Source organism: Cohnella massiliensis (genome assembly GCF_900169535.1).
In the GTDB taxonomy this organism is placed as follows: Bacteria; Bacillota; Bacilli; order Paenibacillales; family Paenibacillaceae; genus Cohnella; species Cohnella algarum.
The window spans coordinates 57,672-115,342 of record NZ_LT821259.1 but is presented as its reverse complement, the minus strand read 5'-3'; the positions used below and the strand labels follow the sequence as shown (position 1 = coordinate 115,342).

Below are 57,671 nucleotides of genomic sequence, written 5' to 3'. Positions count from 1 at the left end.
CCGTATCGGTGCCCGACCCCATATTACCGGCTGCTGCAATCACAAGGATGCCTGATTCAACCGCATCTTGAATCGCTTCATGCAACATTGCGCTGTATTGGGAAGAAACAAAACTCATATTGATCATGTCAATATCATTTTGTATCGCCCAATCGATACCTTGAATAACCGAACTGGTCTGCCCATCTCCGTTGGCATCCATGACTTTGACAGCATACACTTCGGCTAACGGAGCCATGCCAAGAACACCGATCCCGTTGTCGGAAGCGGCAATCGTACCGGCAATATGCGTTCCATGCCCGTTATCGTCCCAATAACTTCCGGAGGATTCGACGAAAGAAACTCCTCCTGCAATTGCCAGATCCGGATGGTCGGATATCCCCGTATCGAAAACGGCTACTTTAACCGACCCCATACCGGGTTCTTTTTGCGTTTGAACCATGTAAGAACCTGAAGAGTGAATCCCCCATGGAATCGTTTGAGCGCTTTCCTTGACTGATTCGCTTTCTACTTCCGTAAGAGCGCTCTCGGCGATTTCTATTGGCTTATCTTCCTCAATGGAGGCTATCTTAGGATCCAAAAGCAGTTGATTCACTTCGTCCGTATTTAATTCCATGTACAGAGCGTTAAAAGAATCAAAGCTCTTTACGTTATAATAATCAAGCTTGTATCCGATATCCGATTCCAATATATCCCGGCTGTTCTCCGCCACTCCATATAACTGGTCTGAAACCAAAATCCTGCCGGAATTCAAACTAATTTCAGGAGTTGTACTTTTCTGAACATTCCAATCTTTGTATGTATCCAAAACCGTTGATTCGCTGACCCGATATTCGGGATTCAATCGTACCAAAAATCCGCCTCGCGGCTTTTCACTATAAACACTTCTCGTTACGCTCATTGTCGATAAGAGACTATCGATTACGTCCTCGTCTACTTTAGTTCCCGAATATACGGATTCCAGGTTTGATAGAGAACTTCCTCCGCCTGGTTCCCCAAAATTGTTACTTGCCTTAACTGAACTGGTTAAGAATTCAAAATTTCCTGCCAATAAAGATAAAATCAGGAACAAGGATAAGACTTTTTTCAAGCACATTTCCTCCTGTTCGACATAGTATCCCATTACCTCCCAAGGAAATAATAGTAATTTAATATTACTCTGTTACTTTAAAATCAGACAAACTCTAATTTTGTAATATTTTGTCGAATTCATAGTTGCTATGAAAATTTAAACCTTTATACCCGAATTTCTGTGCACATAATAATCACAAATCAGGAGTAAATACCTATCAGATTAAACATTTCAATACCGATTGTCATTCCAAAATTCTAACCCCAAGTGCGGCGGTTTTCCATTCCGTATCCCGTCCGAACCCATCCGCTTCTCATCGGCTATCCCGGCGTCATGCGGCGGGTTGCGAATGGCGGGCTGAGCGGGGCTGGCGGCGCTCGGCGGGCTGAAATGGGTAAATTTTACCCAAATGAGCGGGGCTGGCGGCGCTGGGCGCAAGCCCTGAACCGGGCCGGCATTACCGAGACGCGCGAAGGATCCAAAGGGGGCATTCGCCTGTCCAAAAAGGCCGAAGAAATTACGCTGTTCGACATCTTCCATGCCATCGAACAGGACCGCCCGCTGTTCCGCATGGAAGTGCCGGCGGCGCTCTCCGGCGAGCTGGTCGACCGGATCGCCAGCGCGACGATCCGATCGCTGCGGCAAGCCGAGCAGGCGATGACGATCAGCCTGCGCGGCGAAGGGGACTGACCGTTTGGAACAACGACAAAAAAAGCGATCCCCGCCGTCCGAATGCAAACGGCGGGGATCGCTTTTTCGCATTCCCGATTACGGCCCCTCCCGTGCCGGCAGCCATCTGAAAGTGGCTGCCGAGCGGGCAGGCAGCGTATACGCGAACGACTGCCGCCGCCATACCGCTTCGAAGGTACGCGGCCGGTCGCCGGTATTGACCGCGATCAGGACGATCGTTCCGTCCGGATTCCGGAAGGCGACGTTCTCGATGCCCGCGGAGGCCGGCGAGGAGTCGATCCGTACCGCGCCGCGACCGACAAATTTGCTGACGTGGCCGAGCGCGTAATATTCGACGTTTTTCACGGCTTCCCCGCTTCCGGGGTCGATCGTAACGACGCCTCGGCAATCGGCGCAGCCTCCGTTGGCCGGGCCGCCTTCCGGATCGAGGGCCAAATTCCAGAGCAGAATCGTTTCCGCCCAGTTGCGGGCGGCGCCGATCATCAGCTTCGACATCAGCCAGGCCAGATTGCTTCCGAAATCCTCGCTCCAGCTTCCGCCGCTGCATTCCGTAAAATACACGGATTTGTCGGGAAAAGCATCGTGTACGCCCGTCATCGCATCCGGCTCGCCGCTGTAGCAGTGGTATGCCGTTCCTTCCGTATACCGGTTGGCTTCCCCGTCGCTCAGCACGGTTTTGGCATAGTCCTCTCCGCCGTCCCAGTTGTGGTCGTAAGCGATGATTTTCGTCTCCAGCCCGCTTTTCTCGAATGCCGGTCCCAAAAAATCGCCGATAAATTTCGCCTGTTCTTCGGCCCCCATGCTCATGCTCGGATAGTCGGGCGAAGTAAATTCCGGTTCGTTTTGGACCGTGACCGCGTCAATGGGGATGCCCTCCGCCTCGTACGCTTGAATATAGCGGACGAAATATTCGGCGTAAGCCCGGTAAATCCGGTCGTCGGCAGCATTCAAGTACCAGCCGTTAGGGGTGGCTTCCCCGTGCTTCATCCAGGGCGGAGCGGTCCAGGGAGTGCCGAGAACCTTCACCCGTTCATATTGGCGGACGATTCGCTGCAGCGCGGCGATGACTTCGGCATCCTTGCCGACCGAAAAGCGGGTCAGCCCGAAATCCGTCTCCCCGGGAGGCAGATCGTCGTAGGTGTAGCTGCTCGGATTGCCGTTTTCGTCCACCGAAAAATCGGAAGCGCCGATCGTATGGCGAACGTAATCGAGGCCGATTCCGCCGTCGCCGAAAAGCTCTTCGAGCAGCCGGTCCCGCTGCGGTTCGGACATCTTCGAGTTGATCAAATAGGCGCTCGAACCGGTAAGCGCCGCGCCGAAGCCCCGCATCGTCTGATACTGCCGCCCGGCATTCACCTCGATGACCGCGTCGGCAGCTTTGGCCTTCCCGCTGAACGCCGTTTCCGGTTGCGGACTCAGCAGGCTGCTCCGATCGGCCGTCGTCAGCCACGCTTCCGCGATCAGGACGCCGGCCGGCGAACCGGTGCCGGCGCCGGGAATCGACGCCAAAACGACGAGGGCGGCCAACGCCCCCCATATTCGGCAAAGGATTCGCGTCCCCTCCTCTCCCCCGAAAGACGAGGAAGAAGCCGAAGCTCAAAGCTCCGGCTCCTTCCCCCAAACGGTCGTTATTTCCCCGACGGGCTTCCGACGACGACGGAAGTTTCCAGACGAATGTCGGCCGAAGAGCTGCCGATATAGACGGGAACTTCGCCTTCCAGCATGACCCATCGGTCCGCTTGTTCGTCCCAGTAAGACAGCGCTTTTGGATCGAGCTCGATCTCCACGCGCTGCTGCTTGCCGGGCTGAAGCTCGACCTTGGCCCAACCGGCCAGTTGCTTCGGAGCCGTGGTCACGTCGGTCGGCAACTTGCCGGTGTATACCTGCACCACTTCCGCCCCCGAAACGTCGCCGGTATTGCGCAAATTCAGGGACACCTTGATTTTGCGATTGTCGGCATTGCCGCTTACCGTCGTTTTCGCGTTGCGGTATTCGAAGGTCGTGTAGGAAAGGCCGTGTCCGAAGGCGAACGCCGGCTGCAGTTCGTTCTTCTCGTAGCCGCGGTAGCCGACCATGACGTCCTCGCTGTATTCCGCCACGCCGCCGACGCCCGGGAATTGCGTCTCGGAAGATACCGGCGTGTTGTTCTCGTCCACCGGGAACGTAACCGGCAGCTTGCCGGAAGGGTTGACTTCCCCGAACAAAACGTTGGCGATGGCATTGCCTTGTTCCTGCCCGGCGTACCAGGCTTGCACGATCGCTTTTACATCGTCTTTCCAGCCGTCCATTTCAACCGCTCTGCCGCTCATCGAAACGACGACGGTGTTCGGATTGGCGGCCGCCACCTCGGAGATCAATTGTTCCTGATTGTTGGGCAAATCCAGATCGGAACGATCGATATAACCTTCGCTTTCATAAGTGCGAACGACGACGATCGCGACGTCGGAACGGGCGGCGAGATCGACCGCTTCCTGCATCGTCGGGTCGACTGCATCGGCAGGCGGAACCCAGCCCAGCCGGATCAAGCCGCCGAAATCGGAATCGAGCGTGTTCGGCCAGTCGGTGCGATATTCGATGCGGATATCGTGTTTTTCGCCGGCGACGAGGTTCACCTTCGCTTCGGTCGTTTCGACGGTTTCGCCCTTGTTGTCGATCAGCAGTTCGCCGTCGAAATACAGCTTCCCGGAGCCGAGGCTCGTAATCGACAATGTGTACTCGCCGGTTTCCGGGGCGGCGATGGAGCCCGTCCAACGGGCCGACATCATGCCGTTGAATGGGTCCGGCAATTTCGTCAGCTTCGAGGATTGCCCGTTCAACCCGTCGTAGTTATAGAAACCGAGGTTCATGTTTACCTGGCGTTCGGTGCGGACAAGCGACGGATCGCCTTCCATTCGGTTGTTCGTCCAATATTCCCCGTGCAACCCCGAACCTGCGGCCGCTGCGCCGTTTCCGGAAGCGGCGCTTTCCGGGAAGAGCAGCGAAGAAGGCACGGCCGACGGACCGTTCAGAATATCGCCCGTGGAAATCGGATCGGTTCCCGGGGCATATTCCACTTGCACGCCGCTTCCGGCCTGCTCGCGAATCGCCTCCAGCGGGCTCACGGTGTACGTCGGCTGCACGAGGGAGCTTCCGCCGACCGTGGCGTAGCTGTCCGCATCCGGTCCGATGACGGCGATCGAGTCCAGCTTGTCCTCGTCCAGCGGAAGCGCGTTATCCTCGTTCCGGAGCAGCACCATCGTTTCCTCGGCGATTTCCAGCGCGGCTTGCCCGTGCTCCGCCGCGGGGATTTGCACGTTCACGGCCGGCTTGTCGAACAAGCCCTTATCGAACATCTGCACCAGAATTCTTTTCGCCATGCCGTCGATTGTTTCTTCGCTAACCTGACCGTTTTGAACGGCGGCCAAAAGCTTGTCGCCCCATTGGCCGTAAGGCACGCCCGGCGTTTCGAGGTCAAGTCCGGCGATCGCCGACTCCGCGGTGCTCAGATTGGCGCCGTAGTCGCTCATGATAAAGCCGTCGAAGCCAAGGCGGTCTTTGAGCAGCTCCGTCAGCACCGTCGGGTTTTCGCAGGCGAATACGCCGTTGATTTTGTTGAACGAGCACATGGCGGCGCCGAGGTCCGCTTCTTCCACCGCCGCGGCGAACGGGCGCGTATAGATTTCCATCATCGCGCGCTCGCTCGCCTCGGTATCGACCGTAAAGCGTTCCGTCTCCTGGTTGTTCAGCAAATAATGCTTGGCGGTGGCGATGACGGGATATTTTTGCACCTCGTTCACATAGGCGACTCCGAGCTTGGATTGGAGAAGAGGATCTTCGCCGAGCGACTCGAAATTGCGGGAGCCCCAGGGCAGCCGGGCGATATCGAAGCCCGGGCCGAGAAGCACGTTGTGGGTCGTATTGTACGCTTCGTTGCCGATCAAATCGCCGTAGCGTTTCGCCGTTTCCGTATTCCAGGTCGCGGCCAGCGCGATCGGGGTCGGAAAAGCGGTCGATTTTTTATTCTGAATTTCGGGGTTTGCAATACGAATGCCGGTCGGTCCGTCGGCCATCGTCAGCGCGGGAATTCCCAATCGTTCAATCGGAGCATTGTAAAAACCGTAGTAGTTGTTCAAATTTCCCGTAACGAATTCGACCTTTTCCTCAAGAGTCATCTCCTGAAGCACCAGTTCGGTTCGCTCTTCCGGGGATTTGGATGCGTCCAGCCATGGTTGCGTCTCGGCCGCCGCGGCCGTATGAAGCGGCGATACGACGGCAATGCTCGTAACCACCGCAGCGAGCATCGCTCGAAACGGTTTTAACGATTTTTTCATCACTTGATGTTGTCCTCCCTCAAACGGTGTTGAATGTCATGATGTCGTTTTCCCTTGATCCGACAGCCTCTCCCTTTCCGGCTGTATGTACCGCATTCACCTCCGTTGCGTACTGTCAAATCGGGCCGGCCTGTCGGGGAACCGCGCGGTCGTGACGGAAACCGGATTAACCAAACTAAACAAACGTGAATAATCGGAAAATTAAGCCCGACGTCTCCCGAACGCGTCCCCGTTTAGCGGTTATCGTGCGTTTGCGTTTCCGGCCGGTCCTTTCGGCTCCGACCCGCACAGCTTCAACCCGCAGCCCTTGGCCGCCCAATACAACCGTAAACCAAAATTTTGCGAAATGCACTCCCAAATATTGGGTTGATGAATGGAATGGATGACATGATTTGTAAGTAAGCGTTTCAAGGCAGCGCTTAACATTAAATTTTTTTTACCGCATTCAGGTTGATTATGACCGAACCCTTATAAAATAGTTCAAATTGTGTCCTAAAATATTACAAAATATTAATCTTCGAAAAACAGGGTCTGGACAAGATTCGGGGCATGACCTTCTCCAAGTAAGCTTTTGGCGGCAGGCACCGGGAGCTCGGCCAGGGACAAAAGGAGCCAAACCCCGCCTTACGGCGTCATTGGAAAACAAGACCCCCGAGGATCGCGAATGGCGGAGATTCGGGCAGAATGTCGCGAGAGGCGGTCTCGGCTACCGCCGCATGCATGTGGCGGGGTGAATTGAATCGCCACGACCCAACCGGAGCGGCAGCAGGCGTGCAGAGGCGGTGAGGTGAGTCATGTTTACCCAACTTAGCTCGACTGTCTGCCCTTGGCCGGTTGAATTGAGTCGCCACGACCCAACCGGAGCGGCAGCAGGCGTGCAGAGGCGGTGAGGTGAGTCATGTTTACCCAACTTAGCTCGACTGTCTGCCCTTGGCCGGTTGAATTGAGTCGCCACGACCCAACCGGACCGACAGCGGGCGCGCGGAGGCTATAAAGAAAGCGACCCCCTCGTCCGCCCACGAACGAAAGGAATCGCTTTTTTTACACCCGCTTACAGGCTCATTTCCAAAATCGCCTTCACGTCGTCCTTTTCCAGCTTTTTGAACGAGCCGATCGGACCGAAGAGTACCGCTTCCGCCGCCATCCGGTCCAGCTCCTCGCCGCCGATGCCGAGCTGGCCGAGCGTCGCCGGGGCGCCGATGCGCGTAAAGTACGCGCGGGTCCCCTCGATGCCCGCGAGCGCAATTTCGTCGTCGCTTTTGCCGGCCGGATCGACGTTCCACACGCGAACCGCATATTGAACGAACCGGTCCACCCGCTCCTTGTACACATATTTCATCCAGTTCGGGAAAATGATCGCCAGTCCCGCCCCGTGCGCGATGTCGTAAATCGCGCTCACTTCGTGCTCGATGCCGTGCGTCGCCCAGTCGGTCACGACGCCGAGCGGCAGCGTGCCGTTCAGCGCATATGTACCGCAAAGCATCAGGTTGGCGCGGGCTTCGTAATTCGATCCGTCCGCAAGCGCGATTTCGCCGTTTTCGATCACCGTCTGCAAAATCGATTCCGCAAACCGCTCCTGCAGCGGCGTATCGGTCGTCCGGGAAAAATATTGCTCGAACACGTGCGACATCATATCGACGATGCCGTTCGTCGTCTGGTCTTTCGGAACCGTAAACGTCAGCTCCGGATCCAGGATGGAAAATTTCGGGTAGATGAGCTTGCTCCCCATCCCCCGCTTCTGCTTCAGCTCCCAGTTCGAAATGACGGCGTTGCCGTTCATCTCCGAGCCCGTCGCCGCCAGCGTCAAAATCGTGCCGAGCGGCAGCGCCTCCCGGATGACGGCTTTACGTACGCAAAAATCCCATACGTCTCCCTCGTAAGGAACGCCGGCCGCAATCGCTTTGGAGGCGTCGAGCACGCTGCCGCCCCCGACGGCGAGAATGAAATCGACCCGCTCCCGGCGGCAAATCTCGATGCCTTTGTTGACGGTGGACAATCGCGGGTTCGGTTCGATCCCCGAAAGCTCGAATACCGCCGCCCCGATGCCGTCAAGCTGAGCCTTCACCTCGTCGTACAAGCCGGTCCGTTTGATGCTGCCTCCCCCGTATACAAGCAAAATGCGCTTGCCGTAAGGCTTTACCAGTTCGCCGAGCTGCGCCACCGTCCCTTTGCCGAACACGAGCCGGGTCGGGTTATACAGTTGAAACGAGTTCATACAGCTGGATTCCTCCTTCGGAGTTCGAATGGCCATCCCGTATATTGTACCATGTTTCGTTCCCCGAAGAGGAGGCCGGGCCGGGCGCGGGGCAGCGGCCGAGGCGGAAAACCGACGTTCGGCCGGGCGGGGTTACGCCTTTTTTCTTATCGTATAGACCAAAGCGCCGGCGACCCCGACCATTCCGAGCGCGATCGGCAAATATCGGATGCCGAGCTTGTAACCGAACAGCAAATAACCGGCAATGCCGATCAATTCGGACAGCAGCAAGCCGAACGCGAACCCCCCGGCCAGCGCCAGCGGCACGATCAACCATTTTCTCATGCGGATTTCGCTCCTTTTACGGCTACCGCGACGGACAGCCACGACAAAATCAGGGCGACAACGGGATGCAGCGCCGACACGACCGGGGAAACACTTGTAAAATTCGCGGTAAAGTACATCAGCAAAACGAGACCGAACAGCCCGAACGCTTGCCATAGCAGCCGTCTCGCGAGCCTCCCCGCAAAGCCGAAGCCGAGCATCGCTAGAGGCACGAATTCGATCATATGCACGAAGCTCTCATGCCTTGCCCAATTCAGCGGATCGACGAACGTCGCAAGTCCCGCAAGAAAAACCTGAACGGCAACGCAAACGGCGAAAATCGCCGCGAGTACGGCAAAAACGACGCGCGAAGCTTTGCCTTTCGCCATCGGGCGATCCTCGCCCGCGTTTTTGAGAATGCTCTCCTTTTTTTCCATGTCGCTCCCCATTCCTCTCGATCGGCCGTCTGGCCGGGACGCGCCCGGAAACTGCCAGAATTATTGTTCGATATCGCCAGTCTAACAGCCTCATGTTGCGAACTTGTGAAGGTCGGATGCGATTTCGATGAATGCGGACTCCCGGCGGCGCGGGCAAGGTATAATAGGGGCGAAAGCCCGGAGAATAAAAACCGTTAACGGATAGAACAGGAAGTGAAGCATATGGCGCATACCCTGCTGCTCGTCGACGACGAGGAAAAAGTGCTGGAATTCATGGAGCCGTATTTAAGGGAAGAAGGATTCGAAATCGCCACGGCCGCGAACGGCCGGGAAGCGATTGAAAAAGCGAAGGCCATCAAGCCTTCGATCGTCGTGCTGGATTGGATGCTTCCGGAAATGAGCGGCATCGCCGTTTGCCGGGAGCTGCGGCAGCTGGGGCCGATGGGCGTCATCATGGTCACGGCGCGGGCGGACGAAGCCGATAAAATCGTCGGGCTGGAAGTCGGAGCGGACGATTATATGACGAAGCCGTTTTCGCTGCGCGAGCTCGCGGCGCGCATCCGTTCGGTGCTGCGGCGGATCGAAGGGCAAGCCGGACGGGAGGACATGCTGCGCCGCGGCGAGCTGCTGCTGTCTGAAGCGCAGTGCCGGGTATGGAAGCGAGGGGCGGAAATCCCGCTGACGCCGACCCAGTTCAAGCTTCTGCTTCTTCTGGCGGCCAGGCCGGGCATCGTATACAGCCGTCTGCAGCTGCTGCAGGGAGCGTTTGAGGACGATTATTTGAACGACGAGCGGACCGTGGACGCCCATATCAGCCATCTTCGCAAAAAGCTGGAGGACGACCCTTCGAAGCCGGTCTATATCCAAACCGTTTACGGCTTCGGCTACCGGTTCGGTGACGGTTCATGAGCGTCGGACGCAAGCTGTTTGCCGCCTTGTCTCTGTTCATCGCGGGAATGGGGCTGGTCTTCGCCTTTACGACCCAGCTCGTCGTTCGCGATGCGCTCCGGTTCATGGTCCAAACGGCGAAGCAGGACGAAATCGGGCGGCTGTCCGGACGGCTTTTGGACGAATATCGAAGCCGCAACGGTTCCTGGGCGGGAATCCGAGAGTTCGGCGAATCCGCCTGGCGGGACTCCTCGGACGAAACGGACAGAAGCTTCCTTCTGCAAACGCCGGACGGGGATTCGCTGGTCAAGGCGGGAACGGCATCCGACCGCGCGATCGAGCGCTTCGGCATCCGGACTCCCCTGGAGCACAACGGGCGAACGGTCGCCGTCCTTTACTACTGGGACGAGGAGGCGGACTTTTTGTCCAAGCTGCGGATCGGCATTGTCGACTCGACTCGCGTTTTGCTTTTGTTCGGGGTCGTCCTGTTCGTCGTCGTCTCGATGCTTGTCGCTTTTTGGCTCTCGCGGCGGCTGACGGCCCCGCTCCGGGCGCTCGTGCCCGCCATCGACCGGCTGGGCAAGGGGGAATACGGCGTGCAGGCTCCCGTCCTCGGCAAGGACGAATACGGGAAAGTAGCGAACGCGTTCAACCGGATGTCGGAACGGCTTCGGCAGTCCGACGAGGCTCGCCGACATCTCGTCGCCGACGTGGCCCACGAGCTGCGGACGCCGATTACGATCATCCAGGGAAAGCTCGACCTCCTCCAGCAGCGCGGGCAGTCCGTTCCCCCGGAAGCTCTTCTTCCGGTGCAGGACGATCTTCTCCGGTTGACGAGGCTGGTTTCCGACCTGCACCAGCTTTCGCTTGCCGAAGCCAAAAAGCTTCCCCTGGTCCTGCAGCCGGTCGATATGGCGGAACAGGTCCGCAAAATCATGGAGCGTCTGGCCCCGGAATTCGATGCGAAGCGCCTGACCGGGACGTTGGACAACCGCGCTGCGAGGACGACGCTGAATGCCGACGCGCACCGCATCGCCCAGGTATTGCTCAACTTGCTGACGAACGCCGTACGGTATACGCCCGAAGGGGGAACCATCCGGATCGGCCTGGCGGACGAACCGGGGGGAACCGGCCCGTCCGGCGGCCAGGACGGGGGCGGCGCATTGCGAATCGACGTTACCGATTCGGGAATCGGCATCGCGCCGGAGCATTTGCCTTTTTTGTTCGACCGGTTTTACCGAACGGACGAAGCCCGCGACCGTCACCGAGGCGGCAGCGGCCTTGGCCTGGCCATCGCGAAGCAATTCGTCGAGGCGCACGGCGGAACGATCGCCGTGGCCAGCCGCGAAGGACAGGGCACGACGTTTTCCGTTTTTCTCCCGATTTCCCCTTTTCAACAATCCGATGGATAATATTTTAATTCCTCTGAATATAATGTCCTTGGAAGGTTAAGCCGGAAGGGGGACGGCGACTTGCGCGCGAACGGAATCGGAGCTTCCCTGTGGGCGTTTCTGGCTCGGGTCAAATGGCTTCAGGTCATTTACGTGGCCGGAATCGTCGGCATCGTCGCCTTCAGCGTCTACTCCCTGATTCGCATCGAATCTTCGCCGGGCTCCGCCGCCCGGCCTCCCGGGCCCGCCCCCTCCGCATCCGGCAAAACCGCGGATACGCTGACGACGCTGATCGTGAAGCCGATCGTGGAATCGGAGACGAACCAGGTCATATTCCGGGGCCTTTTTTACATATTCGTATGGCTGCTGCTGTTCCTTGTCGTACCGGTCGCGCTCATGCGGTTGCGAAGATTTCGTTTTTTTCAAGTGGAGTTTGAATTGGAAACGGAAAAGGCGGCGATGCAAAACGCGATTGTCACGTCCTCCAAAGCTTCGCTCATGGCTTATTTGACCGGGAACGACGTATTCGTCAAGACGCTCGCCTGCCTGGACGGCAACTCGATTCGTTTTCAGACCGTGCTCAAGACGCTCCTCGAAGAAATCCAGACGGCCTATCGCGAAACGTTCAACGCCGCCTTCGTCTTCGAAGTGTACGAAAACGACACGCCGGCGAAATACCGGCACCTGGCCCAGGATTCGCTGCTTACGAACAAAGCCGCCTGCTGGAATAAACCGAACAACGACAGCCCCTTCAAATGCAATTTGCTGGTCTACCGTCACGAACTGGACGACGGCGAGTACCTCGTAACGGTGTGGAGCAGTTATTCTACCCAATTTGACTTATTTGACCAGCAAGTTTTGCCGCTGCTGCATAATGTAATTATGAGAAATATCGAAACGATCGAGCTGATGGTCGTGGCCACTTATCCCGTAGATTGACTTTCCTGTTTGAAAATCGGGGAGGAGAATTTACTTTATGGATCGAGGAGTTGAAGGGATGAACGATAAAAAAAATGCTCCCATCAATGCGGCGAACGTCATCAAGCGGGCCGCCGATATGTTGACCAGGCCACGGGAACCTTCCAAGTCGGCCTCGGAAGCGATGAAGAACATCAAGGTTTCCAAGGACGATCCGCTCGTCAAACCGTTCACGAATCCGCGTTGATTCGAACGGGCTGATCTGCATGCCGCCGCGGCGGCTTGTGGGACAGCCTATTTTTTTATGAAAATAATGGAGTACGTTTCGACAAATGATTCTGATTTTCGTTATTTTTCGATATAATATAGTCAGTGGTTACAGAAAGGAGCAATCCGGCTCATGAGGGCGATATTGGTCGATGACGAAAAGCTCGCGCTGCAGCACTTGGAGAATCAACTTCGAAAAATGTCGGGAATCGACATCGTAGGCGTCTATCAGCACTCGGAGGATGTGCCGGGGGCCGTGTCCGAACTGAGTCCCGACGTTGTTTTCCTCGATATCGACATGCCTGTCATGACCGGAATCGAAGTCGCGGAACACATTCTGATGCGGGCTCCCGACACGTTCGTCGTTTTCATTACCGCTTACGACGAATACGCGATCAAGGCTTTCGAGCTCAACGCGGTCGATTATTTGCTGAAGCCTCTCGACTACACGCGGCTTCAAACGACGATCGAAAGACTCAAGCATCGGCTTGCGCACAAGCCGGCAGCGAAACAATCGGCCCCGGAACCGATGCTTCGCTGCTTCAAAACGCTCCAATACGGCGGCTTGGAGCCTGTCGTCCTTCCTTGGCGCACGGCCAAGGCGCAGCAATTGTTCGCTTATCTCGTCCATCATCGGGGCCAGCAGGTTCGCAAAGATACGCTGATCGAGCTGCTGTGGCCCGAAGTCGACCTGAAGAAAAGCCTCACCCAAATGTACACCTCGATGTATCAGCTGCGGCAGGCTCTGCAGGCCGTTCAGCTCCCGGCGAAGGTTCACAGCCTGGATAAAGGCTACCAGCTCGATTTGCAAGGGGTGCGCATCGACGTCGACGAATGGGAACGCAAGCTGTCGGAGCTTGCGCCGCCGGACGAGCATAACCTGGCGGAGCACAAGCAGCTGCTCGAAATCTACCGCGGGGACTATTTCGAGGATTACGATTACATATGGGCGGAAAACGAAAGAGAGCGCCTGCGGACGCTTTGGTACGAGCACGCGCTGAGCGTGGCGGACTGCCTCGACAGAATCGGCCGCTATGCGGAAGCGTTGTCTCTTTATCATAAAATTCGCGACCAGTTCCCTTATTCCGAAGAAATTTACTTGGCCTTGATGAAGCTTCATCACGCCCACGGCAACCTCACCGCCGTTCAAAAACAATACCACGAGCTTTGCGAGGTGTTGACGGAAGAATTCGGAGCCGCGCCTTCCCCGGAAATCCGGGAGTGGTATAACGAGCATATGGACCCGGTCTCCTCGTAGCGGGCGCTTCGGCCCGGCGCGCGGACGGGAGCGGTCTTTTCGCCCTCGAGAGCGGGGCGTTTCGGTCGCGGCGCGCGGACGGGAGGATTCTACTCGCCCCGGAGGCGGGGCGCTTCGGTCGCGGCACGCGGACGGGAGCGGTCTTTTCGCCCTCGAGGGCGGGGCGTTTCGGTCGCGGCGCGCGGACGGGAGCGGTCTTTTCGCCCTCGAGAGCGGGGCGTTTCGGTCGCGGCGCGCGGACGGGAGCGGTCTTTTCGCCCTCGAGAGCGGGGCGTTTAAGTCGCGGCGCGCGGACGGGAGCGGTCTTTTCGCCCTCGAGGGCGGGGCGCTTCGGTCGCGGCGCGCGGACGGGAGCGGTCTTTTCGCCCTCGAGGGCGGGGCGCTTCGGTCGCGGCGCGCGGACGGGAGCGGTCTTTTCGCCCTCGAGGGCTGGCCGTGCCCGCATGGACGCCGTCCCCTCCTCCGTTTCGCCGTCGCTCCCCCTCATGGCTGCCGGTTTAACTCCGCATAAAAACGCTCGGTCGGCTTGCCGCGCATCAGGCCGCTGTTGCCCGGTCGCCGACTTGGTCGCTACTTTTCCCCGGCTTCGGACATTCGAATAGCGCCGGGCTCCGATAGCTGAAGCAGTTCCGGCAATTCGTCCCAGGAGACGATGCGCGGAAGCCGAAGCTGCCGATTGTAGGAGTTGTCTTTGACATAGACGTTCAAAGTCAGATCGGACAGCGTTTCCAGCACCGCGGGCTTGTCGTCGAAATAATAATCCAGCCCGAGCTCGCGAATGATATGAACTTTTTCCGTATCGCTCATCCCGCAAAAAAAGCGGTCCGGCGCTACCGGAAATCCCGCCTTGACGAGCCAGCTTTTCGTCCGATCGCCGTATATCGCATCCCTGGCCGTTATGTAGTAAATCTCATGTCCTTCCCGGTCAAGCCGTTGAAGCGCCTCGACCGCTCCCGGGAACGGAGGACAATCGGTAAAATAAATCTCGTCCCGCAGGGCGTTCCACATTTCCTTCCCCTCCTCGGACGTCATGCCGAAAGGTTCATGAATCGGAACCGTCGTCAGCTCGCGAAACCTCTCCAGCGGAATTTGCCGGTTCAACTTCTTGTTGTACAAATGAAACGCGTATTCCCGCAAATTGATTAACGTATCGTCGATGTCAAAGCCTAATTTCATCCGGTAAACTCCTTAAGGGGAAAATGGAAGGCATCCGCTCCGTTCGGATCTCGGCAGCCCGATTGGAGAGGATAAGCTCCCCCTTATTCTACCAGATTGGGCCGGTGCCGCCTAACCGATAAGCGCGGGACCGGTGATGGGGGCGAAAGATGTAGTGCCCCCCGTGCGCTACATTGAGGCTGCGCGAAGCGGTTGCGGCACATGTAGCGCACCCCGTACGCTACATCGAGGCTGCGCGGAGCATTTGCGGCACATGTAGCGCACCCCGTGCGCTACATCGCGGCTGCGCGGAGCATTTGCGGCACATGTAGCGCACCCCGTGCGCTACATCGCGGCTGCGCGGAGCATTTGCGGCACATGTAGCGCACCCCGTGCGCTACATCGCGGCTGCGCGAAGCGGTTGCGGCACATGTAGCGCACCCCGTGCGCTACATCGCGGCTGCGCGGAGCATTTGCGGCACATGTAGCGCACCCCGTGCGCTACATCGCGGCTGCGCGGAGCATTTGCGGCCCATGTAGCGCCCCCCGTACGCTACATGTCGTTATTTTCTCTGATGCCAGCCGTTTCGGGCCTCACTATTACGGTCTCCAGGGGCCGTTATTTGCTCGCATCACGGAATATTTCGCAATTAGCGGCCTTTCGTGACCCGTTATTTCCATTGCCACCCCCTTTCCGGCCCCACTCGAACCAATTAACGGCCTCCAGGGGCCGTTATTTACTCGCCTCGCGGGATATTTCGCAATTAACGGCCTCCAGGGGCCGCTATTTACTTGCATTGCGGGATATTTCGCCATTAGCGGCCTTTCGCGACCGTTATTTCCGTTGCCAGGCCGTTTCCGGCTTCACTGAACGAAATTACGGCCCCTAAGTCCAGCCGCGGCGGCCAACCAAACGCGCCTCCCCCCGCCTTGCTTGCGCGAGCGCGCTTATTGCTCGTGCTTTTTCAGCAGGATGACCGCGTTGTGGCCGCCGAAGCCAAACGAATTGGACATGCCGATGCGCAAGGATGCGCTTCGGGCCTCGTTCGGCACGTAGTCGAGATCGCAGTCCGGATCGGGCTCCTCCTGATTGATCGTCGGCGGAACGATTCCCTCCTGCAGGCTTTTGACGAGCGCGATCGCCTGGGCGCCGCCGGCCGCTCCCAGCATATGGCCGGTCATCGATTTGTTCGCGGTAACCGGGATGCGAAACGCTCGCTCGCCGAACAGCTTCTTGATCGCCGCCGTCTCGGATTTGTCCCCGAGTCCCGTGCCGGTCGCATGGGCGTTGATGACGTCGACGTCCCGCGAATCGAGGCCCGCTTCCCGAAGCGCCATCTTCATCGCCTGGTACGCGCCGGCTCCTTCCGGATGGTTCGCCACCATATGGTAGGCGTCCGAGCTCGCCCCGTAGCCGATCACTTCCGCATGGATCCGGGCATTCCGCCGCAGCGCGTGGGACAGCGATTCGAGCACGACGATCCCGGCTCCCTCGGCCATGACGAACCCGTCCCGCTTCCCGTCGAACGGACGGCTGGCTTTGGACGGCTCGTCGTTCCGCGCCGACAAGGATGTCGCGTTCGCGAAGCTCGCCAGCGCGATTTCGGTCACCGCCGCCTCCGTTCCGCCCGCCACGACCGCGTCGAGGCTTCCCGAACGAATCCAGCGCCACGCTTCCCCGATCGCCGTGTTGCCGATCGAACAGGCCGTTACCGGCGATATCGACGGTCCGGTAAGCCCGTACCGGATGCCGATCGTCGCCGCCGCCATATTCGAAATCATCATCGGCACGAGCGTCGGACTGACTCTCTCCGGCCCGCGGCCGCGCAGCGTGTCCGCTTGCCCGAGCAGCGTTTCGATGCCGCCGATCCCCGACCCGACGAAAACGCCCACCCGCTCCCGATCCGCAAGTTCCAGGTTCAGGCCGGAATCTCCGAGCGCCTGTTCCGCTGCGGCCAAAGCGAATTGCGTAAACCGATCCATCCTTCTCGCCTCTTTCGCGCCGAATCGCCCCGCGGCATCGAAATCCCGCACCAGGCCCGCGATTTTCGTTTTATGCCGCGACGTATCGAACGTATCGATCAGGGAAACGCCCGATTGTCCGCGAACCAGCCCGTCCCACAGCCGCTCGGGATCGTTGCCCAGCGGCGACACGACGCCCATCCCCGTAATGACGACTCTTTCCATCGCTTATGCCTCCTTGTCGCTTCCTAATCGCATTAGATGATCGTAGTTTGTCACACTCGATATCCTATTACAAGTTGTAGTTAATCCTAGTATAATAAGTAATAGGATATAGAAGTGGTCTGGAGACCGGTCTCGGAATGGATCTGACAATCGATCTGGAAGTGAATCTGAGCAATCGATCTGACAATCGATCCGGAAGCGGATCTGGCAATGGATCGCGGAAATACGGAACGATAGGCATTCGAACCCCAAAAAAGGAGAAACCCGAATGAACCGGGAAACGAGATTAAAGGCGTTGTCGGAATTCCTCAAAACGAAACGGGCCAAAATCGCGCCCGAGGACGCCGGGTTCCCCGTCGGTTCGCGCCGCAGAACCCCGGGCTTGCGAAGAGAGGAGGTCGCCCAGCTGGCGGGCGTTAGCCCGACCTGGTACACGTGGCTGGAGCAGGGCCGGGACATTCGCGTTTCGGCTTCGGTCCTGAACTGCGTGGCGGCGGCGCTGCTGCTGAACGACGACGAGCGGAAGTATTTGTTTTCGCTGGCGCTGGAGGCCGGGAGCGGCGTTCCCGCGCTTGCGGAAGAGCCATCCGCGATCAGCCCCTCCCTGGAAATGATTTTGCGCGAGCTCCGGTACTGCCCGACGGTCATTTCCGACCGGCGCTGCCAGATCGTTGGCTGGAACGCCGCGGCCGCGTACGTGTTCCTCGATTTCGAGCGGCTCCCCCCGCAGGAGCGGAACATGATCCGGCTGCTCTTCGTCCGCAAGGAATTCCGGCGTCTCGCCGTCAACTGGGAGCATTTTGCCGGCGGGTTTTTGGCCATGTTCCGGGCCTATTACGGGCAGTACGTGCAGGACGAGTGGTACGAGCGGTTTATTGCCGAGATGAAGGAAAGCCATCCGGATTTCGGCGAATTGTGGGAGCAAGGTCAAGTCAGCTCCGCGCCGGACGTGGCTGTCGAATTCCGTCACGCGAAAGCCGGAAAAATGCTGTTTCACCTGACTTCGCTGCAAGTGCAGGGCAGCGCCGATTTGCGCTGCAGCGTATATACGCCGGCCCCCGGCACCCCGACGGAAGCCAAGCTGAGGCGGCGAATGGAGCAAAAATCGGACGAATCCGTTTCCGCCGATTAGGCCACCGGTCGTACCACACGAAGTTATTGCCGCCATTCTTCATTAACGTTTTTTTCAAACAACGAGTTGGCTACTGACCTGTAATAAGCGGTTCCTGGAAGTGCGCGGCGGCTGACCCGTTTAGAAAAACAGACGACCGCTTTTTGGTTTTTGACCGGAAAGTGATCTCTGATTTTTCTGGAATGAATTCCTAACTCGTCTTGCCGAAATCAAATCTCTCTCGTGTACATGTTCTGATCCTGCAATCGAATCAGTACTTTGCCAAAACGTCCGCCCTCCTGGATGACTACTTTGTCGGACGGATAGGCTTGCTCCAAATAGCCGGCAATGATGTTCCGATTCCGCTCATCAACGGGCAGACGGTGATGGCCAAGCCAGGTCAGAGCTTCCTGCAACGCCGCTTCTCTGGAGACTTCCTTCGTCTTCGCTTCCCGCGTGATCAGCGATTCGTAGGCATAACCTTTCAAATACAGCAGATGCAGCAAATATCCCATCTCTTTAAGTTGCGTATGGCGAGGCTGATCAGTGATAAGCGGCCAAATTTCATTCACCAGGCTGTGCTCCCCTGGAATGACCGGCATACTGATATAACAGAACTTTCGAGCGCACTGGAGCACCTTCTCCACAATTCCCCAATTGCGAATGACCGGGCACATCGAGACAAAGACGAGATCGAAGGCCTCGTTCCAGCCCTCGGCCTCTACGTCAATAACTTCAAACGGTACGGGTACAATTTTCACTTGATCTTCGGCGAAGTTCAAGATGTTTTCTTCCAGCAATTCGATCAGCGGGGGAGAAGTCTCTACGGCGGTTACACGAGCCCCTCGCTCCGCAAACGGTACGGAGAACACGCCCGATGCGGCGCCAATATCGAGCACGGAGGCATTCTCGAATTGGACGCCTTGTCCTTCCAGCCAGTTCATGATTCGTTTGGTTCGTTTCCTTCCCTCTTCGCTAAACGATTGTTCGTTGAACGTCTTGGCTTTGGGGTCAAAAGACCGGGTAGGATCAATTCCCTTCTGTTTCATCCGATTGATTATCGAATCGGACTCGTCTTTCCACGCTTTTTCCCAGTTTGCTGCATTAAAAAGATCGATCATGAGTATTCCCCGCGCTTTCCTTATGGTTTGTGGATTCCCCTAAACGAGCGGCCTGATTCATCCTGCCGCCTGTTCATGCTCCGGCGATTTCCCTTTACGAAGAAAAAGACCGAGTACAAACGCAACGAGGGCGATGAAGCCGCCGAAAATAAACGCATTGTTGATGCCCGCTGCGAGTCCGTTGGCAATTTCCGCTGGAGCCTGCGGATCGCTCGCCCCGCTCAAGTAATGCTTCTGTCCGCCCGACATAATACTGATGTACAGAGCTGTGCCGATTGCGCCGGACACCTGCTGCAGCGTATTCAAAATCGCTGTCCCGTGCAGTGCAGATGGTTTGGCAGTTGGTTGAGCCCGCTGTCTGTGCGGGCATCATGACTAGCGCTGAACCAGTCATTAGGGCGATGTGAACGACGACGAGGAACCCCGTGCTCGTCGTTTCATCGAATCGGGTGAATTGCCACAATGAGATGGCAACAATGGCCAGTCCGGGGATGATCGTTATGCGAGGTCCAAACTTATCAAACAGCTTGCCTGAGATCGGAGCCATGAGCCCGTTCACAAACCCTCCAGGAAGCAGGATCAAGCCTGATTTAAATGCCGTTACCATGAGTACACCTTGCATAAATATTGGAAGCATGATCGCCGACGAGAAAAATGTCATCATTAGCACAAACATAAGCACCACGATAAGCGCAAATGTCGGATACCGGAAAGCACGTAAATCCATAACAGGTTCCTTTAACAATAACTGTCTCCACACGAACAGCAACAAGGAAACACTGCCTGCAGCGATCGTCCAGACGACTGCTGGTTCCGACCAACCGCGTTCGCCGGCATTACTGAACCCATAAACGATTCCGCCGAAGCCGATTGTTGACAACACGATGGATAGGAGGTCCACTCGCGGTTTGGTGACTTTCGTCACATTCCTCAAGACAACGGCTCCTATAATAATGGAGAGCAGCGCAAACGGTAGTACAAGGTAAAATAGCCAGCGCCATGATAGTCCGTCAACGATTAATCCTAATATAGTTGGGCCAATTGCCGGGGCGAACATGACGACGAGCCCAAAAATACCCATTGCACCCCCGCGCTTTTCCGGCGGATAAATGGTCATGATAACGTTCATTACAAGCGGCATCAGCATGCCGGTTCCCATCGCTTGAATGATCCGCCCGACGAGCAGCACACCGAATTCCAGCGACACCGCCGAGGTCACCGAACCGACGAAGAACAAACTCATCGCCGACAGAAATATTTGCCGGGTCGTAAACCATTGCTGCAGGATTGCCGTTACCGGAACAAGCACGCCAACAACGAGCATATAGGCGGTGGAAAGCCACTGCCCCGTTGCAGCAGACACGCCAAACGATTTCATTAATTCGGGAAGGGCATTGCCCATTAAAGTCTCATTCAAACCGGCGACAAACATGCCGATAATCAGAGCAAACATGATTGGGCCGCGTTATGTTATTTAAGTCGATCATCCTTTTTTCCCCCAAGCTTCTGTATTCAGGTTACTGTTTATGACCGCGGCGACAAGTGCGCCCCTCGAAGCTGCAGCTATAGCCTGATGCATTTGCGATGCTGCATCTCCGGGACTGTATACACCCGGAACGTTCGTTTTTCCGAATTCATCGACAACGATCCCTCCCCATTCCGTGATCCCTCCGCAGTCCCGGAACGGCAAGCGATTGATCCTTCATGCCGACGGCAAACAATATTTTTTTGCTTGTAAAAGTTTGTCCTTTCTCAGTCTTAACTTGAAACTGGCCGTCGGTTCCCACAATCGACACCGCCGTATCCGCCACGAACGATACGGTGGGGTAGGCGCTGATCTCCTCTTTTGCAATTCACCGAAACTTACTGGGACTGATCCACATCGAGAAGCTTTTTATCCAACATAAAACCAAACCCCCATAGATCGATAATATCCATAATTAGATAACAAGAAGTGCATTACTTCTTGTTTACCTCGTGGCTGCAACGCTTGAACGCCTCATTCAATACCGACTGAATCGTATGTTCCTGCAAGTATTGGTGCAGATGCTGTTCCGCGCCGTTCATCACTTTTTCGACCAAACATTCGTTTTTTCTTGGACGTTTCTGATCCCGTTGTGCAGTCCCATCTTCCGCTAACAACCGATGTTGCCGCGAACTCGAATTCAAGCATTTAAATAACTGCTGTCTTCCTTCAATCACTTGAATCACATCCAGAAACGTAATCTGATCGGCCGGCCGTGCAAGCTCGTAACCACCGTTCACCCCCGGCATAGCACGTACGATTCCATCCTGCCTCAGCTTGGACATGATTTTGGATAAATAGCTTTCGGAAACATCAAGTGCCCCAGATAATTCCTTGATCCCGACGTTGTTGCAACGCTCCGAGTGTCCCAGGTGAATTAAGGCGTGTAGGGCATAATCTGTACTTTTGGAGAACTGCAAGTTTCCCATCTCTCTTCTCATCAATATCATTAATATAGACCTGCGTTATCCATAATAAACGATTCAAATCCAAATTGTAACGACATTCTTGATCCGAACTTCGCTTGTCATCAACTGTGTGCGGCTGTGAGCATACGGCGGGCGGAGATGAGCAGCCACGACACAACCGAAGCGGCAGCGTGCGCCTCCGGAGGAGGAGCGGTGAGCAAGGGTCTCCCTCGAAGCCGCCACGTCCTCCCGCTCGCCGCAATTACCGCCCGTGCACGATGACGCCCTTGGCGACGTTCAGCATCGGATAGGCCCCCATCACTTGGGGAACCTCGTCCAGCGCAAACCGGTGGCTGACCAGCCCTTCCACGTCCACGGCCTTGCCGCGGATGAGGGCGATCGCTTCCTCGTGGGTGAACGGGTTGACGAACGACCCCATAATGCGCAGCTCTTTCGAGAAGATCGCATAAGGCGAAACGGAAATTTCCGTTTCCGGCGACGACACGCCGAACAGCAGCACCTGCCCGCCCTTGCGGGCAACGGCGAACGCCAGCTCCATCGATTGGCGGCGTCCGACGCATTCGATGACGATGTCGGCCTTGCCGGCCCATGCCCGCACGGCCGCTTCGTCGTCCGCGCCCAGCGCCTCGAGCTGCCCGCGCTTGCCGGCCACGGGCTCGAAAACGGCGACGCGCGCGGCCTGCTTGCGAACCAGCTGCAGAAACAGCTGGCCGATAAAGCCGCCGCCGATGATGACCGCGGTGCTGACCGGCCGCACGTCAAGCTTCTTGTAGCCGTGCAGCACGCAGCCGAGCGGCTCCACCAGCGCGCCCTCGACGTCGCTGACCTCGTCGGGCAGCAAATAGCAGTTGGCGGCGGGAACGTCGCACAGCTCGCCCATGCCGCCGTCGCGGGTGACGCCGACCGCCTGCAGACGGTCGCACAAATGCGGCCGGCCGTTCCGGCAAAATTCGCAGGCCCCGCAATAAATGTTGGGATCGACCGACACCCGATCCCCGGCTTTGAAGCCGACAACCCCGTCGCCGACTTCGATCACTTCCCCGGCCAGCTCGTGGCCGAGCACGATCGGCGGACGGACGGCCGCCGAACCCGGATGGCCGTGGTAAATGTGCTGGTCCGTGCCGCAAATGCCGCACGCCCGAACCGCGATCCGCACTTCGCTGTGCTTTAGCGCCGAAAGAGGCCGTCCAACCTCCACCGTCATGTCCTGTTTTCCCCGCAACACCGCTGCGCGCATGCTCTGAGCCTCCCCGGCTGCATTTCCCTGTATGCGATAGCGCCCTCCGGCCGGAAGCGCTTCAACGTTAAGCGTTAATCGTGCAATTCAACCGACTCTCGCTGCTTCCCGAACGCATCCAAATGGCATGGCAAATCCGCGCCAGTCGTTATGCGGCCATAGGAACGAAATTAGTATAGCACGATTTGCGGAGCCGCAATAGCAGGTACACGTTCGCCGCGCCCCGGGGTCGCTCCTGCCGCTATACCCGTCATTCCTCGAACAATTCCTTCAGCACGGCGTCCCTGTTTTCGAGAAAACGTCTCGTAATGACATAATGCAGCGTGTCCTCGTAGCGGATTTCTTGAATCGGCAAAGCGTCGAAATCGAGAATTTGGGCGTTCGGATACCCGAGCAGGATGGGGGAATGCGTGGCGATGATGAATTGAGCCTCTTTCTCCAAATCCTTGATGATATGGAGAAGCGCGAGCTGCCGGGCCGGCGAGAGCGCCGCTTCGGGCTCGTCCAGCAGGTAGATCGCTTTTTTTCCGAACCGGTTGGCGAACAGCGAAAGAAACGCCTCGCCATGGGATTGTTCGTGCAGCGAACGTCCGCCGTAGTAGCCCAGGCTTTGCGGCATCGTATCGAGATGGGAGGCGAAATGGTAAAACGTCTCGGCCCGCATGAAAAAGCCGTTCGTCACCTTCGGCAGCCAGGAAAGCCGGATGTGCTCCCCGAGCGCCGAATGCGAGGCTTCCACCTCGTACGCGTTGTTTCTGCCGCCGCCGGCCGTGTTGAACCCGCATTGGTATGCGATCGCCTCGAGCAGCGTGGATTTTCCCGAGCCGTTTTCCCCGACGAAAAACGTCACGTTGGCGCGGAACGAAAGCGTATCGAGAGCCTTCACGGCCGGTATGGTAAAAGGGTATTCGTCCCGGGAAAAGCGATCGCTTCTCAGCAATTGCAAGCTCTTCAAGTACATCCGCGTCCCTCCGTTCCGCTCCGATCGGCGTTTTACTTGAAGATACGCGATCGCCGCGGAATTTTCAAGACCGCTTCCGCGCCTAGAATAAAATGATTCCCGCCGCGCCGGCCGCCAGCACGACCGCAAGCGGCGACAGCTTGTACTTGATCATCGCCAGCAGGCTGCCGGCGGCGATGGCGAGGGTAAGGACGGTCGTCCAGGTGAAGACGGTGTTGCCCATGGCCGGAAATGCGAAATGAATCGCGGCGTAGGCGATCAGCCCGGCCACGATCGGCCGCAAGCCGTAGAAGGACGACTTCACCCATTTTTCCTCGCGGCGCCGGAACAAAAACGCCGAAACGAGCATGACGACGGCGAGCGAAGGCAGCACCATGCCCAGCGTCGCGAACGCCGCGCCCGCAAGTCCCGCCGTTTCGTAGCCGATCAGGGTGGCGCTGTTCGTGGCGATCGGTCCCGGCGCCATGCCGGCAAGCGAGACGGCCGTCTGATATTGCGCCTCGGTCAGCCATCCGTTCGCCGAAACCTCATGCTGAATAAGCGGAAGCACCGCGTACCCTCCGCCGAACGAAACGAGTCCGATTTTCAAAAAAACCGCGAACAATTCCCAAAGCATCCGTCATCCCGCCCTTCGTTCGTCTTGTCGTCAAATGTAGTATTCGGGATAGTAGAGTTCCGCCTTGCCGCCGTTCGGGCCGTTTTTCTCCGTTTTTGCGTCCAAGCCGAGCCGTTCCTTTCCTTTGACGAGAAGGATGCCGACGACCAGCCCTGCGAGCACGATGTAAACGGGATTCAAATTCGTCGCGAGCAGGACGGTCAGCGCCGCGACCGACACGACGGCCGTCGAAACGTCGAACACGGACGACTTTGCCATCCGGTAGGCCGCGAGCAGCATCAACGCGATGACCGCGCCCTGCACGCCGGTCAAGGCGGCCCGGACTTTTTCCGAGTCCCGGAACCGGACATAAGCGAGGCTGAGCGCGAGAACGATAAGAAACGTCGGCAAGGCGATTCCCGCCACGGCCGCGATCGCTCCCGATATTCCCGCTTTTCGGTAGCCGACGAACGCCGCCGCGTTGACGCCGACGCCTCCCGGCGCGGAGCCGGCGAGCGAGACGAGATCGGCCAGTTCCTTTTCCTCGATCCAGCCTTTCTTGTGCGCCACTTCGCGTTCGATCAGCGGCATCATCGCATAGCCTCCCCCGAACGTCGCCGGGCCGATCCGCAAAAACGTCCAAAAAAGCTGTCCGATCATTCCGAGCCGCTCTTTCCCTTTCGATGTCATGATCGTCCGCCCCCTTGTACTTGTACCTCTATTGTAACATCTTTATTTCATTTTGGAATAAACTTTCGAAATAATTGGACGATCAAATGTATTTATAGCGTTAATTTCGTTTCATTTATAGATTATTAATTCCATTTTGAAATAAACTAGGCAAACCGATCGGAATTACGGGATGCAGGGGGGGCGGACTTCAGCTATAATAGAAAGAACATTTTTCATTCCCTATTACGGGCAAGCGAGGACTAGCGGTGGACAAACTCGAACGTCAGCTTCCGTCGGCGAAAAAGCTCGTGTACATGCAGATCGCCGCCAGCGAAACGATCTCCAAAGCCGAGCTCCTGGCCGCGAGCAAATTGACGAGCAGCACGCTAACGCGTTTATTGGACGAAATGGTGTCGGAGGGGCTCATTCGCGATTCCGGCCTTGGCCCGTCCAGCGGCGGAAGAAGGCCGATCCTGTATCAAATTCACCCCGATTACGGTTATTTGTTCGGGGTCGAGCTTTCGCGGATTCATTCGACGCTCGGCTTGTTCGATATGGAGATGAACCCCAAGTCGCTCGTTCGCTGGCGGATGGACGAGGCGATGACGCCCGAACGGTTCGTCGAGCACGCGGCCGGCCTGATGCGAAACATTTTGAGGGATCATCAAATTCCGCCGGAGCGCATCCTCGGACTCGGCATCGGCGCCGTCGGTCCTTTGGACCGGAACGAGGGGCTCATTCTCGATCCGCTCTATTTTCCCGCGAAAGGCTGGACAAACGTTCCGATTTGCCGGATGTTCGAGGAGAAGACGGGGTTCCCGGCCACGCTTGAAAACGGCGCCAATACCGCGCTCATCGGCGAAATGTGGTCGATCCGCCACGAGCAAATCGAGCACGCCTTGTACGTGCATGCCGGCGCAAGCCTGCGTTCCGCCATGATGTCCCACGGCCACATCGTGCACGGAACGATCGACATGGAAGGCTCCATCGGCCAAATGATCATCCAGACGGACGGCCCCCGGCTCCATCCGGGCGGCAATTACGGGGCGTTGGAGGCTTATTCCTCCGTGCAGGCGCTGGTCAAGCAAGCCCAGGCCCATGCGAAAATAGGCGGCGGCCTCCCGACCGAGCGGTACCGGCTGCCGCCCGAGCAGATCAATTTCGACGTGCTGCTCGAAGCGCTGAACGACGGCGATCCGACCGTCCGGGAATGGTTCCGGCAGTCCGCCGTCTATTTCGGAGTCGGGCTTGCCAACATGATCAACCTGCTTCATCCGGAAAAAGTCATTTTGGGCGGGGCGCTCATCCATTCGAATTCGCTGTACTTCGACACCGCGGCCGAAACGGCTCGCAAGCACACTTATTATTATCCCGCTTACGAGCCGCAATTCTCCAGAAGCCGGCTGAAGGAGGACGCCGTCGTCACCGGAGCGGCGCTTGTCGTGCGAAACCGCTTGATTTTATAGCCTGGCGGCGCGAAACAAGCGTTTGCGCGGCGCCGATGCCAACTGCGTGCGGCTGTATGCGTTTGGCGGGTTGAGATGGGTAATATTTACCCAACTGGGCCCGGCCTTAGGCGTTTAGACGGTTCAGATGGGTAATATTTACCCAATTAGGCCCGGGCATAGGCGTTTAGCCGGTTCAGATGAATAATATTTACTCACTGGCCCGGCCTTAGGAGTTTAGACGGGTCAGATGGGTAATATTTACCCAATTAGTCCCGGGCGTAAGCGTTTCACCGGTTCAGATGGGTAATATTTACCCAATTAGGCCCGGGCATAGGCGTTTCACCGGTTCAGATGAGTAATATTTACTCAATTGGCGCGGCCTTAGGCGTTTAGCCGGTTCAGATGGGTAATATTTACCCAATTAGGCCCGGGCATAGGCGTTTAGCCGGTTCAGATGGGTAATATTTACTCACTGGCCCGGCCTTAGGCGTTTAGACGGTTCAGATGGGTAATATTTACTCACTGGCCCGGCCTTAGGCGTTTAGACGGGTCAGATGGGTAATTCACCCAACTGGGCCCGGACAAAGGCAAAGGCAAGGGACCGCGCCGTCGTCCGCCGACGGGCAGTCCCTTCCCTATTCGGCCATGCGGCGGGATGCGTAAACGAAGTAAAGCAGAAACGCCAAGCCCGCGAAGCCGATGAATCCGAAGCCGCCGAAAATGTCCAGCCTGGAGGAAAAATAGCCGAAGCCGAAGCCCAGCAGCGTAAGCGCCGCATTTTCCCCGAGCGATTGAAAGGACCCGATCGTCGCCCGCATCGAGGAGTCGATCCGATGCTGCAAATAACCGGCGGCGAGCGGCTCGAGGACCCCCGAAGCCAGACAGGCCAGAAACAGCGCCGCCAGTCCGGCCCATCCTTTCAGGAACGCGAGGCCGACAAGGCCGGCCGCGATGGCCGCGGTCGCGCCGGCAAGCAAGCTTCGGTAACCGAACCGGGCTTTCAGCCGGTACGCGAGCAGGTTGCCGGGCAGCCGCAGCAGAAAAATCGCCGCCGAGAACAAGCCGAAATAAAACACCGGGATCCCGATTCGATCGAGATAGGTCTGCCAAAATTCGTCGACAAAATGGATGGCCGCCCCGGCGATCATCCCCGTCAGCACGACGAGGCGAACGGACGGATGGCGGCGGAAGAAGCGAACCGAAGCGGACAAATAGGCGCGAATCGGGATCGGCTGCGTTTCGTCGTCCGGATTCCCGCTTCTTGCGGGTTCCTTCAGGGAAAGCGTCAACGCCAGCGCAACCAGCATGCTCAGCAAGGACAGCCAGTAGTTGAAGGAAAAGCCGAACCGGCCGGCCAGCAAACTTCCGCACAGCGCGGCGACGATGGTCGAAACGATGTCGATCGCGTTCAGGCGGCCGGCTATCTTTTCGAACAGCGTTTCCTTCCCGCCGGAAAGCAGCGAATCGTACAACAGCGCATCCTCGGCTCCGCTGCTCGCCGAACTTCCTACGGCTGCAAGCAGCACAACGGCCGCGAAATGCCAAAACTCCGTCGCGAACAACAAAATCGAAAATTCGCAGCAGCCCATCACGGCGGACACGATCAGCATGCGTTTTCGGCCCCACCGATCGGCGATCATGCCGGTAGGCACCTCAAGCAAAACGATCGCGGCTGCGAAAATCATTTCCGTATACACGACCATTTCGACGGTCATGCCCCGCTCTTCCCAAAACAGGCGTTCGATGACATAAGCGGGAATCAGATTGTAAAAAAAGCGAATGGCGTACAGCTTCCGAACGTTTGGCATCGCGCGTATTTCCTCCCCTGATTCGATTGAACGCGTTCAACCGATTCGGGGGGCGCTCGCGAACGAAACGCCGCTGCCGCTAACGGGATTAACGATTAGCAGGGAGGTCTTGCGAACGTCATTAAATCGTCTCCTTTTCGGGCTTTGCTTCCATTATACTTTAATTTAGGGAGTTCGCACTTCGAATATCAAGGCTCCGCCGCCTGCGGCGTTCCGATCGAGCTGATCGGGTGGAGCTTCCCTTTATAGGCGAACGACGCATGCCCGGTCTCTTCCGAAACGACAAGGACAAGCGCGTCGGTCCGCTCCGTCAGCCCGATCGCCGCGCGGTGGCGCGTGCCGACTTTTCGGCCTTCGATCGCCGCGGCGGAAATTGGCAATACATTGGCCGCCGAAACGATATGGTCGGACCGGATGAGGACGGCGCCGTCGTGAAGCGGATTTCCCGGATAAAAAATCGCCTCGAGCAAAGAAGAGCTGAGCGAAGCCCGGACGGGAATGCCGGAGTGGAGCAGCGCATCGAGCGGATCGTTGCGCTGGATGACGATCAGCGCGCCGTGACGGCGCTCCATCAAATGCCGGACGCAAACGGACAAGTCCAAATACTGCGACGTGAACGAAGACAAGTAGCACTGCAAATAAAAAGAGGCGGCTAACGACTCCACCTGCTTGAACGAATCGCCGATATGCTCGAAGTCGCTCAGCAAACAATGGTTTTCGTTTTCGATCATGTCCAGGCTGCGCCGAATTTCATGCGCAATCGTGTTCAATCGCTGTTTCAGCAGTTCTTTCAACGGGGTTTCGTCGCACGTTCGCCTTTCCATTCCAGCCACCTCGAAACGATTCCGATCCAAATTCCGGATTTCCGTTTAGTATGCGCTCCCGCCGTCCGTCTTCATACGCAAAGCGGACCGCATCGCCCCCGGCGAGCGGCCCGCCCTCGGTCGGGTTATACGGCCAAGCCGGAATCGGCCGCCTCGCCATCAAGCCTGCGTTCGAACGCGAGAAGCGCGCCGTACCAAGCGAAATGGAGGTAGAACGCGGCCAGGATCCCCATGGCGAGCCAATTCGGCGCGAAAAACATGACGAACATTCCGACGAACAGAATCAAAGTCAAAGCCGCCGGACCGCGGGGTATTCCTTTTCCGTAATAAAAAGCCAGCCCCGTCAAAAGCGTCCCGAGCATCAGGCTCGGTCCGGACAGCCCCATGAAGAGTGTGCCCGGCATGCCCATTTGGACGTTCATGACGAATTCGTTCGCTTCGTTCAGCTTTTCCTCGGTATCGATATCGCCGAACAGCACCGGATAATCGAACATTTGCAGAACGGAGTGAGCGCTGTCGAAATAGAAAGATAAAAACAAAAGCACGTAACCGATCCAGCCCCACCATTTGATTCCGCTCGCTTGGCGGAGAAACATCCCGGTCAAACCGACGAGCAGCATGGGGATCCCGATATAGAGCGCTACGTGCGTCCATACGGCGGTCGGCAAGAACGTATCGAGTTCGTCCAAACCGGCGGGAATATCCTCTACATGGAGCACCATGACCACCGCTCCGATGACGGCGCCCAACATCGCCATCCACCCGCTAAAACGATAAAAACGCTGAAGTCCTAGCAACATCTTCTTTTCGCTCCCATTCCAAATTTCGGCTCGCGCCGTTTACGCCCCTAATCGTAGAGCCGCCCGCGTCCCGGCGGCAAGGGCATAATTCCCGGAGGGGCCGGGAATTGCGAGCCGCGAATTCCCGGCCGGCGGGACGCGGCCCATGATATACTGGACACGTCAGACTATAGATTCGGAAGGAAGAGCGGGATGCGCCTTTTGAACAATCGCATGTTGCGGATCGCGGCGGGCGCCGGGCTTCACGCGCTTTGGTGGGCGGCAGCGTCCGCTTCGGTTATCGTGGCGGTTTTCAGCCACTTTCTGGGGGTGGGCGTGTACGACGTTCCGTGCGGCGGAGCCGATTGCCGCAGCTTTCTCCAGTTGACGGAGGCTCAATTCGGCCACCTGCAGACGATCGGCGTAACGCCGGAGGCCTACGGCGGATTCATGGTCAGCCTGCTGACGATTCAAAACCTGTCGGCGCTGGCGATCGGATTTCTCGTCTATCGGTACGGCTGGAGAGATCCTTACAGCATCGTCGCCTCCCTGTTGATCCTGGTCGCCGGAACGATTTTCAGCACGGACGACACCCTGCTGAGTCCCTTCCAGTACCGGCTGTTTCGGATATTGGACGACTTCGGCTCCATGTATTTGTTCTTTTATTTTCTGTTCCCGGACGGCAGGTTCGCGCCCAAGTGGACGATCGTTCCCGCCGTCGCCTGGCTGATTCCGATGGGGGCGCATCTCTGGTTCGCCCCGGGAACGCCCTTCGACCATATGACCTGGCCGCCCGAGCTTCGAGGCGGGTACATGCTGTTCATGCACGGCCTCGTCATTGTCGCCCAGCTGTGCCGTTACAGGCAAAGCGCGTCGCCGGAGCGCAAGCGGATCGTTCGCTGGTTCATCGTCGGCATGAGCGCTTACTTGCTGGGCGGGGCGATCGGCCTTATGGCCCCGTTTGCCGACAATGGGATCTACCGGATGGCCACGATCACGCTGTTCTTCGGAGGGCTTCTGATTTTGCCGTTTTCGATGGGCATGGCCGTGCTGGAATACCGGCTGCGCGGCATGGCCGTCGCGTTTAACCGGACGATCGTATACGCGGTGCTGTCCTTGATGATCGTCCTCGTCTACGTCGTGGTCGTCGGCCTGTTCGGCCTGCTGTTGCACGGACAGGTCAATGCCGTGCTTGCGCTGCTGGCGACCGGGTTTATCGCGCTGCTGGGACAGCCTGTCCGGCTGCGGGTTCAACAGGCGGTCAATCATCTCGTGTTCGGCGTGCGCGAGGATCCGTACACCCTACTTTCCGGGCTCGTTCAGCGGCTAGAAGGGGCGCTCACGCATAAATCGCTGCTCATGTTCGTCACCGAGAAAGTCGCCCTGGCTTTGCGATTGCCTTACGCGGCGATCGAAGTGCGGCGGGACGGCGGGACCGAAACCGTGGCCGTCTACGGAAGCGCCCCGGAACGGAGTACCCGGATTCCGCTGACGGTGCAGGGCGAAGAAGTCGGCTGGCTGGCGCTGGGCATCGAGCGGGCGGCCGACCTGGTGCCGCCGGGAAAACGAAGCCTGCTGGACGACTTGGTTCGCCAGGTCAGCATCGCCGTGCAGGCGGAACGGCTGACCGAAGAGCTGCACCGTTCGCGGGAGCGGCTCGTCGGAGCGCGCGAAGAAGAGCGCAGGCGGCTGCGCCGGGATCTGCACGACGGTCTGGGCTCGAGCCTCGCAAGCATGATGCTGCGGCTCGATCAGGTCGCGCTGCTGCAGGATGCCGATACGGACAAGGCAGCCTCCCTCCTTCGGGAGATTCAAGCCCAGCTTCGCGAAGCCATCGCCGAGATTCGCCGGCTGGTTTATGCGCTGCGTCCCCCTTCTCTCGACGAATTCGGGCTTTTGTTCGCGCTGCGGGAGCTGACGCTGCAATTCGAGAACAGCGGGCTGCGCATTTCGATGGAGGGACCGGAGCGGCTGCCGCGGCTGAACGCCGCCATCGAGGTCGCCTTGTACCGAATCGCGCAAGAGGCGCTGACGAACGTCGCTCGCCACGCGCAGGCAAGCTCCTGCCGCATCCTGCTGGAGACGGAGGAAACGACGTTGAGGCTGGAAGTCCGCGACGACGGGAGCGGGATGCCGGTCTCGGTCAGGCCGGGCATCGGCATGCGGTCGATGAAGGAGCGCGCCGAAGAAGTCGGCGGAACGTGCCGTTTTCGTTCGGAACCGGGAGCCGGGACTACGGTGACGGCGATTTTACCTTTGGAGCTTGGAGGATGGACGAATGAATTGGAACGATGGGGAAAAGCTGCGGATCATGCTGGCTGACGATCACCCGATGTTTCGCGAGGGATTAACGGCGTCGCTGGGCTCGGTGCCGGAATTCGAGGTGGTGGGGGAAGCTTCGGGAGGCGAGGAAGCGGTTCGGCTCGCCCAGCAGCTTCAGCCCGATATAATCCTGATGGACATCAACATGCCGGGAAAAAACGGGATCGAGGCGACCCGGGATATCGTCTGGCACAGCCCCCATATCGGGATTCTGATTTTGACGATGTTCGACGATGACGCGTCCGTGTTTTCGGCTATGCGCGCCGGAGCCCGCGGCTATCTCCTCAAAGGAGCGAACAAGCAGGAAATCGTCCGGGCGCTCCAGGCGGTCGGGAGCGGGGAAGCCATCTTCAGCGCCTCGATCGCGCGGAGAATGATGTTTTATTTCGACGCGCTGACGAATAAGCCGGCCGAGCCTCTGTTTCCGGAGCTGTCGGACCGGGAGCGCGAAGTGCTGGAATGGATCGCGAAAGGACACGACAACGCGTTCATCGCGCGGAAGCTCGGCCTGTCGCTCAAGACGGTGCGCAACCACGTTTCGAACATCCTGAACAAGCTGCAGGTCGTCGATCGCGCGCAGGCCATTCTCATGGCGCGCGAAGCCGGGCTCGGCCAGCCTTAGGGCGGCCGGGCTCTTTTTATTCGTTTCGATCTATCCACGCATCCCGTGCGGGATGCGACGAGCGGGACGCCGGCGCCGCCGATCTGATGATATTATTTCAATCCACGCATCCCGCACGGGATGCGACATACCATCATCTGGAGTAGTATCGGACGGAAAGATTTCAATCCACGCATCCCGCACGGGATGCGACCAACGGACGCGGCCAATATATACCGGGTTTCGAAATTTCAATCCACGCATCCCGCACGGGATGCGACACGAGCCCGTCAAGGACCCGGTGACCAAATCGACATTTCAATCCACGCATCCCGCACGGGATGCGACCTCTTTGCGGATGTTAGCGACGGTCTTGAGGTCGATTTCAATCCACGCATCCCGCACGGGATGCGACCGACCATGTATCCGAGTTGCGAGAGGAACATGAGGATTTCAATCCACGCATCCCGCACGGGATGCGACTTGAAGAGTCAATATCTCTGGTCGGACTTGTACGATTTCAATCCACGCATCCCGCACGGGATGCGACTACGGCTCCATCCTGGATGGTATCGGTCGTTACGATTTCAATCCACGCATCCCGCACGGGATGCGACGTGCTTGTCCCGCTTAATCGGACGGCGACCGGAGAGATTTCAATCCACGCATCCCGCACGGGATGCGACGTCTTGCCGTGTTTGTTAATGTGCTCGCGGTACATTTCAATCCACGCATCCCGCACGGGATGCGACGACGCCCTGTTTGCTGGCGAGCTTGGCAACTTCTCATTTCAATCCACGCATCCCGCACGGGATGCGACATACCATCAATGGTCTATGATGAGACGCACGTTATTTCAATCCACGCATCCCGCACGGGATGCGACATACCATCAATGGTCTATGATGAGACGCACGTTATTTCAATCCACGCATCCCGCACGGGATGCGACGAGCAGGATGGGCGAGAAATCCCTGTAGTCGAGATTTCAATCCACGCATCCCGCACGGGATGCGACTCGTTTCCGTTGTCGTCATACTCGGGCACGTTATATTTCAATCCACGCATCCCGCACGGGATGCGACATAAACTCACAAGGTTCAGCCTTAACAGAAAATATTTCAATCCACGCATCCCGCACGGGATGCGACATCGCTCGCCGTGCTTTTGCATGATTGGCACCAGATTTCAATCCACGCATCCCGCACGGGATGCGACAGCGATTTTTCGCCTAAAATTACCCAAAAATATAACTATACGAGAGAAGAATCGCTTTCAAATCGAAAATAGAAGCCCAAAAAATGTTAATTATCCGAAGCAAATTCCAAAATTTAGAAGAAATTTGGTGCGAATCCCCCGGGAAAATCATGTGCGCTTCACATTCGCACCACGAGGATTCCCGCTACAAAATCAACGGGCCTTCCAAATCAAGGGACTCTTTCACTCCGAAATGCTCTACCTTGCCCTTATAATTGTTGCCCAATTGGTAAAAGCGAAGGCTGTCCTGTTCCTCGTCAATCAATTCCAGCAACTTTAATTTTAGGATTTTAAACTCCGTGGCGTCAACTACGCATTCGAATACGGAATTTTGTACGCGTTGCCCGTAGGCCTGGCATGCCTTTGAAACTTGACGCAATCGCCTTTGTCCTGCGCTGTTAACCGTACTTACATCATACGTGATGAGTACCAGCATTGAGATCACCTACTTCCACAAAAAAGGCGGGTACTCGTCCAGATCGTTGCGCAAATGACGGGCCAACAGCAAGGCTTGAACGTGCGGGACCAGCCCCCAAGATATTTTTTCTCCCAAATACGGATGCACGATCTTCTCCTGCTTCCTGTTCTGCCATGCGGTCAGAAAGGTTTTTCTTGCCTCGTCTTTCATGATGACGGCGCCGTTTTCTTTTTTCAAAAAGTCATCCTTGCCCACGATTCTCTTGTTTATGAGCGACAGCACGAACTTGTCCGCATAGATGCTTCGCAACTCTTCCATCAAGTCCAACGCTAGCGAGACCCTGCCCGGACGGTCGCGATGCATAAAGCCGACGTATGCGTCCAGCCCGACGCCTTCCAGTGCGGACGCCATGTCGTGGGCCAATAGCGTGTAGGAGAGCGAAAGCATCGCATTCACGTTGTCCAACGGCGGCCTTCGGGAACGGGAGCGAAAAACGAAATCCTCCTTCTGCTGAAGGATCATGCGGTCGAACAGCTTGTTATAGCACACGGCCGCTTGCCCTTCGAACCCTCTCAACCGCTCCAAATCTTCGCATGATCTTGCGTCCGACAGGATGGCTGAAAGCTGGGCCGAAGCTTCTTTAAAACGATCGACGTCGATGCGCAACGGATAGTCGCGCGTCATCCTCTCGATCATCCATTTCTGGTTATAAATTTTTCCGACGATAAAATTGCTCGCGATTTTCGCGGACAATCGCTCGTCTTCCGAGATCCGGTACTGCTTTTTTCTCAGGACGACGTTGCCCTGGCTTTGCCCGACGACTCTGGCCAGAAAACGGCCGTTCATCGTCAGAAACGTCAAGGAGATATTGCGCTCCGCGCAATATCCCATAAGTGCCGGGCTGGCGCCGGTGTATCCGAAGGCGACGATTCCCTCCAAATTGTGCAGCGGCAGCCTGCCCAATTTCTCCTGATCTTTCGTCAGCACCACGTTATCGCCGTCGAGCGCCAAATAAACGTCCGGTTGGTTGACGAACAAGGTGTTCAGCAGCTTTTTCATTCCTTGATTTTCCCTTCAATATAACTTTTGACCGTCCGTTTGTTCATCATTTCGGGCAAGCAAATGGATTGAAGGGAACAACTGCGGCAGTATGCTCCTGTTTTCACTTTGGGCGTGTACCTCCGCCGGTAATAATCCTGCATTTCGGCGACGACGGCTCGGACTTTGCTTTTGAGATCGGCAGTCAACGGCACTTCGACCCGGTGCTTGATCTCGTTGTAATACAGGTAGCCCAGAATGACTTCGCACAAAAGCATCTCTTCCAGGCAAAGAGCTTGCGCGGCAAGCTGCAAGACGTCTTCTTCGCCTTTTTTCGGCTTGCCGCGCTTGTATTCGACCGGATAGGCGACGTACCTGCCTTCCGCCCCCTGGATTTCAACTCCGTTGTCGTCCCGGATAAACTCGACCACGTCGCAGATCCCGGTAACGCCGAGGCTTTCGGATTTAACAGGCATGGCGCGAACGGTCAGCTTGTCTCCCCGCTTTTCTCTCGTAAACGGTTTGTCCGCATTTCGGTGAAGATGCTGCCCTTCGACCGTTCGAACATTTTCCGCCCATTGCTGTTCGATGTGAATGAACGCCCATTGCCGTTTGCAAAATTGAAAATGCTGAATGCCCGAAAGCATCAAGTAGGAGTCTTCTTTATCGTCCATCGATCGTTTCGACTTCCAATCCTTCCAGCGGCGATACGGAAAATTTGTAATCTTCGAACGATTTCGGCTCTTCCGCGGTTTTCTCCCACTTCAGGGAGCGATGGACCTTGGCTGATGAAAATTGGCCCAATTTGGACCGGTGCTCCCACCAGTAAACCTTGTGCACTTCCATGCTGCCTTCCGGTCTGGCGGACGAAGCGTCGTTTTCGAACAAAGAGACGAGCGCTTCTTTGATCTTGAGGGCATCCTCGTTCGTGAATCCGGTTTTTTCGGCTAGTTGCGTATTGATGCTGCCATAAAAAACGTAAACGCCCGCGTCGACGCGATGCTTCATGCCCATCGTATCCGAAGAACGCTTCTCCCCCGGTTCGGAGTTGACGCTTTTCGTAATTTGCGTGCTCGTAATATCGATCGGATCGAGGCTTGTCGCAGTGTGGATCGAAACGGGCCCCCGAACCCCGACGGAAACGCCGGCCCCCGATTTATCGGCTTTAAAAGCGAACACCTGGCCGAAACTGCGAACGTCGATCCATTCCTGGCAGGCGATACGGGCAAAGTCGTCGCTCGAGCCCGTCTTCGATTTCAAAATTTTCTCCAGTTCGGCATTGCCGTCGGCCCGTTCTCTCAAGCTGTTGTAAGCATCCGACTTGCGGTCGTTCGATTGGACGAAAATCGATTCGCCCATATCCTGAAGGCGATTGCGAATTTTCCGCTTCAGCGCGACGTCCGAAATCTCGCCGTAACCGTCGTAGTTTTGGCGAGGACGGTTGCCGTTCAACGGATCTCCGTTCGGATTTGCTTTGATGACGGACAAAACGACGGCAAAATCAATTTTTCGGTCCAGTGTGCTCATTCCGATCTCTCCCTTAATTAAATGGATTGTTCGCTTGCGTCGTCCTGACTTTCTTTCTTCTGGTAGAGTTCATGCCGCTGACTGTAAAAACCGAGCAAATACAACCCGGACAACGGCTTATTGTTAAACTGATCCGGCGGGATGCGCGAGCCGATTTCGTCGATAATCTTCGACCAATAGGTCGCCTTCGTTCCCAGTCTGGCTTGATACGGCTGCAAGCTCGTTTGAATGGTCGCCCATGTCCTCGCCGGATGCCGGGAGAACGCGTTCATATAGCGGATCGCGTTGGTCGCACGGCTTTCTTCGGAACCGAGCGCCCGTCTCTCCAGCACGTCGGCGACAGCAAGCAATCGGCCGAACAAATAATCGCGCTCATTGTTATGAACGTCCAGTGCCACACGCTTTTCCTCCTTTTGATTGATTAAGGCGCATGCGATGCTCAGCGTCTTTTCCCACTCCCATTTTTCCATCGACACGGGATTGGAAGCGCGGTGCAAAGCGCTGTCCACGATGTCCTTCGGGATCGCCCGCTCGTCGACGATGCAGGGCAGCATGCGCTCCATCAGCCCTTTGACGATCTTCTCGCCGGCTCTGGGACCGTAAGCTGCAAAGGCGATGTCCTTCGTAGCGGGGGCTCCGAAAAATTGAACAAATTCGCCGTTCTCGTCTTTGCGGTATCGGTGCAGCCACACGCAAGACGAATGCCACCTGATCAGCCGGTTCAGATAAAATTCCTTGTTCAAATTCCGATAGTACAGGACCGCCATGCGCCCGGTCGTAGCCGAATCGAGAACGAGAATATTCACGTTCGCATTCATCGAGGACGACAGTCGGTTGCGATACCCGCCAAGCGCCTTGCCGAACTCGTCCGCGAATTCCTTGTTCGTAAACGAGATATTCGCTTTGACGACCGTCGTCTCCGGCGACAAGGAAAAGGAATCTCCCATCGGCTCCGGGACGCCCAGGTCGTCGTTCGCCCAAACGAGAAAAACGCGTTGGTCGACGATTTTTCCCTGGCGGTTGATAAGCCATTTCAGGGCGTTATGTGCCTTCTGCGAAACTTCGTAGCTGATGCTAGCCGCCTCGTTGCCGGTTTGAAACCGTCCGCGAAACGTAAAGCCGCTTGTGTCGTTGGCCGAAATCAGTTTGGCTTTGTCTGCGGCGTTCCGGATTTTGTTGGCGTGCCGGTCGGTGCTCGGACGCTTCTCCCCGGTAACGTAGCAGTAATCTTCTTCCCCTAACCGGCGGCCGTAAAAGCGCATGAAGGAATCGTACATCTCCGGGTCCTTCCACACTTTCGTCAATACCTTGTCGGGGGAGTATACATTGAAACGAACGAACAAACTCTCGACGCCGCCGACCATGACCGAGAAGACCGGCGGTTTGGGCGTATCCGGCTTGTCCCATTTGTCGAGCAGCCGATTGTCGGCGTCGACGTAGAGAACTCGGCTCTCCACCAGATCCTGAATCAGCCTTCCTTTTCGCAAGTACCGGTAAATGCTTCTGACTTTATCGACGGCATAGGGAGATTCCGCCCATTCTCCCAATTGCTTGATGTAAGAGGGAAAAGGGTCGTCCTTCTTGATCTCGCCGCCGTAAGCGGCGAAGTCCCCCGCCACGTAACTTAATTTATCGTGGAGCGGATAGGGAGCGATCTTGGAACCGGCGCGGCTCGCCGACTCTTCGGTGCAAGGAATCAGCGTACTTGCATCGTTCTTGTCGATAACGTCCGCCCAATGAAATTCCCCGTCCTCCGTTACCTGTACTTCAATATGCGCGTTCTGGGTCGTGTGGGAGACGGGCAGCAGCGTGAATTCCTGCTCGTTGTGCCTTCTCTCGATTTGACCGACCCGATCCAGGTTCGACTCGTAGGTCTGGTACAAATTAAGCAGCCAGCTCATGGATTCACCCCCTCTTCCATCTGTGCGTACAAGTCTTCGGCCGACTCGACATTGGCGGAATCGAACCGCTTCGGCTTCATTTCGGCCACCGTTCGAACTTGCGTGCATTCCTCCGGCCGGATGAACGTAATGACGCCGTTCCTCATGACCGGATTCCACAGCCGGATCTCCATCTGGTCACGGCCGGTTTCGTCCGGGTAACTGATGCCATGCACCATCGTGCCGAAATGAAGCTCTTCGATGCCGTCGTAGACCCCTTCCCCTTCGCCAAAAACGCACGGCTCGACATAGGCCTGACATTCCCTTGTTCCGAGGAAAATGTCCCGTCGCCCGCCAGCCTGGAGCGAACGTTTGAGGATATTGTGGTGCTTATGCTCGTTGCGGTCGAACGCCAAATCCGGTCGGTTCAGATTGAACTCGAAATGAGCGCGAACCTGATAGCGTACGTCCCTTAAATACGTGTAGTTGGCCAGCGTATTCCCTCCGCCGTACTCCATCGGACGAATCCCCTTGGATTCCATGCGGATCGGGTTCAGGATCCGGACCTCGTCAATCAGCATCTGAAGTGTAGGTTTCCAATATATGGATTCCACAATCCCTTTCAGCGCTTGGTAGGTGGGAATCTGGTAGGACAGCTTCTCCCCGCCAAGTTTCGTCAGAGGATCGGTAAACAGGGCGTACTTGCCGTAAACGACAAATTCGATGGAATTTCGCATGGAAAGGACACCTCCTTTCTGGTTTCGACATTCTTTATATCCAACTTTATCCTAAAATCCAGTCATTGTAAAATATTTACCAAATGGTCGTTATCTCACATAACGCGGATGAAAAAATCAAATGATCCCCGCAGCGAACCCGCTGTCATTGTCCGAATCGACGCCGAAGTCGCGGTTATAGGCGCCTTCTTTTAACGCCAATACCTTCCCGTCCAGCAAACCGACTAGACCGTCGTTCTGCGCCAATCGTTCTTGTTCGTGGCGGAATAAATTGACGGTATACGGCTGCGCCCTTCGCAGTAATTTTGACAGCTCCGCTATGGAAGTCCCTCCGCTAAGCTCGGCAATGACCTCCTTGCCTTCGTCGCCATATGGAACCAGAACGGAAACGGTCGGACTATCGATGACCTGAAAGCGTTCCGCCGCCGTCCGATAACTGTTCACAATAAACAAACGAAGATCGTCTCCAGCGTTGCTCTTGTAGGCCTGATAGTAAGAATTATGCTGCCTCGGCACCGTCAACAGTTCGATCGCGCTTTTGCTTAGCGCCGGGATCGGGTAATCCAGACTCGTTTCGAACTCCTTAAAAAATTCCTGAAAATATTTGCGCATCGCCTGCTGGGACAACGGGCTGCCGCCGTGAAGACTCGGATCTTTTCGCAGGTCGGCGAGAATTTTTTGAGTCTCTTTTTTGCCGACTTTAATCTCCGGCAGATGCTTCAGATTTTCCTCCGCATGGTCGATCACATACACCTTCCGGATGCCGTTTTTGCCGTGCCGGTTGCATCGGCCCGCGGCTTGCGCAATGGAGTCCAACCCCGCCAAAGAACGAATGACGCAATCGAAGCTGATGTCGACTCCGGCTTCAATCAATTGCGTGCTGACGCAAACGACTTTTTCCTCGTTCCTTAAATGCTTCCTGACGTTCTCCAAAATACGATGCCGGTGCGCCGCGCACATCGATGTGCTTAAGTGATAAAGTGGAATTTCCTCTTTCTCAAGTCTCTCGTACAGCTTTTTGACGACGCCCTTGGTATTCAGAATGACGAGCGCGCTGCGAACCTCTTGCAATTGGTCCAGGACGAATTCAGCCAATCTTTCGGTATCCAGCGCTTCCGTCGCCCGGTCGACGATTTCGACTCTTTTGAACGCGTCGATGACCCTGTTCAGATCATCGATGATCTCGGCATCGGGGTTGACCGCCAGCTTATGTTCTACGAAATCCAGGGCGGGCTGAGTAGCGGTACAAAGAATCAAACTGGTGTTGCAATAGGTTTTGAGAAAATTCAGCGCCTGGTTAAAAAGGGAGACGCAGCGAACGGGGACCTTCTGAACTTCATCGAAAATGATGACCGATTCGCTCAAGTTATGGAGCCTGCGAACGTTCCGGCTTCCCGCGGCAAAAAACACGTCCAGAAACTGCACCATCGTCGTAAATACGATCGGCGAATCCCAGTTGTCCTTGGCCAGCTTTAATTTTTGCCGCTCATTGACGATGCCGTCCTCGTGCTCGTCTTCGTCGTGCAGATCGTCGACCACGTTCGAATGATGCTCCAGAACGTGAGCGTCATCCTGCAGGATGCGGCGAACCTCTTCCGCATTTTGCTCGATGATGGTCGTATACGGAACGACATAAATAATGCGTTTTTTCCCGTATTCCTGAGCGTGCTTGAGCGCATATCGCAAACTGGCCAGCGTCTTGCCGCCTCCCGTCGGGATGGACAATGTGTAAATTCCCGAGGGCTTGGCCGCAAACCGTTCGCATTGTTCGGACATGTCCCTTCTTAATTGAGCAATCGGGTGCTGGGCGTCGTCCCGAGCGCGGAACGAATCGAGCTTCGCCATGAGCTTATCGTAATAAACCGTAAACAACGTTGTCCGGTCCGGCTTGGATTCCTCTTTTTCCCCTTCTTCAAAGATTCTCGTATTGGTCCGGTCCGCATCGATCAGCGCGCTAAATACGAACTTGGTCAAAAACATGACTTTGCTTTCGTCGGATATCGGAGAAGGTTTGGTCATGAATCCCTGCAGCTCATCCGACGCCCGGGCAACATAGGAGCGAAATTCCGTCTCGTTCATGACGTTGGCAAGGAAATGCCGTTTGGCCCGGTCGAATTCGTCCAGCTCCTTTTTCTCGACGCGCTGCAAGTAGGGGGACTCCAGATCCGGGCTCAAAAAATCGAGCAAATAGCCATGATGCGACAAAATGGCGTTGCCGACGATTTCGGCCAGAATCCAGTCGTATCGGGATGGCGCACCGGTGTGGAACATTTCAAACAGCAGCTTCCCGCCGGCGGTCGAGTGGTCCACGCTGCCGCGCTTGGGCGGGGAATCGGGGTTTTGCACCGCTTGCTGTATGTATTCTCTGAATGCATGGGTATACTTGCCCATATCGTGAAGCAATCCCGCCAGCCCCGCAATGTGCTTGATGCCAACTTTGGCTCCGAACGATTCGGCCAAAACCTTCACTTCCAGCAAATGCGCTTCTACGCTTTGAATTTTTCCGTCGCTTCCCCGGATATGTGCGATATAGTTCATTGGCACCCTCCCGACTTGTAATCGATTCTCTTGATCCTAATGTACCATAGAAAATTGACAGCCGGTTGCCAGCGAACGTATGTTTCTGTAATAATTTGATTTTAAATAGATTGTTTTGGCGAGGGGACTAGTTGAGGAGGAAATTTAAAGAAGACCACTTTGGGGAATCTGATAAATTAATGGCTATTTGTAGTCACGTGGTGGATTCTATGAGCGAATTGATTACCGCGAAAAGCTTAACGACGCAACCCCTATCCAGGAATGCGGGATGCGACCTTGAGTTAGCCTTCATGCCGAGAGTCCTTTACCCTTTGGTTCCCGGGAGAAATTGCATCTCTTACGAAATCACGAATTCCTTCACAGCACCTTATCGCATCTGAAGCCATTTCATTCGTTACATCAATCCCTAAATATCTAGCCTTAATGGGATAGTCGTTCAGATCCTCGCAATATTTTCGGATTTGATCTGGAATGATCATTCCTGCTGACTCTAATTTATCTGCTATAGCTTCCAGATCGTGTGACCTAAACTCCGCAATTCCTTTATAAAACACTAGAGATTTCAAAAACTTCTCGGCAGAAAGAGATGCGGTAAATGCAACAAGTTCAGGATTAACACCGCTATCCGACACTAGTTTGGCTGCTATTAAATCTTTTTCTGCCCCTCCATACCAAACATTGTAGTCATCGCTCATAAAGTACGATTCCCTCCCTCAAAACACTTTCATAAATCGTAGACTTCCTAAAATCTTCGTTCGTACAAATAAGCAAGTCTAGATCAACTATAGGAAATTTACTTGAGTGCCGCCTTCCCGCCCGTATGTTTGAACGAATATCTTTACTATCTTCTTCTACTAAAATAAGGATATCAAAGTCGCTGCTGGCGCCTGAATCCCCGCGAGCTCTTGACCCGAACAATACGATCCTCTCAATATTTTCAGGGTCCCTCTCTGCATAAATGTCTGCTATGATTTTCGCCAACTGTAAATCTTCGGGCGAAGCTTTATTCGTACGTACTACAACCTCACCAGAACTTAGGTCAGCATAAAGATGGCCCTCTCTCAGGCCATACTCGTTAAATAGCTTTTGGAGCTTCTCCTTCATCTCCTGAGGCACCTTTTCGATTCCCATAATACCACCTCAATCCACGCATCCCATGCGGGATGCGAACTGTCTGGATAACCATTGTTTCCAAGATGCCGAGATCTCATCCACGCATCCCACGGGAGGGTGCGACTATCTTTATTATATAATTATATACTCGCGTAAGCATAAAGTATTTCAATCCACGCATCCCATGCGGGATGCGACCAAGAAGCGTTATCCGAACTTCGACGTTAGTGCCATTTCAATCCACGCATCCCATGCGGGATGCGACGAAAGGCGCTCAACAAGCGGCTGCACCAGCGATCGAATTTCAATCCACGCATCCCATGCGGGATGCGACAAAAGTAAAATACGGTCGTGTCATCACCGGGGAATTTCAATCCACGCATCCCATGCGGGATGCGACCCTACTGGCTGCGCGGGTGGGATTACGACGAGCATTTCAATCCACGCATCCCATGCGGGATGCGACAAACGTTTCAATTTCTCCCCAATTCGATCCTGTATTTCAATCCACGCATCCCATGCGGGATGCGACTTTATTTGGTTTATGGGCCGCCGCTCGCCGGCAAATTTCAATCCACGCATCCCATGCGGGATGCGACGGGATGTCATATTTCGTCAAGGCCAAGCTTTACGATTTCAATCCACGCATCCCATGCGGGATGCGACAGCTTGTCGTTGGTACAAACGTCATCATGGGGCCATTTCAATCCACGCATCCCATGCGGGATGCGACGAAAGCACTCTTTGACGACTTAGCGGACTTGGAAATTTCAATCCACGCATCCCATGCGGGATGCGACGTATATCACGCCAGCCAATTCCGAACCGAAACAGGACATTTCAATCCACGCATCCCATGCGGGATGCGACCATGATTGGTTTCCTCCTCGACTTGCGGCGTTTTAGATTTCAATCCACGCATCCCATACGGAATGCGACCTTATCTGTCCGTTGACGCAGAAGGGAAAATCATTTCAATCCACGCATCCCATACGGAATGCGACCGAGGTAACGCTGTACGCCGTCACGATGCCCGGATTTCAATCCACGCATCCCATACGGAATGCGACGGCTAAGGACGCCCATGCAGAGCTTGCGGTGATCATTTCAATCCACGCATCCCATACGGAATGCGACCACGGCGGCAACGTGGCTCTGGGACAACGTGCTATTTCAATCCACGCATCCCATACGGAATGCGACACTGTGTAACTTGCTCCTCGCAACTGCTTGCAATATTTCAATCCACGCATCCCATACGGAATGCGACTTTTATGGGGTTCGACATTTCTGGCAGGTGACCATTTCAATCCACGCATCCCATACGGAATGCGACTCATCAGGGCAAGACTTAAGCTTCAACAGCAGGATTTCAATCCACGCATCCCATACGGAATGCGACAATCGTTCGGAAGTATGAAGGGAGTGGAAACTATGCATTTCAATCCACGCATCCCATACGGAATGCGACTTTCTGCTCCGTCCAAAAAGGCGGAAAGTTTGGCAAATTTCAATCCACGCATCCCATACGGAATGCGACGGAGGACTTGCTGCGGAAACGGTTCTCTCTCGCAATTTCAATCCACGCATCCCATACGGAATGCGACGGCGAGCGCCTAGGGAAGGCGCAGGCCAAATGGATTTCAATCCACGCATCCCATACGGAATGCGACCCGCTACTTGGAAGAACGCAATAAATCCATCATTATTTCAATCCACGCATCCCATACGGAATGCGACAGCGATTTTTCGCCTAATATTCCCCAAAAATACATGTATTCGTGAATATAATGGCGCTATTATCGCAAATATAAAACCAAATAGTGTGAATCCGCCAGTCGGATATCCAAATTTTTGCAGAAATTTGGTGCGAATCCCCCGGGAAAATCATGTGCGCTTCACATTCGCACCACAAGATATGTACGGCTCTGAACGGCCAAAAAAATAAAACCGATGCTCTATTTTAGCGTTCCGTATCATCGAACGTCAACAAAGCCTGTTCCCTTCTGATGCATCTAAACCGGAAAAAAGAAGCGTTCAATCCACCTTGAACCGATACCCCGCCCCCCAGACGGTGTCGATGTACGAGGGACTCGCCGGAACCGACTCCAGCTTCTCGCGGATTTTGCGAATATGGACGGTCACCGTGGAGCTGTCGCCGTTCGCTTCCAGCCCCCAAACCTTCTCGAACAGCTCTTCCTTGTGAAAAACCCGATTCGGATGCTCCGCCAAAAAAGCGAGCAAGTCGAACTCTTTGGTCGTCAATAATATTTCATCGCCGTTCACGAATACGCGTCGGGCGTTTTTGTCGATTTTGAGGCCCCGGATGGCGATTTCCGCCCGGCGGCTTTCCGCCGGCTTCGCCAGCCGCTCGTAGCGGGACAGGTGCGCCTTTACGCGCGCCACCAGCTCGCCCGGGCTGAACGGCTTCGTCATGTAGTCGTCGGCGCCGAGGCCGAGGCCGCGGATTTTATCGATATCCTCCGTCCGGGCGGACAGCATGATGATCGGAATTTCCCGTTCCGCCCGAAGGCGGCGGCAAATTTCGAAGCCGTCCATGCCCGGAAGCATCAGATCGAGAATGACGAGATCGTAACGGCCGTTCAGCGCCTCGCGCAGTCCGCCGTCCCCCGTATGCTCCATTTTGACCGAGTAGCCGCCGATTTCCAGGTAATCCCTCTGCAATTCGGCGATGCTCGTATCGTCCTCAATGATCAGAATGCGCTGCATCGTTCATCCGCCCTTCCGTCCCGTTTGCCGTTCCCGCTCCCGGCTTCGGCAGCGAGAAATAGATCGAGGTCCCCTGACCCGGCGCGCTCCGCGCCTCCACCCGGCCGCCGTGGCCTTCGATAATTTGCTTGACGATGGCAAGTCCCAATCCGCTGCCTCCCTGATCCGAATTGCGCGCCGGGTCCGCCCGGTAAAACCGGTCGAAAATATGCGGCAGCGCCTTGGGTTCGATTCCGCGCCCGTTGTCCTCCACCTGCACGACGAGCCAGTTGCCGGCATCGCCGACCTTGATGCGGATTTGGCCCGGATTTTTGTCCATATATTTCGCGGCGTTTTCCAGAATATTCGTTACCGCCCGCTTCAGATGGCTCCGGTCCGCGGGAACGCGCAGCGTCTCCAATTCGTCCGGAACGGCCAGCCGGCACTCGATTCCCCGCTTCTCCAGGTCGATCGCCATCGCGTCCGCGCATTCCCGCAGCAGCGCCGCGATCTCGACCGGCTCGAATTGAAAGGACAGACGGTTCAAGTCCAGCTTGGAAAACAGGAAAAGCTCGTCGATCAGACGGTCCATTTGCTGCGTTTTGGCGTGGATCGTCCGCAAGTAGCGGTCCAGTTTTTCCGGCGTGTCGGCGACTCCGTCGAAGATTCCCTCGACATACCCCTTGATCGAAGAGATCGGCGTTTTCAAATCGTGGGAAATGTTCGCGATCAGCTCTTTGCGATTGTTTTCGTACTGCATTTGCAAATCGACCGATTGCTTCAGCCTTCTGCGCATATCGTCGAACGACCGGCTCAAATCGCCGAATTCGTCCCGGCCGGACGTATCGATGCTTACGGCGAGATTGCCCTCCTTCATTTCCTTCGTGGCCCGCATCAGCTCGCGCAGCGGCCGGATGATGCTGCGGGAGACGAAATAGGTCAGGAAACCGTTCGTCAGCACGAAAATCACGAGCATGGCCAGGAACAGCCAGGGAACGGATTCGCCCAGGAAGTCGGCCAGAAAGTCCCCGAACACATACAGGTCCATGACGACAAAAGCGCTCCCCTCCCGGCCGTCCGCAAAAGGGATCGTGATCTGGTCGAACAGCAGCCAGCCGTCCAGAATAAGCATGCGGCTCTCGACGGTATCGGCGGCCAGCTTTTCGAGCAGCTTCGGAAGCCGCGCCGGTTCCGGCTCGTATTCGAGGGACGGCGATACGAACGCGGGCTCCCCGCCCCGCACGACCACAAGCCCCATATTGATCTGCCCGAGCCGGTCGTCCAGCTCCTGTTGCGTCGCGGGCGCCAGCATCCGGGACGGATCGGTTTCCGCGTGCTGCCGGATGTCCGACACGACCGCTCCCTCTTGCCGCAAAATGGCCTGCACCGGATTGCCCTCGTACCGATCGAGCCGGTAAACCGAGCCGAAATGCTCGGCGAACGAGCCCAGCATAATGAGCAGCGCAAAGCCCGACAGCAGCAAAGGCACGGCCAGCATGAGCAGATAGGACAGCAGAAGCCGCAACCGAATCGACATGTTTTCCAACCCCTATAACTCTTTCTTGTCGAACAGAACGTAACCGGCCGTAAAAAAAATCAGCCCCCATGCCGCGAGCAAAGCGAAGATGCCGGTCAGCTGCGGCCATGCCGTCGGGCCGTCCGTCCACAGAAGGTGCCAGTCGGTATAGTGTACCGGCAAATAGGCGGACACGGCAGGCACCAGCAGCACGCTAAGCTTCAGCAGCGCGTACAGGACGATGAGAACGGCCAACGCGCCCGTCGTATTTTTAAAAAGCTGGGCCACGAAAGCGGCCATCGCGCCGAGCACCGTCATCGGCAGCACCGATGCGGCAAAAGCCGTCGCCGTCGGCAAAATGCCGGCCGCCCAATCTTCCCTCCCCTGCAGCAGCAAGGCCGAAATCAGCGAAAAAAGGAGACCGACAGCCGTATACAAACACACCGAGAGGAAAATCGCGCCGATCTTCGCCGCGTACAGACGAAACCGGTCGACCGGCCGCGTCAGCGCCGTTTTCAGCGTTCCCGCCTCCGCTTCGCCCGTAAACAGGTCGACGGCGGTCATGAACGCGATCAGCGGCAGCAGAAACGAAGTGAACAGCCAGAGCACGCGCATCGGCAAATCGCCCGCGCCGACGAAGGCAAGGCCGTAGCCGGCCTGCACCCGGTCCAGCGTCAACGCCGCGCCGACCGGAACGAGCAGGCAGAGCGCCAGGAAAAACAGCGATTTTCGGCGCAAGGCGAGCTTGAACATCTCGTTGACCAGGCTTGCTTTCAGGGCATGCATACGTTTTCCACGCTCCTTTCGTGCCGAATCCGCTCCAGAAAATAGGCTTCCAGGGAACCGGCTTCGGCCAGCAGCTCCGGCATGGCGCCTTCCGCGATCATATTCCCTTTATACAGGATTCCAACCCGGTTGCATAGCGTTTCCATCTCGTGAACGAGGTGGCTGGACAGGAAAAACGTAATTTTCTCCTCCCGGGCCAGCCGGCGCATCAGCTCGCGCATGTCCGCCATGCTTTCGATGTCGAGCCCGTTCGTCGGCTCGTCGAGAATAAGCAGTTCCGGCCGGGACAGCAAGGCGCTTGCAAGGCCCAGCTTCTGCTTCATGCCGAGCGAGAAGTTTCCGACCTTTTCCTTGGCATAGGGGGCAAGCCCGGTCAGCTCCAGCACTTCCCCGATCCGGGACCGCCCGATCTCCGGGTAATATCGCAGCGCCAGCTCCAGGTTCCGGCAGGCGCTCATATAGTCATAAGCCGCCGGCGCCTCGATCATCGTTCCCGTGCGCTTCATCGCTTGCTCGTAACGCTCGGCCACGTCATTGCCGAACAGCACGGCCGTTCCGCGATCCGCCCGGCTCAGCCGGACGATCGCCTTCATCGCCGTCGTCTTCCCCGAGCCGTTCGGCCCGAAAAATCCGTAAATGTCGCCCCTTCGAACCTGAAGCGACACATTTTCGATGCCGCGCCCGTTGCGGTATTTTTTCGTCAGTCCCTTTAGTTCCAACACGATTTCGTCCCGGGGCTCCGTCAAGTTTCCGTTCACTTCGCTCGCCTCCTCTTATCCTCAAAGCTCGTTATATCTGCAGCCTGATTAGGTCTACAGCCTGCGCCCGGCCGGAAAGAGGAGAGAAGCTTTCGCTTCCGTCCTCTGTTTCCTCTGCGCCGCAGCGGGGATTTCCGGCCGCGCCGGTATCGTTACGCACCGCGCGCGCCGGCTCCCGGCACGCGGTGTTTCGCTGCATGGCGGCGGTCGGCCGCTTACGCAAACCGGAGTCAGGGCTGCTTCGTTCCGAACCCTTAGTCGTTATCGCGATCCGGAATGACTTCCACGTTTTTTCCCGTCAAATCGATCTTGTCCGGCACCGTGCTGTTGATGTCCGTCGTATCGAGCGCCAGGTCCAAAACGACCGTATGCTCCTTTCCGTCCGCATCCTTGCCGGAGTACGAGATGGCGATATCGTGCTCCGTAATGCCATAGTCGGGATCGGCCACCGCGTTCATCACGATGCTGTCGATCCGGACGTCGGACGAAAGCTCCGGCAATTGGCCGACGACGCGCTCCCACTCGTCGAACGCCTCGTCGCCCGGCTCGCCGTCCTTCGGTTCCTCTTCGTCGTAACGCGACATTTCCGTGATCAGCAGCGAGCCGACGGCGTTGACCGCGGCCGGAATGCGGCTTCCGGTCAGCTCCACCCGTATGTTGGACGTATCGCCGACTCCCGGCGTCTCCACGAAATACTGCTTCATGTTGCCGACCAGCGCGTCGATGACGTTTTCCGTCGTTTGGCTTATTTCGGTCGCCTGATCCTTCCATTCCTCGCGGTCTTCGGTCTCGCCCTCTTCGGAGTCGTCGCTGACGTAATACGTCTCGCTTCCGGCCGATTTCAGCACCGTCCGTTCCCCTATTCCGTACGCCTCGTAACGCTCCTCGCCGTTCAGGCCGCTTACCTCGACAATCGCGCTCGTCGCATCGGACGCGTCGTCGCTTTTGATGACCGAGCGCACGTCCAGCAGCTTCGAACCGTTGTCCGTCAGCGTCACGTTTACCAGCCGCGTTTCGTTCGATTGGGTCGCCGTCTGGCGGAGCGCTTCCTTGTACGTGTCGTAACCCGGCGTGCCGCCGACTCCGGCGAATGCCGTCGATACGATCATCAAGCTCCCTACCGCCAAACCTGCGCCAATCCATCCCGTTTTTTTCTTCATTTTCGATTTCCTCCTTAAATGTTGTGCGGAAAGGTTTTTCGCTTCCCATGACTTCATCGTAAAGGAGGTTCCGAAACTGCCGATAAACCGCTCATTAAAAGAGGAGAAACAATTTATTAAGAAAAGATTAATTGGGGGGATCAAAAAAGGCGAGCAACTGTTGGTGCCACATCCGCTCCGGCAGCGCCGTTATCCCGCCATGTAGTGCACGGGGTGCACCACATCCGCTCCGGCAGCGCCGTTATCCCGCCATGTAGCGCACGGGGTGCACCACATCCGCTCCGGCAGCGCCGCTTTCCCGCCATGTAGCGCATGGGGTGCACCACATCCGCTCCGGCAGCGCCGCTTTCCCGCCATGTAGCGCACGGGGTGCACTACATCCGCTCCGGCAGCGCCGTTATCCCGCCATGTAGCGCACGGGGTGCACCACATCCGCTCCGGCAGCGCCGCTTTCCCGCCATGTAGCGCACGGGGTGCACCACATCCGCTCCGGCAGCGCCGCTTTCCCGCCATGTAGCGCACGGGGTGCACCACATCCGCTCCGGCAGCGCCGAAGTCTCTGCCTCGAACGCCTGCGCGGACTTACAAAAAACGGCCGAAACCCGCGCGAACCGCGGGCCGGCCGTCGTTCCGGGATAAAGCCGCTAGGCGTTTTCCCACTTCTCTTTGAAAAACAGCTGGTACGCTTTGACCGCCAAAATTTTCACGATCATGTAGCAGGGGATGATGATAAGCATGCCGATAATCCCGGCCAGGTCGCTTCCGATGAGAACGAGCACGATCGTCGTCAGCGGGTGAATGTCCAGCTGCTTGCCGTAAATGTACGGCGCGATCAGATTGTCCTGGATTTGCTGGGCGAGCAGGATGATCACCAGCGACCAGAGCGCGATCGTAGGCGATTCGATGAGCCCGATGATGACGATCGGAATCGCCGACAGGAACGCTCCGACGAACGGAATGAAATTCAAAATGATGGCGATGACCGTGAGCAGCAGCGCGTACGGCAGGTCGATCAGGATAAACCCGATAAACATGAGCACGCCGAGCGCCAGATTGGCGATAACCCTGCCGATAATATAGCCGCTCAGGGCGTTGTCGATGTCGCCGACGACTTCGGCGGCATCGCCTTGAAATCGCTTGGGCACGGATCGGACGATCGCTTTGCCGAACTTGCCGCCTTCTTTTAACTGATAAAACAGAATCACCGGAAAAATAAACAGAATGACGGCAATGTTGGAAATGACGGATATCAGGCTGGTGACGTAATCCGTCAGGAAGGTGAACCCTTTGTTCAAATACTCGGTCACCTGGGAGATCACGCTCGTCCCTTCCGGGATGAGCCCCGAGAACACTTCGTTTTGCTCCCATTCCTGCAGCTGCCTGCTCAAAGCGTTGAACAAATCCGGCGCGCTTTCGACCAGATTGACGAGCTGCTCGCGAAGCGACGGCCAAACGCCGACGATGAACCCCGCCAAAATGAGGGCGATCACCAAATAAATGAGCAATATCGCGGCCGTCCGGTTCATTTTGTTCCGGGCGAGAAAATCGACGACGGGCCTTAGCAGGTAGTAGAAAAAAGCGGACAGCATCAACGGAACGGTAATGACGGTAAAAAGCGAAATCACGGGCTTGAAAATGAAATCGACCTTCGACCCCAAATAAAGGATCACAAGCAGCATAATGATGCCGAAGCCCAATTGCGAAAACTTTGAAAGTTTGATCATCCTATTCCCCCGTCATCTCCATATGTCCTGTTCCTATCATACAGGTCATTCCATTTACGTGTCGACCAAAGCTGCGGTTACATTCGATTTTAGCCAAAAAAAATCCCGATGACACCTGCGGTCATCGGGTAATGCTTTTGATGGAATTTATCCCTTCACGGATCCGGCCGTCATGCCCGCCACGATCTTTTTGTTGAAGAACAGGAACAGGAGGAGCGGCGGAATCGTAATGAGCAGGATGTTCATGAATAGCAGGTTGTACTGGGAGACGAACTGGTTCATGAAGTTATACAGGGTCAGCTGCACGGTCGCGTTTTTCGAGCCCGGGAAAAAGTAGAGCGGATTCGTGAAGTCGTTGAAAATCGTAACGGACGAGGTCACGATCACGGTGGCGGTAACGGGCTGAAGCAGAGGAAGGATCATCCGGAAAAACAGCCGGAACCCGCCGCAGCCGTCCATGATGGCCGCCTCGTCGATTTCGCGCGGAATGGTGGCCATGAAGTTCCGGTACAGCAGCACGCCGAACGGAAAGCCGAGCGCCACCTCGACCATGACCAGGCCGGTCATCGTCTTGAACAGCCCGATGCCGTCGAGCACCCAGATCGTCGGAACGATCGCGGGAGGAATGATCAAGCCGGCCAGCACGAAAAACGTAAGCCAGGGCGTGAGCCGGTCTTTTTTGCGCTGCATGACGAACGCCGCCATCGCGCAGACGACGATGAGGACGGCGATCGACAGGACGGTCAGCAGCGTGCTGTTGTAAAAAGCCAGCAGCAGCATGTAGTCGCGCGCCGTCACCACTTCCCTGACGTTGTCCCACAAATGGACGACGGACGGCCAGGCCATGCTCAGCTCGGACGCTTCCTTCGGATCCTTCAGCGCGTTCACCGCGACGAAATAGAGCGGCACCCAGAAAATGACGACGGACAGCAGCACCGCGACCGTTTCGACAACCAGCTTCCCGAGTTTCCGGTTCATAGGTCGACCTCTTTTCGGTTCAAGTACGCGGAGAGCGGATAAGCCAGCACCGTCACGAACAGAAACAGGATGACGTTGCCCGCGGTCGCCAGCCCGTAAAATCCGGCCTGATACTGCTTGTAAATGATGGAAGCGATCAAATCCGTCGCGAAGCCCGGCCCGCCCTTCGTCATCGTCCAGATCAGATCGAACGAGCGCAAGCCGCCGATGAACGCCAGAATGATGACGGTATTCGTCGCCGGACGACTGAGCGGAACGATAATGCGCCAAAATTTATCGAACGCGTTGCCGCCGTCGATTTGCAGCGCCTCGTAATAATCCGACGGAATCGACATAATGCCGGCGATATAGATAACCGTCGCGAATCCGACGCCTTTCCATACGTCGACGAGCGCGTACGCGAGCATATTGCGAAAAGCCGATGCTGAGCGAAGGCTCCTGAAAGAAGGTAGCGAAGTTCTGAAAGCCGATAAACTCCCAATCCGCCAGCGTCCACCTCGTCATGCTGAAGAAGAAGGACATGACGGTGGGCAAAACAGCGGCGGAACCGAAAGCGCTATCATTGCGAAAAGCACGCGGCTGCGAATGCGCCGGAAGCAAAGCCTGGCGAAAAAAGGACGCAAGCGATCGTTCAAGCGTTTACTTTCCCGTACGGCCGGGAGCGGATCGGCCGTCCCTTACGGTCGTCGTATTCAGCAGGGGACGATTCGATCCGGCCCATGAACGCGGCCGCACGTCCCCGCTTCGATTGTAACCTCGTACCGCCCGTTTGCGCACGCCTTAATTTCGCCTTCGCGGCAAACGGAGGCCAGGCGGTTCCCCGCCGCACCGGGGACGCCAGCCGCTAACAGGCGCGAGCTTGGCCGATATGCGCGCCGGGCGGCTTGCCCGGCTGGGAGCGGTCGGGCTGCGCGCCGGGCGGCTTGCCCGGCTGGGTGCGATCGGTTCGGCCAAAACAGCTTTTCGCCGCCGCCGATTGTCCCTTTTCCGGTCCAAACCGGGTTCCTCCGCGTCCTTCGTTGGAAAACATCCAGCGAGGAGCGGGGGAAACGCGAAAAACTCCGGCTATGCTGGAAAATATCCAACGAAAATCGGCGTTTGGATCCCATTCCGGACGAAAAGGCTTTTTTTCATTGGATAAAATCCACTGTAACTCTTCGTTCTCGTGCGCCGGGCGGCTTTTCATTGGACAAAATCCACTGAAGTTAACACTTGTGCCGAATGGGATTCCACGCTCAACCAAGACGCGTCTCCGATCCGGGACTGCGCTCGCGCTGACAACTGGCGGCAAAAATCCGGCGCAACCGATTGCGGCAGTGCCGAAGTCTGTTACTATAGGGAGGAAACGTCTTAGAGAGCGTTTACTTCACCAAAGGGGTTCTGAGAAAACATGTGGCTTTTGTACGCAGCGGCCGCAGCCTTCTGTTTCGGCATGCGCGCCATTTTGTACCAGTGGTCGTCGCGCAAGCCGCTTGATCGCAATCTGATGCTGTTGGGCGTTTTTTTGTGCGGCACGATCCTGACGCTGGCCGTCAACGCCTTCCTTGGGCAGCCGTGGACCCGGGGCGCGATGACCGGCATGGCGATGGGAACGTTCTCGTTCGTGGCCAACATGGCGATGTACCGCGGCTTCGCCGTCGGCAAAGCGTCGCTCGTCGCGATCATCACCGCGCTGCCGCCCGTCGTCGTCGCGGCCGGGGCGTACGCGCTATGGCACGAAACGCTAAACGTCTGGCAATTCGGCGCGCTCTGCGTCATCCTGCTCGGCATTATCGTCATTCGTTACTCCAACGATCTGAAGCTGTCCAATCTGAAAGGAGCGCAATGGGCCGTTCTCGCGATGCTCGGCTTTGCGGCCAACGACTTGTCGTCCAAGCAATCCCAGCTCTGGAGCGCGGAGGTGCTTCCTACGCTGACGACGATGTTTGCGACGGGTTCGCTGCTGTTTTTCGCGGTCTGGTTCAAAACGTCGGTACGGGAAAAACCCCGGGCCGCGGATTTGGATTCGCCGGAAGCCACGGCATCGGTCGCCCGCTCGGCCGGGTCGACGGCGAGCGCGGCCGCGGAGACGAAGGCGGCTGCGGAGACGAAGGTGCCCGCTGAGACGAAGGCGGACCCCGGACGACCGCCGCGCTGGCCGGCTTGGCGTACGCTTCTGTGGGGCATGACGGTCGGCTTGACGAACGCTTCCGGAATGATGCTTATCCTTCCCGCGTTCAAGTTGGGCGCGGCCGGACTCGTGTCCGCCGTCATCGCCACGAACGTGCTGCTCATTCTTCTGTTTACCCGCTTGTTCCTGAAGGAACGGTTCACGCGCCCGCAGCTGCTCGGCATCGGCGTCACCATTGCCGGTGTGCTCCTGCTGCGGTTGATGGAATAGCCGCAGACGTTCAGGCGCTTTGCGGGTCGTTTCATCGGCTTTGCCGGTTCAAGTTCAGTATCGCGGTACGGTAAGGCGGGACGAAATGTTGAGATGAGTCGCCACGACTCAACTGGGGCGATCCATGCGTGCGGAGGCGGCGAGATGAGTCATTTTTACTCAAATGCGTTCGGCTATAGGCACAGAGCGAGGCGAAATGAGTCGCCACGACTCAACTGGGGCGATCCATGCGTGCGGAGGCGGCGAGATGCGTCATTTTTACTCAAATGCGTTCGGCTATAGGCACAGAGCGAGGCGAGATGAGTCACCACGACTCAAATGGAGCGATTCCATGCGTGCCGAGGCGGCGAGATGAGTCATTTTTACTCAAATGCGTTCGGCTATAGGCACAGAGCGAGGCGAAATGAGTCGCCACGACTCAACTGGGGCGATCCATGCGTGCGGAGGCGGCGAGATGAGTCATTTTTACTCAAATGCGTTCGGCTATAGGCACAGAGCGAGGCGAAATGAGTCGCCACGACTCAAATGGAGCGATCCGTACGGGCAGGGGCGATCAGATGTGTCACTTTGAATCAACCGCGTGCGGCCATAGGTGCAAAACGAGGCCAAAATAGCAAATCCCCTCCGGGGAGGCATGCGTGCCATTCCGGAGGGGATTTGCTATTGGCGGCTTATTGCCGCAGCGTCTTCAACGCGCCGCTCCATGCCACCACTTCATCCAGCATCGCGTTGACATTCGTCAGATGCAGCTCTTGCGGCTTGAACGTCGTGTAGTTTTCGAAATCGGTAAACAGCGACAGCGTCGGGTGCGTGCGCACGTCCGCGATTTTCAATTCGCCGCAAATGCCGCGAAGGTGCTCCGCCGCGCGCGCGCCGCCCGTCGATCCGTAGCTTACGATGCCCGCGGCTTTGTTGTTCCAGGCCTCGCGTGCCAGGTCGAGCGCGTTTTTCAGCGCCCCGGTAATGCTGTGATTGTATTCTTGAACGATGAAAACGAATCCGTCCAGGCTGGCCAGCTTTTCGTTCCAGGCCGCGATTCCCGGCGCGTCGGCTTCCCCGAGAAACGGCAGCTTGAAATCGGCGATATCGACGATCTCATAGTTCGCATCGCCGCGCTTGTCCGCGATCCCTTTCACCCATTCGCCCACCTGCGGGCTTACGCGGCCTTGGCGCGTGCTTCCCAAAATAATGCCGATGTTCAGTTTTGCCATTGTTTGTTCCTCCTCGTTCGCTTTTTTGAATATTTTATCCAACAAACCCATAACCTACACCATCATTCCCGAAAACTTCATATAATTACTTTTTGTTAGTTATTATATAAATAGAATTTAGTGGTGTCAAGTTAGTTTTTTGAGAGATAGTTGGACGCTCGAGTTTGAAGGGGCGGATCGTTCCGAAAAAAAGCTGCGAGCGGCGAGCCGCTTGCAGCATCTTACAATCGATTCATTTAGCAATTAGACGTTGGCGATGCCGGGCTCCTTCGCGTCATGCTCCAACAGCGCCGCGGATGGCCTGAATGCTTTCCGCCCGGCTCGTCGGCGCTCTCGGCGCGAAACGGCCGTCTCCTAGGCCTTTCAAAATTCCCTTCCCGATCCGGCTTATTTGAACCGGGTTTTCAAACGCGCGTTCCGGCTATCGATCCCCGATTATCTCGTCCAGCTGCGCATGGAGGAAGCCTGCCGGTTCATCAAGGAGCATCCGTTCGTGCTGATCAAGGAAATCGCCGAGCACGTCGGCTATGCGGACCCTTTCTATTTCAGCAAGGTGTTCAAGCAGTATACCGGATACAGTCCCAGCGATTACAAAAACAAAGCCGAACAGCCGCTCATTCGATCGCCAGCAGCTCGCGGATGTCCCGCTCGGTGAGCGCGGAAAGCGCCTCTTCGCCGGGCCGGATCACTTCCGCGATCAGCGATTTTTTCTTCTGCTGCAGCTCGTGCATTTTCTCCTCCACGGTGCCTTGGGCGACGAGGCGAATGACCTGCACGACTTTCTTCTGGCCGATGCGGTGCGCGCGATCCTCGGCCTGCCGCTCCACGGCGGGATTCCACCAGAGATCGTACAGCACGACCGTATCCGCGCCCGTCAGGTTGAGCCCGGTGCCGCCGGCTTTGAGCGAAATGAGGAA

At 56.6% G+C, this 57,671-nt stretch carries 50 protein-coding genes, 2 pseudogenes and 2 CRISPR repeat arrays (2 of these 54 cut by a window edge); of the genes and pseudogenes, 12 read left to right on the top strand and 40 right to left on the bottom strand.

The window, feature by feature from the left end:
• On the bottom strand, window positions 1–1,090 hold the 5' end (the start) of the coding sequence (locus tag B7E11_RS14535; RefSeq protein WP_176220762.1) for a S8 family serine peptidase. Its footprint begins 4,451 nt before the window's first position; only the first 1,090 of its 5,541 coding nucleotides appear in the window; its start codon is at window positions 1,088–1,090; its stop codon lies beyond the left edge, outside the window.
• Between the two features lie 372 nt (window positions 1,091–1,462).
• Here B7E11_RS14535 and B7E11_RS14530 point away from each other — a divergent pair, with 372 nt between their 5' ends.
• Entirely contained in the window at window positions 1,463–1,762 is a 300-nt protein-coding gene (locus tag B7E11_RS14530) for an Rrf2 family transcriptional regulator (protein WP_205428671.1), read from the top strand.
• Window positions 1,763–1,840: 78 nt separating this feature from the next.
• Here B7E11_RS14530 and B7E11_RS14525 read toward each other — a convergent pair whose 3' ends face one another.
• The 5 genes from B7E11_RS14525 to B7E11_RS14505 form a co-directional block, all read right to left on the bottom strand.
• Window positions 1,841–3,289: a glycoside hydrolase family 30 protein gene (locus B7E11_RS14525; RefSeq protein WP_240353135.1), complete on the bottom strand. Its 1,449-nt coding sequence runs from the start codon at window positions 3,287–3,289 to the stop codon at window positions 1,841–1,843.
• Window positions 3,290–3,390: 101 nt separating this feature from the next.
• Window positions 3,391–6,072, bottom strand: a complete 2,682-nt coding sequence (locus B7E11_RS14520; RefSeq protein WP_080835867.1) for a beta-glucosidase — start codon at window positions 6,070–6,072, stop codon at window positions 3,391–3,393.
• A gap of 1,051 nt (window positions 6,073–7,123) precedes the next feature.
• Complete coding sequence (locus tag B7E11_RS14515) at window positions 7,124–8,287, bottom strand: iron-containing alcohol dehydrogenase (protein WP_080835864.1); 1,164 nt, start codon at window positions 8,285–8,287, stop codon at window positions 7,124–7,126.
• Window positions 8,288–8,419: 132 nt separating this feature from the next.
• A complete protein-coding gene (locus B7E11_RS14510; protein ID WP_080835860.1) occupies window positions 8,420–8,611 on the bottom strand; it encodes a DUF5957 family protein in 192 nt (63 codons plus the stop codon).
• Window positions 8,608–9,027, bottom strand: a complete 420-nt coding sequence (locus B7E11_RS14505) for a DUF6220 domain-containing protein (RefSeq protein ID WP_245809731.1) — start codon at window positions 9,025–9,027, stop codon at window positions 8,608–8,610. The genes B7E11_RS14510 and B7E11_RS14505 overlap by 4 nt, the downstream gene beginning before the upstream one ends.
• A 222-nt stretch (window positions 9,028–9,249) precedes the next feature.
• Between B7E11_RS14505 and B7E11_RS14500 the strand changes: the two genes are divergently transcribed.
• The 5 genes from B7E11_RS14500 (at window position 9,250) to B7E11_RS14485 (ending at window position 13,749) form a co-directional block, all read left to right on the top strand.
• Window positions 9,250–9,936 (top strand): response regulator transcription factor, encoded by a 687-nt coding sequence (locus tag B7E11_RS14500; protein WP_080835858.1) that lies wholly within the window; start codon window positions 9,250–9,252, stop codon window positions 9,934–9,936.
• Window positions 9,933–11,327 (top strand): ATP-binding protein, encoded by a 1,395-nt coding sequence (locus B7E11_RS14495; protein ID WP_080835855.1) that lies wholly within the window; start codon window positions 9,933–9,935, stop codon window positions 11,325–11,327. Before B7E11_RS14500 ends, B7E11_RS14495 begins: the two co-directional genes overlap by 4 nt.
• Window positions 11,328–11,387: 60 nt before the next feature.
• Window positions 11,388–12,245 (top strand): hypothetical protein, encoded by an 858-nt coding sequence (locus tag B7E11_RS14490; RefSeq protein WP_080835852.1) that lies wholly within the window; start codon window positions 11,388–11,390, stop codon window positions 12,243–12,245.
• A gap of 58 nt (window positions 12,246–12,303) precedes the next feature.
• Window positions 12,304–12,471, top strand: a complete 168-nt coding sequence (locus B7E11_RS29580) for a hypothetical protein (RefSeq protein WP_176220761.1) — start codon at window positions 12,304–12,306, stop codon at window positions 12,469–12,471.
• 153 nt (window positions 12,472–12,624) lie between these two features.
• The gene (locus B7E11_RS14485) at window positions 12,625–13,749 is read left to right on the top strand and encodes a response regulator (RefSeq protein ID WP_080835849.1); all 1,125 of its coding nucleotides are present in this window, start codon (window positions 12,625–12,627) and stop codon (window positions 13,747–13,749) included.
• A gap of 570 nt (window positions 13,750–14,319) precedes the next feature.
• Here the strand turns inward: B7E11_RS14485 and B7E11_RS14480 are convergent.
• Complete coding sequence (locus B7E11_RS14480; protein ID WP_080835845.1) at window positions 14,320–14,925, bottom strand: 5' nucleotidase, NT5C type; 606 nt, start codon at window positions 14,923–14,925, stop codon at window positions 14,320–14,322.
• A 927-nt stretch (window positions 14,926–15,852) separates the two neighbouring features.
• The gene (fabF, locus tag B7E11_RS14475) at window positions 15,853–17,091 is read right to left on the bottom strand and encodes a beta-ketoacyl-ACP synthase II (protein WP_080835842.1); all 1,239 of its coding nucleotides are present in this window, start codon (window positions 17,089–17,091) and stop codon (window positions 15,853–15,855) included.
• 268 nt (window positions 17,092–17,359) lie between these two features.
• Between fabF and B7E11_RS14470 the strand changes: the two genes are divergently transcribed.
• On the top strand, window positions 17,360–18,223 hold the full coding sequence (locus B7E11_RS14470) for a helix-turn-helix transcriptional regulator (protein WP_080835839.1): 864 nt from the start codon (window positions 17,360–17,362) through the stop codon (window positions 18,221–18,223).
• A gap of 209 nt (window positions 18,224–18,432) precedes the next feature.
• Here B7E11_RS14470 and B7E11_RS14465 read toward each other — a convergent pair whose 3' ends face one another.
• The 8 genes and pseudogenes from B7E11_RS14465 to B7E11_RS14430 form a co-directional block, all read right to left on the bottom strand.
• The gene (locus tag B7E11_RS14465) at window positions 18,433–19,323 is read right to left on the bottom strand and encodes a class I SAM-dependent methyltransferase (RefSeq protein ID WP_080835836.1); all 891 of its coding nucleotides are present in this window, start codon (window positions 19,321–19,323) and stop codon (window positions 18,433–18,435) included.
• Between the two features lie 57 nt (window positions 19,324–19,380).
• Window positions 19,381–20,776: pseudogene (locus tag B7E11_RS14460) on the bottom strand (MDR family MFS transporter).
• A gap of 30 nt (window positions 20,777–20,806) precedes the next feature.
• On the bottom strand, window positions 20,807–21,013 hold the full coding sequence (locus B7E11_RS31000; RefSeq protein WP_425430070.1) for an FAD-dependent oxidoreductase: 207 nt from the start codon (window positions 21,011–21,013) through the stop codon (window positions 20,807–20,809).
• 269 nt (window positions 21,014–21,282) lie between these two features.
• The gene (locus tag B7E11_RS14450; RefSeq protein WP_080840826.1) at window positions 21,283–21,768 is read right to left on the bottom strand and encodes an RrF2 family transcriptional regulator; all 486 of its coding nucleotides are present in this window, start codon (window positions 21,766–21,768) and stop codon (window positions 21,283–21,285) included.
• A gap of 250 nt (window positions 21,769–22,018) precedes the next feature.
• Window positions 22,019–23,014, bottom strand: coding sequence for a zinc-dependent alcohol dehydrogenase family protein (locus B7E11_RS14445; RefSeq protein WP_080835834.1), 996 nt, complete (start codon window positions 23,012–23,014; stop codon window positions 22,019–22,021).
• A 250-nt stretch (window positions 23,015–23,264) separates the two neighbouring features.
• Window positions 23,265–23,975: an AAA family ATPase gene (locus tag B7E11_RS14440; protein ID WP_080835832.1), complete on the bottom strand. Its 711-nt coding sequence runs from the start codon at window positions 23,973–23,975 to the stop codon at window positions 23,265–23,267.
• 82 nt (window positions 23,976–24,057) lie between these two features.
• On the bottom strand, window positions 24,058–24,591 hold the full coding sequence (locus B7E11_RS14435; RefSeq protein ID WP_080835829.1) for a chromate transporter: 534 nt from the start codon (window positions 24,589–24,591) through the stop codon (window positions 24,058–24,060).
• 30 nt (window positions 24,592–24,621) lie between these two features.
• A complete protein-coding gene (locus B7E11_RS14430; protein ID WP_080835827.1) occupies window positions 24,622–25,260 on the bottom strand; it encodes a chromate transporter in 639 nt (212 codons plus the stop codon).
• A 248-nt stretch (window positions 25,261–25,508) separates the two neighbouring features.
• On the opposite strand from B7E11_RS14430, the gene B7E11_RS14425 reads away from it, so the two are divergent.
• Complete coding sequence (locus B7E11_RS14425) at window positions 25,509–26,708, top strand: ROK family transcriptional regulator (protein ID WP_245809730.1); 1,200 nt, start codon at window positions 25,509–25,511, stop codon at window positions 26,706–26,708.
• A gap of 617 nt (window positions 26,709–27,325) precedes the next feature.
• Here the strand turns inward: B7E11_RS14425 and B7E11_RS14420 are convergent.
• The 3 genes from B7E11_RS14420 to B7E11_RS14410 form a co-directional block, all read right to left on the bottom strand.
• Complete coding sequence (locus tag B7E11_RS14420) at window positions 27,326–28,498, bottom strand: MFS transporter (protein WP_080835825.1); 1,173 nt, start codon at window positions 28,496–28,498, stop codon at window positions 27,326–27,328.
• 188 nt (window positions 28,499–28,686) lie between these two features.
• Window positions 28,687–29,322, bottom strand: a complete 636-nt coding sequence (cdaS, locus tag B7E11_RS14415) for a sporulation-specific diadenylate cyclase CdaS (RefSeq protein WP_080835822.1) — start codon at window positions 29,320–29,322, stop codon at window positions 28,687–28,689.
• 125 nt (window positions 29,323–29,447) lie between these two features.
• Window positions 29,448–30,122 carry a hypothetical protein gene (locus B7E11_RS14410; protein ID WP_080835821.1) on the bottom strand — a complete coding sequence of 225 codons (675 nt, stop codon included), beginning with the start codon at window positions 30,120–30,122 and terminating at the stop codon, window positions 29,448–29,450.
• A 201-nt stretch (window positions 30,123–30,323) separates the two neighbouring features.
• On the opposite strand from B7E11_RS14410, the gene B7E11_RS14405 reads away from it, so the two are divergent.
• The gene (locus B7E11_RS14405) at window positions 30,324–32,423 is read left to right on the top strand and encodes a sensor histidine kinase (protein WP_176220760.1); all 2,100 of its coding nucleotides are present in this window, start codon (window positions 30,324–30,326) and stop codon (window positions 32,421–32,423) included.
• The gene (locus tag B7E11_RS14400; protein ID WP_176220759.1) at window positions 32,380–33,045 is read left to right on the top strand and encodes a response regulator; all 666 of its coding nucleotides are present in this window, start codon (window positions 32,380–32,382) and stop codon (window positions 33,043–33,045) included. Before B7E11_RS14405 ends, B7E11_RS14400 begins: the two co-directional genes overlap by 44 nt.
• A gap of 26 nt (window positions 33,046–33,071) precedes the next feature.
• Window positions 33,072–34,242: a CRISPR direct-repeat array (repeat unit 33 nt; unit sequence ATTTCAATCCACGCATCCCGCACGGGATGCGAC).
• A 184-nt stretch (window positions 34,243–34,426) separates the two neighbouring features.
• Here the strand turns inward: B7E11_RS14400 and cas2 are convergent.
• The 18 genes and pseudogenes from cas2 to B7E11_RS14310 form a co-directional block, all read right to left on the bottom strand.
• A complete protein-coding gene (cas2, locus tag B7E11_RS14395; RefSeq protein ID WP_080835816.1) occupies window positions 34,427–34,717 on the bottom strand; it encodes a CRISPR-associated endonuclease Cas2 in 291 nt (96 codons plus the stop codon).
• A 9-nt stretch (window positions 34,718–34,726) separates the two neighbouring features.
• Complete coding sequence (gene cas1c, locus B7E11_RS14390; RefSeq protein ID WP_080835813.1) at window positions 34,727–35,758, bottom strand: type I-C CRISPR-associated endonuclease Cas1c; 1,032 nt, start codon at window positions 35,756–35,758, stop codon at window positions 34,727–34,729.
• Window positions 35,755–36,411, bottom strand: a complete 657-nt coding sequence (gene cas4 / locus B7E11_RS14385; RefSeq protein ID WP_080835810.1) for a CRISPR-associated protein Cas4 — start codon at window positions 36,409–36,411, stop codon at window positions 35,755–35,757. Before cas4 ends, cas1c begins: the two co-directional genes overlap by 4 nt.
• Window positions 36,401–37,264, bottom strand: coding sequence for a type I-C CRISPR-associated protein Cas7/Csd2 (gene cas7c, locus B7E11_RS14380; protein ID WP_080835807.1), 864 nt, complete (start codon window positions 37,262–37,264; stop codon window positions 36,401–36,403). The genes cas4 and cas7c overlap by 11 nt, the downstream gene beginning before the upstream one ends.
• A 17-nt stretch (window positions 37,265–37,281) precedes the next feature.
• Complete coding sequence (gene cas8c / locus B7E11_RS14375) at window positions 37,282–39,165, bottom strand: type I-C CRISPR-associated protein Cas8c/Csd1 (protein ID WP_080835804.1); 1,884 nt, start codon at window positions 39,163–39,165, stop codon at window positions 37,282–37,284.
• Entirely contained in the window at window positions 39,162–39,881 is a 720-nt protein-coding gene (cas5c, locus tag B7E11_RS14370) for a type I-C CRISPR-associated protein Cas5c (RefSeq protein ID WP_080835801.1), read from the bottom strand. The genes cas8c and cas5c overlap by 4 nt, the downstream gene beginning before the upstream one ends.
• A 117-nt stretch (window positions 39,882–39,998) precedes the next feature.
• Window positions 39,999–42,419, bottom strand: a complete 2,421-nt coding sequence (locus B7E11_RS14365; RefSeq protein WP_080835798.1) for a CRISPR-associated helicase/endonuclease Cas3 — start codon at window positions 42,417–42,419, stop codon at window positions 39,999–40,001.
• 281 nt (window positions 42,420–42,700) lie between these two features.
• Window positions 42,701–43,114: a HEPN domain-containing protein gene (locus tag B7E11_RS14360; protein ID WP_080835795.1), complete on the bottom strand. Its 414-nt coding sequence runs from the start codon at window positions 43,112–43,114 to the stop codon at window positions 42,701–42,703.
• The gene (locus B7E11_RS14355; RefSeq protein ID WP_080835792.1) at window positions 43,104–43,550 is read right to left on the bottom strand and encodes a nucleotidyltransferase domain-containing protein; all 447 of its coding nucleotides are present in this window, start codon (window positions 43,548–43,550) and stop codon (window positions 43,104–43,106) included. The genes B7E11_RS14360 and B7E11_RS14355 overlap by 11 nt, the downstream gene beginning before the upstream one ends.
• 147 nt (window positions 43,551–43,697) lie before the next feature.
• Window positions 43,698–45,272: a CRISPR direct-repeat array (repeat unit 33 nt; unit sequence ATTTCAATCCACGCATCCCATACGGAATGCGAC).
• Window positions 45,273–45,569: 297 nt separating this feature from the next.
• A complete protein-coding gene (locus tag B7E11_RS14350) occupies window positions 45,570–46,262 on the bottom strand; it encodes a response regulator transcription factor (protein ID WP_080840823.1) in 693 nt (230 codons plus the stop codon).
• Entirely contained in the window at window positions 46,240–47,778 is a 1,539-nt protein-coding gene (locus B7E11_RS14345; protein ID WP_080840822.1) for a sensor histidine kinase, read from the bottom strand. The genes B7E11_RS14350 and B7E11_RS14345 overlap by 23 nt, the downstream gene beginning before the upstream one ends.
• Before the next feature lie 12 nt (window positions 47,779–47,790).
• Window positions 47,791–48,543: an ABC transporter permease gene (locus B7E11_RS14340; protein WP_080835789.1), complete on the bottom strand. Its 753-nt coding sequence runs from the start codon at window positions 48,541–48,543 to the stop codon at window positions 47,791–47,793.
• Window positions 48,531–49,301: an ABC transporter ATP-binding protein gene (locus tag B7E11_RS14335; protein WP_245809729.1), complete on the bottom strand. Its 771-nt coding sequence runs from the start codon at window positions 49,299–49,301 to the stop codon at window positions 48,531–48,533. The genes B7E11_RS14340 and B7E11_RS14335 overlap by 13 nt, the downstream gene beginning before the upstream one ends.
• A 254-nt stretch (window positions 49,302–49,555) precedes the next feature.
• Window positions 49,556–50,461, bottom strand: coding sequence for a hypothetical protein (locus B7E11_RS14330; protein WP_080835786.1), 906 nt, complete (start codon window positions 50,459–50,461; stop codon window positions 49,556–49,558).
• 644 nt (window positions 50,462–51,105) lie between these two features.
• Window positions 51,106–52,185, bottom strand: a complete 1,080-nt coding sequence (locus B7E11_RS14325; RefSeq protein WP_080835783.1) for an AI-2E family transporter — start codon at window positions 52,183–52,185, stop codon at window positions 51,106–51,108.
• A 147-nt stretch (window positions 52,186–52,332) separates the two neighbouring features.
• Window positions 52,333–53,163, bottom strand: a complete 831-nt coding sequence (locus B7E11_RS14320) for a carbohydrate ABC transporter permease (RefSeq protein WP_080835780.1) — start codon at window positions 53,161–53,163, stop codon at window positions 52,333–52,335.
• Window positions 53,160–53,700 (bottom strand): annotated as a pseudogene (locus B7E11_RS14315) (carbohydrate ABC transporter permease); the annotation flags it as partial. The pseudogene B7E11_RS14315 and the gene B7E11_RS14320, both read right to left, overlap by 4 nt.
• Before the next feature lie 307 nt (window positions 53,701–54,007).
• Window positions 54,008–54,406, bottom strand: coding sequence for a hypothetical protein (locus B7E11_RS14310; protein WP_139787203.1), 399 nt, complete (start codon window positions 54,404–54,406; stop codon window positions 54,008–54,010).
• Between the two features lie 147 nt (window positions 54,407–54,553).
• On the opposite strand from B7E11_RS14310, the gene B7E11_RS14305 reads away from it, so the two are divergent.
• Complete coding sequence (locus B7E11_RS14305; protein ID WP_080835773.1) at window positions 54,554–55,543, top strand: EamA family transporter; 990 nt, start codon at window positions 54,554–54,556, stop codon at window positions 55,541–55,543.
• A 671-nt stretch (window positions 55,544–56,214) separates the two neighbouring features.
• Here B7E11_RS14305 and B7E11_RS14300 read toward each other — a convergent pair.
• The gene (locus B7E11_RS14300; protein WP_080835770.1) at window positions 56,215–56,805 is read right to left on the bottom strand and encodes an NADPH-dependent FMN reductase; all 591 of its coding nucleotides are present in this window, start codon (window positions 56,803–56,805) and stop codon (window positions 56,215–56,217) included.
• A gap of 223 nt (window positions 56,806–57,028) precedes the next feature.
• Window positions 57,029–57,136, bottom strand: coding sequence for an S-layer homology domain-containing protein (locus B7E11_RS30995; RefSeq protein WP_425430076.1), 108 nt, complete (start codon window positions 57,134–57,136; stop codon window positions 57,029–57,031).
• A 9-nt stretch (window positions 57,137–57,145) separates the two neighbouring features.
• Between B7E11_RS30995 and B7E11_RS14290 the strand changes: the two genes are divergently transcribed.
• Complete coding sequence (locus B7E11_RS14290; RefSeq protein WP_080835764.1) at window positions 57,146–57,409, top strand: helix-turn-helix transcriptional regulator; 264 nt, start codon at window positions 57,146–57,148, stop codon at window positions 57,407–57,409.
• Here the strand turns inward: B7E11_RS14290 and B7E11_RS14285 are convergent.
• On the bottom strand, window positions 57,369–57,671 hold the final stretch of the coding sequence (locus tag B7E11_RS14285; RefSeq protein ID WP_080835761.1) for a DEAD/DEAH box helicase. It continues 2,997 nt past the right edge of the window; 303 of the gene's 3,300 nt are visible here — the last part of the coding sequence; its start codon lies off the right edge, out of view — the gene reads right to left on this strand; its stop codon occupies window positions 57,369–57,371. The genes B7E11_RS14290 and B7E11_RS14285 overlap by 41 nt on opposite strands.

Coding starts and splice junctions, on each gene's coding strand:
- B7E11_RS14530 (WP_205428671.1), top strand. CDS start 1,463: ATGGGTAAATTTTACCCAAATGAGCGGGGCTGGCGGCGCTGGGCGCAA.
- B7E11_RS14520 (WP_080835867.1), bottom strand. CDS start 6,072: ATGAAAAAATCGTTAAAACCGTTTCGAGCGATGCTCGCTGCGGTGGTT.
- B7E11_RS14515 (WP_080835864.1), bottom strand. CDS start 8,287: ATGAACTCGTTTCAACTGTATAACCCGACCCGGCTCGTGTTCGGCAAA.
- B7E11_RS14510 (WP_080835860.1), bottom strand. CDS start 8,611: ATGAGAAAATGGTTGATCGTGCCGCTGGCGCTGGCCGGGGGGTTCGCG.
- B7E11_RS14505 (WP_245809731.1), bottom strand. CDS start 9,027: ATGGAAAAAAAGGAGAGCATTCTCAAAAACGCGGGCGAGGATCGCCCG.
- B7E11_RS14500 (WP_080835858.1), top strand. CDS start 9,250: ATGGCGCATACCCTGCTGCTCGTCGACGACGAGGAAAAAGTGCTGGAA.
- B7E11_RS14495 (WP_080835855.1), top strand. CDS start 9,933: ATGAGCGTCGGACGCAAGCTGTTTGCCGCCTTGTCTCTGTTCATCGCG.
- B7E11_RS29580 (WP_176220761.1), top strand. CDS start 12,304: ATGAACGATAAAAAAAATGCTCCCATCAATGCGGCGAACGTCATCAAG.
- B7E11_RS14485 (WP_080835849.1), top strand. CDS start 12,625: ATGAGGGCGATATTGGTCGATGACGAAAAGCTCGCGCTGCAGCACTTG.
- B7E11_RS14480 (WP_080835845.1), bottom strand. CDS start 14,925: ATGAAATTAGGCTTTGACATCGACGATACGTTAATCAATTTGCGGGAA.
- fabF (WP_080835842.1), bottom strand. CDS start 17,091: ATGGAAAGAGTCGTCATTACGGGGATGGGCGTCGTGTCGCCGCTGGGC.
- B7E11_RS14470 (WP_080835839.1), top strand. CDS start 17,360: ATGAACCGGGAAACGAGATTAAAGGCGTTGTCGGAATTCCTCAAAACG.
- B7E11_RS14465 (WP_080835836.1), bottom strand. CDS start 19,323: ATGATCGATCTTTTTAATGCAGCAAACTGGGAAAAAGCGTGGAAAGAC.
- B7E11_RS14445 (WP_080835834.1), bottom strand. CDS start 23,014: ATGCGCGCAGCGGTGTTGCGGGGAAAACAGGACATGACGGTGGAGGTT.
- B7E11_RS14440 (WP_080835832.1), bottom strand. CDS start 23,975: ATGTACTTGAAGAGCTTGCAATTGCTGAGAAGCGATCGCTTTTCCCGG.
- B7E11_RS14435 (WP_080835829.1), bottom strand. CDS start 24,591: ATGCTTTGGGAATTGTTCGCGGTTTTTTTGAAAATCGGACTCGTTTCG.
- B7E11_RS14430 (WP_080835827.1), bottom strand. CDS start 25,260: ATGACATCGAAAGGGAAAGAGCGGCTCGGAATGATCGGACAGCTTTTT.
- B7E11_RS14420 (WP_080835825.1), bottom strand. CDS start 28,498: ATGCCAAACGTTCGGAAGCTGTACGCCATTCGCTTTTTTTACAATCTG.
- cdaS (WP_080835822.1), bottom strand. CDS start 29,322: ATGGAAAGGCGAACGTGCGACGAAACCCCGTTGAAAGAACTGCTGAAA.
- B7E11_RS14410 (WP_080835821.1), bottom strand. CDS start 30,122: ATGTTGCTAGGACTTCAGCGTTTTTATCGTTTTAGCGGGTGGATGGCG.
- B7E11_RS14400 (WP_176220759.1), top strand. CDS start 32,380: ATGAATTGGAACGATGGGGAAAAGCTGCGGATCATGCTGGCTGACGAT.
- cas2 (WP_080835816.1), bottom strand. CDS start 34,717: ATGCTGGTACTCATCACGTATGATGTAAGTACGGTTAACAGCGCAGGA.
- cas1c (WP_080835813.1), bottom strand. CDS start 35,758: ATGAAAAAGCTGCTGAACACCTTGTTCGTCAACCAACCGGACGTTTAT.
- cas4 (WP_080835810.1), bottom strand. CDS start 36,411: ATGGACGATAAAGAAGACTCCTACTTGATGCTTTCGGGCATTCAGCAT.
- cas7c (WP_080835807.1), bottom strand. CDS start 37,264: ATGAGCACACTGGACCGAAAAATTGATTTTGCCGTCGTTTTGTCCGTC.
- cas8c (WP_080835804.1), bottom strand. CDS start 39,165: ATGAGCTGGCTGCTTAATTTGTACCAGACCTACGAGTCGAACCTGGAT.
- cas5c (WP_080835801.1), bottom strand. CDS start 39,881: ATGCGAAATTCCATCGAATTTGTCGTTTACGGCAAGTACGCCCTGTTT.
- B7E11_RS14365 (WP_080835798.1), bottom strand. CDS start 42,419: ATGAACTATATCGCACATATCCGGGGAAGCGACGGAAAAATTCAAAGC.
- B7E11_RS14360 (WP_080835795.1), bottom strand. CDS start 43,114: ATGAGCGATGACTACAATGTTTGGTATGGAGGGGCAGAAAAAGATTTA.
- B7E11_RS14355 (WP_080835792.1), bottom strand. CDS start 43,550: ATGGGAATCGAAAAGGTGCCTCAGGAGATGAAGGAGAAGCTCCAAAAG.
- B7E11_RS14350 (WP_080840823.1), bottom strand. CDS start 46,262: ATGCAGCGCATTCTGATCATTGAGGACGATACGAGCATCGCCGAATTG.
- B7E11_RS14345 (WP_080840822.1), bottom strand. CDS start 47,778: ATGTCGATTCGGTTGCGGCTTCTGCTGTCCTATCTGCTCATGCTGGCC.
- B7E11_RS14340 (WP_080835789.1), bottom strand. CDS start 48,543: ATGCATGCCCTGAAAGCAAGCCTGGTCAACGAGATGTTCAAGCTCGCC.
- B7E11_RS14330 (WP_080835786.1), bottom strand. CDS start 50,461: ATGAAGAAAAAAACGGGATGGATTGGCGCAGGTTTGGCGGTAGGGAGC.
- B7E11_RS14325 (WP_080835783.1), bottom strand. CDS start 52,185: ATGATCAAACTTTCAAAGTTTTCGCAATTGGGCTTCGGCATCATTATG.
- B7E11_RS14320 (WP_080835780.1), bottom strand. CDS start 53,163: ATGAACCGGAAACTCGGGAAGCTGGTTGTCGAAACGGTCGCGGTGCTG.
- B7E11_RS14305 (WP_080835773.1), top strand. CDS start 54,554: ATGTGGCTTTTGTACGCAGCGGCCGCAGCCTTCTGTTTCGGCATGCGC.
- B7E11_RS14300 (WP_080835770.1), bottom strand. CDS start 56,805: ATGGGTTTGTTGGATAAAATATTCAAAAAAGCGAACGAGGAGGAACAA.